This window comes from Clostridium sp. Marseille-QA1073 (genome assembly GCF_054863625.1).
Window position 1 is genome coordinate 1 of sequence record NZ_JBSVQM010000009.1, and the last position, 56663, is coordinate 56663.

Sequence of the window (56663 nt, forward strand, 5' to 3'; positions counted from 1 at the left end):
CCATTAAAGAAATTATTTTGATCAAAAATAATTTCCACCTTAATTGTGCATTTTGCATTGTGAACTGTGAATTAAGATACCATAGAGATATACATTAATTTTTAAGATAGTTTGTCTATGTATTGTAGTATATTATTTTATTTCAGGTATATTATAAAATTTACAATTTTCTTTTAAACATTCACTATTTATTTTACTGTAATTACAGTATGTATTTTTATTTTTTTCTAATTCTATATTTAAGTTTTCTTTAATAAAATCAATAGATGTTTCAATAGCTAAAAATGAGTCCCTTTTACAACATCTTGGTCCACCAAAGGAACTTATAGCCTCTAAGCTTTTTGATGTCATAAGATTACATAGTCCCCATTTTTCCTTTGATAGGGGTGTTGCTCCTAAAATTAAACTCATAAAAATACCAGTTCCTACAGCTGCACCACAACATCCATAAAATCCGCAAAATCCCCCTAAAACATTTTTAGATCTTTTTTCACACTCTTGAAGTAATCTTAACAGCTTTTCTCTTTCAGAAGTTTTATTTAAATAAGCTGTTAGTAATACTGATGGAACTAAGAAATGATGCTCTGGTCCATGCATTTTTACAGATGGATGTTTCATTAAATCCATTGCAATTTCTACGGGATTAATACTTGTACTTGATGCACAATAATTCTTAATTACTTCAAAAGCATCTAAACTATGACAGTTATCGCAAACATAATGCCCATGTTTACAACTAGCATTAGAGTGAATCTTTTTCTTACAATAATAGCATTCCATTTCTCTACTTTCATTTAAATATGTTAATTCTTCTCCACAAATCATGCAATTAAATTTTTTTCCCATAACACTTACCCCCTTACTAATTATTTTATCATAGTTAAGGGACGGTTCATTATTTTTATTAATATTTAAAATGCTTTATTCGAAGAATTCTTTTAATTATACAACTTGTAATGAACCGTCCCTTTCTTCCTTTAGTGGTATAAATATAAATTTTAATATATAATACCTGTATAGAAAAATAGATAAAACGTATGATAATAAGATACATAAAGGAGGCATTGTATGAAAAAATTTAAAGTACTCCTATATTTTTTATTAGGACTAAGTCTTTCGCTATTCATACTAACAACTTCTATTCATATAAAAAGCTTTGATATTAATTACTATATGAATTCTTTTAAAGAAAATAATATTGAAGCAGTTACAAATATGGATGAAGAAAATCTTCGTCATGTAGCTAAAGATTTAATTAAATATTTGAAAGATGATAGAGCAGAATTGGATACTACAGCAGTAATAAAAGGTGAGCTAAGGCCAGTTTATGGAGAACGTGAAATTTTACATATGATAGATGTAAAAGCCCTTTTTAAACTTAGTCAATGGATAAAAGTAATCTCTGCCATTGTAGCAATTGGAACTTTATTAATTTTATTTAAAATGAAAGCTTTAAATCCATTTTATCTTGGTAAGACACTGATGATTACTGTGGGTATAAATTTATCTTTATTATTAATTTTAGTACTTTTAATGCAAAGCAATTTTACTCAGTACTTTACTTATTTCCACGAAATCTTTTTTACCAATGACTTATGGCTATTGGATCCAAAAACAGAGGTTTTAATTCAAATGTTACCAGAAATCTTCTTCATTAAAGCTGCAATTGGTATTGGACTATATTATGGTGCAGCACTATTATTAATGATGATAATAGGTTTTCTTTTATATAAAGGAAAAAGAGAGAAATATATTATTTGATTTTTATGATGATTATTTGATAGTTGAATTTAAAGGATAAAGATATAAGTGTAAATAAAAATCCTAAAGAATCTTAATTCTCTAGGATTTTTATTATTTAAACACTATCATTCAAAAGTTTTTATAAGCTTAAATTTGTCCTTATTACATAAGTACAGTTTTTCCATATCATCAGTAAAAATATTTTCTACATTATTTTCATATGAAAAACTAACTCCAATTCCACAGTTTGAACTCAACTGTCTAGGTACAGGTAATGTTTCATTTGATATATTATTTTTTAATAGAAATCTATTAAATTTTATAGCTCCTGAATGAGTATAAAACGTAGCTATATACTTCATATTATTTTTTAGCAGTTAATAAGAAATCTTCTCCTACATTTTCAAGTGAAACATTATAACCTGCATTCTTCATAAATCTCTCTACATTTCCACAAGCTGTATTGTTATCTACTAATACGCTAGCTCCATCCTTATTTTCTTCTAATGCCCTTTTCGTCATTAATACTGGCTCAGGACAGGACATTCCTCTAGCATCAATTTTGACCAACACTTACATCTCCTTTCTTCTTTAAGCTAAAGCTTTTATCTATACTCAAATAAGAAATAGCTAGTAAAACTATCATAAATAGTATAGTTGCTATTTGACCATTTGCAGTAGGTCCTTTAGTACTTGAAGCAAGTTTAAAATTGTGACTAAAAGCTGCTCCAACAAGCATTCCTAATATTGTTATAACTGAATCAATATTCCCTTCTCCTGCTAATATGAGCTGCCTCATAGGACATCCCCCTAAAAGTACTGATCCCCATCCAGCTACTACCATGCCCATAAAGTTCCATAATCCATCAGTATGTGCTATTGGTTGATCTGCAAAACCAAGATTAAAATTTCCTAGCACTATATTTCCTATTAGTGCTGCAACAAATATAGCTATAAAGCCCCATATTAAATAAGAATCTTTAAATAAAACTAAATCTCTTATTCCTCCAACCATACAGATTCTTGTTCTTTGACATATTACACCTACTATTAAGCCTATAACTAGTGCTAATAATATTGGGGTATGCATAGAGCCTGGACCTTCTTTTGAAAATATTAAAAGTCCTGAATAAGTTACAACTAAAGCAAATAGTCCAATATTAATTATTGGGAATATAAATCCTTCTATTTTAGTTTGTTTGTAATTCCTTTTTAAGCTAAATCCTCTGTTTAAGAAGAATATTCCTATTAATATACCTACAGTAAATCCTGCTATTCCAAAAATAGCATTTAAGTCTCCACCAGCTAATCTTAAAACCATTCTAGTAGGGCAACCTAAAAATATTAATGCTCCTACCATTACCATAAACCCTAAGATAAACCTTATAAATGGTGAAGATCCTCCTCTAGAACTAAATTCTTTAGTAAAAAATGAAATTAAAAATGCCCCTAATATCATGCCCATTATTTCAGGTCTTGCATACTGTACAATATCAGTGTTATGTAATCCAAGTGCTCCGGCGGTATCCCTTATAAAGCAAGCAATACAAATTCCCATATTCTTTGGATTACCAAAATAAACTGATACAACTGCTAATAACCCAATGATAGCTCCTCCAAGGATTATACCTTTTTTCCCTTTCATAATTTACTCCTCCCCCTAATTTTGTTATTATTAATTATGACAATTCCTTAAGTAAAGTTTAACAAATAAGTATAAGTCAGTAAAATTATATTATTATATAGACATCTTTGTATCTATTTCTAATACTAATAACTATTAAGGAGGATTATATGAAAACATTCTATATGGATAATGCAGCCACTTCATTTCCTAAAGCTCCAGGAGTAGCTGAAAGCATGAGCAACTATATTTTAAATATAGGCTGTAATATAAATAGAGGAGTTTATTCTAAATCATTAGAAGCAGAAAACATAGCTTTTGAAACTAGAGAACTTCTATGTTCATTGTTTAATTTTGACAAACCTGAAAATGTTATATTTACTTCTAACATCACTACTAGTTTAAACATGCTTCTAAAAGGATTATTAAAAACTGGAGATCATGTTATAGTTTCATCCTTAGAGCACAATGCTGTTATGAGGCCACTTTCTTCTTTAGTTAATATCGGAGTAGAATTTTCTAAATGTCCTTGTGATAGTGATGGGAATCTTTACTTAGATAAATTAAGTTCTCTTATAAAAACAAATACTAAAGCTATAATTATGACTCATGCTTCTAATGTATGTGGAACAATTTTGCCATTAAAAAGTATAGGTAAAATTTGTAAAAAACATAACTTATTTTTTATAATTGATGGAGCTCAATCTGCTGGATTCTTAGATATAGATTTTTATGAGCTAAATGCCAGTGCAATAGCCTTTACTGGTCATAAAGGATTACTTGGACCTCAAGGAATTGGAGGTTTTTTGATAAGCTCTGAGCTGGCTCATAATGCTTCTCCTATAATTGAAGGTGGTACAGGTAGTCTTTCAGAAATAGAAACTCAACCTGAATATATGCCAGATAAATTTGAATCTGGAACACCAAACATTCCTGGAATATATGGTTTAAACACTTCTTTAAAATACATATTAAAAGAGGGTATATCTTCAATAAGAGAAAAGGAACTACAAGTTACTAGTGAATTTTTAAAAGAGATACATCACCTAAATAAAGTAAAAATTATAGGTATAGAAGATAATAAAAATAGAACTGCAGTGGTATCTTTAAATTTTTTAAACAGAGATAATGGTATAGTTTCTCATTATTTAAACAAAAACTATGGAATTTTCACCAGAAGTGGATTGCATTGTGCACCATCTGCCCATAAATCATTAGGAACTTTTCCTGATGGAACTGTAAGATTTAGTTTTTCACATTTCACAACTATGGAAGATATAGATTATTGTATTGATGCAATAAATAAAGTCATTAAAAATGTGGATGAATATTAATTTGTAGGAATCATAATTTATGTTAGGGTGATGATGATGCAAATGAAAAATATTCCCAATTTAATTACAATAATAAGAATATTAGGCACAATAGTTTTAGTGTTTATAAAACCATTTTCGAAAATATTTTTTATAATATATTTTATATGTGGTATCGGTGATGTTTTGGATGGAATTATTGCACGAAAGATGAATTTAGTAAGTAAAAAGGGGCAGGTTCTTGATAGTATTGCAGATTTTTTTATGTTTATAGTTTTTTTGTTCATATTTGTGCCTAATTTAAAATTTTCTTTATTGGGCATATACTGGGTAGTTATTATTGCAATTATTCGTTTTATATCGTTGGGAGTTGGTTTTATGCACTATAAACAACTCGCCTTCTTACACACTTATACAAATAAGTTAACAGGTATAGTTTTGTTTTGTTTCCCTTTTATATATGTTGTATTAGGATTATACACAACAACTATTTTAGTTTGTTTTATTGCAAGCATTTCGGCAGTGGAAGAATTAATTATTAATATTGTTTCTAAAAAATTATGTAGAGATATTAAGTCCATATTTTCATTATGAAAATGCACACAATTTACAAATTCCAATTTATTAAATAAAGAAAAGACATAGAATAAGTAATATTATTCTATGTCTTTTATTCATTTATTCTATAATGGTTTTTTTACTACATCTATAACTGAACCATCTCTATATTCTACTACTGCAACTACTTCATCAGATAGTTCTATTGCTTTAGGCTTTCCAGTCATTTTTTCCGCTACAGCCTTTAGTTCTTCTATGGTCATAACAGGAAGATTAGTATTTTTTAATTTCTCAATTAGATCTGTTCTTCTTGGATTAACAGCTATTCCTCTTTCTGTTACTATAACATCTATACTCTCTCCAGGAGTTGTTACTGTTGTAACGCTATCTTTTATAATTGGAAGTCTAGCTTTTGTAAGTTTAGTAACTATTATAGTTAATTTTGCTCCTGCAGCTGTATCACTATGTCCACCTGAACCTCCCATTATAACTCCATCTGAAGCTGTAGTTACGTTTGTATTAAAGTTTGTATCTATCTCTGTTGCACCTAATATAACTACATCTAAGTTATTTACAACAGCTCCTTTATTATCTGGATTTCCGTACATAGATGCTGACATTCTCATATGCTCATGAGTTGAGGAATAAGACTCAACAGCTTTTAAGTCAAAGCATTGAACATCAAATAGATTTTTAAACAATCCCTCTCTATACATATCTACTATGTATCCAGTTATACCACCAGATGCAAAGCTTCCTTTTATATCTTCTTTTTTCATAAATTCTCTAAGTTCTGCTGCAACAGCTAAAGATATTCCACCAGCTCCAGTTTGGAAGCTCATTCCGTCTTTAACAAGACCTGATGCTATCATTGTATCTAATGCCATTTTAGCTATTTTAAGCCCAACTGGATCTTTAGTTATTTGAGTTGTACCTGAAACTATTCCTGCTGGATCTCCTATAGAATCTACTTTTACTACATAGTCAACATAAATCTGACTTATTTCTATTGGACAGTTTGGATATGGTACTAAATTATCTGTAATTGCTACAACCTTATCTGCACCTTCTGCATCTGCTACTGCATATCCAAGTGCTCCACAAGCTGATTTTCCATATAATCCATTAATATTTCCATAGCTATCACAAGCAGGTGCAGCTACAAAAGCAACATCTATATGCAAATCTCCACTTTCAATTGCTCTTGCTCTTCCACCATGAGTATGCATAACTGCTGGATATTTTAATTTTCCTTCTGATATAGCCTTTGCTACTGGCCCTGATATATAGTTTGCAGCAATTCTTGTAACTACTCCACTTTCCATATATTTCACAAGTGGTGCATGTACTGGGAATATTGAGCTTGCTGCTACTCTTAAATCCTTAACTCCTCTTTTAGCAATAGCTTCTACTACTGTATTTAAAACATAATCACCATTTCTTAAATGGTGATGAAAAGATATTGTCATTCCATCTTTTATATTAACTTTATCTAAAACTTCTTCTATACTATTTACAAGCTTTTCATCCATTGGAGTTACAGATTTTATATTTACTGTAGCCTTTTTCTTTTCTCCAGCTTTTTCAAAGACACCTTCAAAAGGTACAACCTCACCATATCCTTCTATAAAGCTTGGAAGTTCACGTCCTAATACGTTCTTCATTTTATCACCTCAATATTTAACCTTTATTAAATAAGTCCTAAAACTTTTGCTAATTCTACTGTAGTTTTAGCTCTATTGATAATTGGAGCATCTACCATTTTTCCATCTAATGAGAATACTCCCTTACCTTCTTTTTCTGCTTCTTCCATAGCCTCTAAAACTCTTTCTGCATGTCTTATTTCTGCTGCAGTAGGTGCAAATACTGAATGAATTCCATCTATTTGTCTTGGATTTATAGATGCTTTACCTGTCATTCCAAGAGATTTAGCCTTGGTTGTATCTACTAATAAACCTTCACTATCATTGGTATCTGTAAATGGAGTATCTATAGCATCAACTCTCATTGCCCTACAAGCTATAGCAACTCTATTTCTTGCATAGAAGATCTCTTCTCCAGCTTTAGTTCTCTTAATACCCATATCTGAAGTATAATCTTCTCCTCCAAGTAAAACTCCCACAACTCTATCTGAAGCTTGGATTATTGTATAAACATTTTCTACGCCATAAGCAGATTCAACTATTGGTATTAATTTTATAGATTTAGCTTCAAAGCCTTCTTCATCTTCTATTTTGCTAAGCCTTTTATCTATTTCTTCTAGTTCCTCTTCTGTAGCTTTAGGCACCATTAACGCATCTGGCTTAACTCTTGCAATTACGTCTATATCTTCATTAGCATATTCTGTTGAAAGAGGGTTAATTCTTACCACAACTTCAACATTGCTATAATCTACATTTTTTATAGCTTCTCTAACAAGTATCCTTGCACTATCCTTTTCTGTAAGACTAACGGCGTCTTCTAAATCTAATATAACAGAATCAGCTCCAAGAATTCCTGCATTTTGAAGCATTCCTGGATTATTACCAGGCATAAAAAGCATAGTTCTTCTTAATTTTTTCATAGTATTCACCTCTATTACTGTGCTCTTTTAACAGCAGTTTCTACTCTAGCTTTTATAGTATAATCTAATGCTCCTTTATCTTGAGCCTTAACTATAGCTTTTTCTACACCTAAATTGCTTAGTGTGTCTAATATAGTTTTTCTTATTTCATCACCAAACTGTTTCATAACTATACTTTCAAGGTCTAATTCTATTCCACCTTCATCATTTGGCATAACCATTATATAAATGTCATTAGATTCTAGTGTTCCTGCTTTTGCAACTTTCTTGATTTTCATACTATCACCTCAAACTATTTAAATATGCCTCTTTACCTATTTCGTAAAGATTATTTCCTTCGCTATCAATAACAACCACTAATGGTAGGTCTTCTACTTCAAGTTTTCTTATAGCTTCTGCACCTAAATCCTCATAAGTTATAATTTCTGCAGATTTTACACATTTAGCCATAAGTGCTGCCGCACCACCAATAGCAGCAAAGTAAACGGCACCATTTTTAATCATTGAATCTATAACTTCTTGAGAACGTAAGCCTTTTCCTACCATTCCCCTTAAGCCCTTTTCTAAAAGCTGTGGAGTATATGCATCCATTCTATAGCTTGTAGTAGGACCTGCTGAACCTATTGCCATTCCTGGTTTTGCTGGTGTTGGTCCAACATAATATATAACACTATCCTTAACATTTATAGGTAATTCTTCACCTTTATCTATTAAATCAACCAATCTTTTATGTGCAGCATCCCTTGCTGTATATATAGTTCCAGAAAGTAAAACGCTATCACCTGCTTTTAGATCTTTAACTTTTTCTTCAGTTAGCGGCATAGTAACTCTTTTTTCCATTATAAATCCCCCTTAAATTAAAGCTCTACTTCAGCATGTCTTGTAGCATGACAATTTATATTAACTGCTACAGGAAGTCCTGCAATATGTGTTGGATAGCTTTCTATATTTACCGCAAGTGCAGTACTTCTTCCTCCAAAACCTTGTGGTCCTATTCCTAAATTATTGATTAATTCTAATAATTCTTTTTCAAGCTCTTCATAGAAAGGATTTGAATTTCTTATTTGTACTGGTCTTATTAATGCTTTTTTAGCTAAGTTTGCTGCTTTATCGAAAGTTCCCCCAATTCCTACTCCAACAATTATTGGCGGACATGGATTTGGTCCTGCTTCTTTAACAACTTTTAATACAAAATCTTTAACACCTTGTAATCCATCAGATGGCTTTAACATCTTTAATTGACTCATATTTTCTGAACCAAAGCCTTTTGGTGCTACAGTTATTTTAAGTTTATCACCTGGCACAACATTATAATATATTACTCCTGGAGTATTATCTTTTGTATTAACTCTATCTAGTGGATCTTTAACTACTGATTTTCTTAAAAATCCATCACCATAACCACGTCTTATACCTTCATTTATAGCTTCTTCTAGATTTCCACCTACTATATGAACATCTTGACCTAACTCTACAAATACACAAGCCATTCCAGTATCTTGACACATTGGCATGTCTTCATTTTCAGCAATTTGAGCATTTACTATTATTTTATCTAATATCCCTTGAGCTATAGCCCATTCTTCTTTATCTCTAGCATTAATTAAAGCATTTTTAACATCATTACCTAAATAATAATTAGCATCTATGCATAGCTTTCTAACTGCTTTAATTATCTCTGAAACATTTATTTCTTTCATAAAAATTCCTCCATGCTTAGTATTTTTTACTTAGGCATCTGAAAGAAAATAATAGATTAAAGATGTTAGTATATTTTTTATCAGACAAGGCGTTAGGTTCTGCTCATAGTGGAGCTATGGGCAGGTTCTCACGACGCAGTATGATGGAAAATAGGCTAATATACTGGTCTATTATTTTTTTGAAGATGCCTTATATATTTAATTATAGTGTAAAAGGCAGTTTGTATAAACCGCCTTTCACTTGTTACATAATTATTTATTTCTTCTATTAATTAATGCAATTACTCTGTTCATTTCATTGTTTACTATCATGTAACCTTCATCAACGCCCATACCTGGTTTTGCTAAACATTGATCTGCTCCACAAGCTATAGCAATGTTAGTACAGATTTCTGCTGATCTATTTGTTTCATTACATGTTCCACCACAATAAGCTCCTACACCTTTTTTCTTACAGTATAGTATAGCTTCAATAATATTATTTACTCCACCAAGATCTGGAGTTTTTATTTGAAGCATATGTCCTGATTTATTATCAGCGAAGAACTTAACATCATCAAAAGTATTGCACCATTCATCAGCAACAAGTTCAACATTTATTCCTCTGTTACCAAGCTCAGTTGTTAAATCTCTTAAAGCTTCCATTTGTCTTTCTCTGTGCTCAACATCCATAGGTCCTTCTATTCTTAATTTGAATGGTTTAGCAGCTTCTTCTAATGTAGCTAAATAATCAGCCATAGCTTTTATATCATAATCGAATGCTACTCCAATTGTTCCGTAAACATCAATGTGGAATATTGGACTATAGTCTTCGCTTGTTCTTAGTTTTAATACTCTTTCACTTAACCATTTAACATATGCATGTAATTTCTCACCCTTAGTTCCTAGCTTGTCCTCTACATTGTTGATTAATGCGTGAGGCATTACGTCTGCACCTTTTATTATCATTTTGTCAGCATTTGAGTATCTGTCGTCTCCTGATTGAGTAAATATTGGAATTCTCTTTATTTCTACTCCTGTGTTGTATTCTTCTTTTACAACTTCAGCCATAGTTACCTTTTTAGCTTTAGCAACTCCATCAAGTATTGCTTGAGTTACACCATATCTTATTGCAGTGTGTAATCTTTTTCCATCAATTGTCATATGATCAAACTCTTCAGCTAATGCTTTAAAGCTTTCAAGTTCTCTTCCAATTAGCTTTGGTGCTATTTCTTTTTCTATAACAGGTATAAAATCTTTAGCTAAAAATAGCGGATCTCTTCCACCAGCTCCTGAATATTGTACTGCAGCACAATCTCCTGAGGCTACTTGGCCATCTTCAAGGATTAACATTACAGATATAGATTCCCCTGCTTGTCTTACTGATGTAAATCCATCTGTTACAGGTTCTCCAACATATGTGAATCCGTCATGTCCCGCTCCTTTTTTTATTGCTCTTTGGTCGTCAAAATAGAATCCTGTTCTTCCTGCTGAACATACTACGTCAACAATTTTCATTTTAAAACACCTTGCCTTCTTAAATTTTGTTATTAGCTTTTTAAATTGTTTTTATAATTATTCAGGTCTTCCTACTAGTCTTCCTTTTCCAACTGCAAATATATCATCAACTGTCATTTGGAATCCAACTTCCCTACCTTCGAACTTTCCTCTTTCTTCTAATTTCTTCATGTTATAAGCTTTTAGTTCTTCAGTAAATGGAACATTACCAAATTTCAAGTATCTTACTGCACCATTATTATCTCTTGCAGGCATCATTTTACCAGCATTGTACTTGCTTGGTGCAAAAGGAATATCAATTACTCCCATTTCAATTCCTTTAACAGTTCCTATTGCTAAGTCACCATTTCCAACTTCATATAATTTATCTATCATGCATTTAGTCTCTGCTTTTATAATTTCTATTTCAGTTTTTAATTCCTCACACATCGGTAATCTTTGACCTCTTAATAAGTTAAGAGTCATTTTAGTAGCTCTTATACCTTGAGCATTAGCTTCTTTTGTTGGTATACCTATAGCTTCATGAGTTGTTTTAACTATAACTTTTGTAGCTCCTGCTAATGCTGCTGCTGCTGACCCAGTAGAAATAACTCCATAAGCTTTAGCTTCATCAGCTGGGAATCCACCCATCCATTGATGGAATACTGTAGTTAAATATACATCATTGTATCCATTAGCTTTTAAATATTCATTACATTGTTCTTCTAATGCTCTTATAGCTGCAACGTCTTGTACTAAATTTCCACATTGTCCATATCCAACTGTTATATTTTTAACGCCTTGCTCTGCTGCAAGTAATGCTTCTATTATAGCTACCGCATTTGAAGTGCTTGGTGGAACTAATGTACCAGTTAATGGTCCGTATGGTTCTCTGTTTATAGATACACCATGCTCTTCATAATATCCAACTAATCTATCACAATACTGCCAATCTAGTATTGTTTTCTCTAATGTAACGTTTTTAGCATATGGTATGTTATAAGAAATACCACCGCCCTCATTTGAAGTCCATCCTGATGCATGTGTAATTTCAGCAAGTAATCTTCCATCTGGAGTACCATGTCTTGATTCTATTGGCAAGTTAACAGATTCAAAAACTTCTCTACAGCCTTTAAGTCCATGGTTAACTCCTGGGAAACCATTTAATAAAGATCTGCCCTCTTTTATACTTTCTTTAATACCAATTTCACATTCTTCATATCTATTTTGTCTTGTATAGCTATCTATTGTAGAAGGTAAAAGGTCTGCTCCACCTTCATTTTGAAGAAAGTTTAATAGTTCTATATGCTTATCTATTAATGCAACTCCCGCTCTAGGTTGCGCTAATGTTGTACCCTCTTCTTTTGCTTTTATAAGCTTTTTAGCAAAGTTTTTATGGTCTGGAATTCTTTTATTATATTCAATTGCTTCTTGTAAATCTATTTCCTTACCTGTTGGCCATTGACCTAAGACTTCTTCTCTTACCTTAAAAAACTCTTCTTCAGTCCATTTTTTATTTTTTAATTCCACTTTAAATTACCTCCTGATAATTACACTCTGACTAAATATTTTTTCATGATTCTAACAGCTTTATCTGGATAATCTTGAGCTAATAATCCCATAGCTGATAATATATATGTTTTATCTAATAAATATTTTGGATTTTGTGGTCTTAGTGAAACTGGATTTTCACTACTAAAAGTACCTGCACTTAAGATTTCTCCTGGATTCCTACTATGGACCAATACTCCTCCAGTTCCTATCATATACTTAACTTCCATTAAATCTTTTCCTGTTTGATTATAAACTACACCCATAGGAGTATATATATTTTCTATCACTCCTGAATGTCTTTCCATCGATAGTTCTGTTGCAACTTTTGCCATAGCTTCATCAAATTTTATCTCATCCTCACTTTGAGGGACCATCTTTATATTTTTATTTCTGTATGTACAGCATTCTTCTATATTAATTTCTCTTTTATCATCTTTTAAATATTTTCTAAGTTTTCTACTTCCTGCTGCTTCCCATAGAGAAATTGCGGAGTATCTCATTCCAAGGTCACCCTCTACTGTTCTTTTAGCAAAAGGTTCCTCAAGTCCTCTCATATTTACTCCTGCTTTTGTAGGCTCACCATCTGCAATAGAATGTATATCTGTAGTGGCGCCACCAATATCAACAATTATTAAATCGCCAATACCTTCTTCTTCATCACTGCCTTCTCCTAAAACTCTTGCTGCTTTAAGTACAGCTGCTGGTGTTGGCATCAATATACCATTTACAAAACTCTCAGCATTTGAAAGGCCTTTTGCATCTGTTATTTTCTCCATGAAAACTTTTCTTATTTCTTCACGAGCTGGCTCAACATTTAATGAATTTAGTTGTGGCATAACATTTTCTGTTATGCTAAAATATAAATTTGCTTCTGTAAACATTCTTTTTATTTCATCATTAGCACTTTTATTACCAGCTACTACTATAGGAACATCTAGTTTAGAATTAACTATCATTTCTGCATTATGCAAAATACATTGCTTATTTCCACCATTTGTTCCTCCAGCAAGTAATATTATATCTACATCTGAATTCTCAATTTCAGTAATTTCATCTTCTGTTAACTCATAACTGTAAACTTTTAGCACTCTCGCTCCTGCACCCAATGCAGCCCTTTTAGCTGCTTCTGCTGTAAGTTCAGGCACAAGTCCAATAGCAACCATCTTTAATCCACCAGCTGCTGATGAACAAGCTAATTTTTTTACAAAGTTTACATCTTTTCCTTCTAATAGCTTTTGAATCTTTTCGTAAGACTTATTAAAGCCTATCATTATATCGTCTTCTATTGTTGTAATATCTTTTGCTGTAGCTAATATTTCTTCATTTTCAATATCTACAGCTGTCAATTTCGTATAGGTGCTTCCAAAGTCTAAAAGCAAATATGCATCCACTTAAATCACTCCACTTTTGTTATAGTAAACCTAAGTCTTCTTTTAAATCATGAATTGTTGTTTCAAGAGTAGTTCCTGGTGGGTAAACTCTATCGAATCCCATTGATTTAAATCTAGCTTGTACATCTTCCCAGTTCTGCTTTCCTACAACTATATTTCCACCTACATAAAGTAATATTCCTTTAAGGCCTGCTTCATCACATTTTTCTCTTAATCCTCTGCAGTCGATTTCACCATGTCCATATAATGAAGATACTACTATTGCATCAGCATTTGTTTCTACTGCTGCATTTATAAAGTCTTCTTGTGGTGATAAAACTCCTATGTTTTCTACATTAAATCCTGCTTCTGTTAAAGCATAATCTAATATTTTGTTACCAACTGCATGACAATCTGCTCCTATAACTCCAAGAACCAAAGTCTTCTTTTCCATTTTTAAAAGCCTCCTAAAAATTAATTGTGATTTTGCTTATATTTTATTTCTATAATTTTAGATTTAAGCGCCTTTACAGAGCCACTATCTAAACTATAGGAAAACTCAATTATTTCTTTATTCTGTAAGTTTAGCCTAGAAACATCCTTATATCTACCAGGTGTAACTATAAGCACATCAAACTCTTCAATTATTTGCTTTACCCTTTCTTCATCTAGGTCATTGAAATAATCTACTTTCAAATCTCCTAGTCCTGCACCTTCTAATGCGGATTTCATTTTAAATATAAATTCTTCAGATAAGCATATAAAACCAAACTTACTGTCTGCTGGGTGCCTAGCTATTTTAACAATAGATTCTAAATTCGGGTTAATGGCAACCCCTAGTACTTCCTTATCCATATGTTTAATAGAATTCTTAACTTCATTAACATGATTGAAAGTTGCTATTATTACTTGACATTGTTCAATAACGCTAGCAGTTTCTTCTGTCATTTCCTCTAGATCTCCAACTGTTAATGGCACCACATTCATATTACTATTTTTTGTAAGCTGTCTACTAAACATTCTAGCTTGTTCAATATTACACTCTACAAAGATTGCAGTTATTCTTTCCATTAATTCTTTTTTCTCTTTTACTCTTTGAACTACTATTTCTAAAAAATCTTCTGCTTCCACACCAATTTCTAAGGCTTCTTCAAGTGCCAAGTCTACAAATTTAACAATTTTATTTTTTACCTCTTGGTCCTTCCACGATATAGCCTCTTCGGCAACAAAGGTGCCTTTTCCTTGAATGGATCTTAATACTCCACTGCTTTCAAGTTGATTATAAGCTGTACTTATTGTATTTCTACTTACATTTAGCTCTTGAGAAAGCTCTCTTTCTGTTGGCATTTTACTTCCAACCTTGAGAGTACCTTCTTTAATCAAGTCCATAATTTGCTTCTTAACTTGAATATACAGCGGTATTCCACACTTTTTATCTACCACAATATTCATAAAATACCTCCCAAAGTTGTTAATGGATTAATGGACTAATCCATTCCACAGTTATAATATCATATGGACCTATTTAATTCAACGTCAATTTTATAAAAATTAAGAAAAAAGTCAACCTTCAAAATGAAGATAGACTTTTTTCTTGCTTTTTTCTGATTATTCACTTTAGTATGATATAAGTGCGCTTTATTAAATTGTAGCTTTATTAAATTTTATAGCATAAATCAATAGTTTTTTCATTTTTTGTTATTTCAATTAAAATTCATATTAACAAATGGACTTTTTTATAACTTTTCTTTAGGCCATTTGGACTCAATTGGACTTTTCAAAATATTCTCTTATTGATTTACAAAGTGACTCTGCAATTTTTTTTTGATAACTTTCATCCTTTAAAAGTTCTAAATCCTGCTTATTAGATAAAAACCCACATTCAACTAAAATACCTGGCATAGTATCATTACATCTTAGTACCTTATAAGCATCCTTAGATGGTTTTGCCAATCTAGTATTATTCTCATCTAAATCCATTCTTAAATTGTTTTGCATTATTTTAGCAATAACTTCACTTTCAGGATTATTAGAATACCATACTTGTGCTCCCTTACAACTAGGTTGTTGAAACTTATTTAAATGTATACTTACAAACATGTTACAGTCTGTTTCCTTTTTAAGCTCACATCTTTTGTTTAAATCTTCTCTTTTTTTCTCTTTAACAGTACCACTATCACTATATAATCCTACATCTTCATCTCTAGTTAATATAGCCTTATATCCTGATTCCATAAGTAATTTTTGTAAATGCAATGATATGTTTAAATTAATATGTTTTTCTACAGTACCATCACTAGCACTTGCTCCTCCATCCATTCCTCCATGACCGGGGTCTATTAATATAACTTTAGTCCCCATCATCTTATTGACTTCCATACTTGTTGTAGTCTTAGCTGATTTTATATTTATAGCTAACATTCCTACTAATGAAATCGATATAACTAACAATGATACAATTAAATTCTTATTTTTATATCCCATAAAACCACCTTTAATATATTATTCTGTAATTATATTTATTCAGCTAGTTCATACTTTATTATTACATTCTTATAATATAAAAATAAGTTTTTATTTATAACTAAAATTTAGCAATGAAATTAAAAATAACTAGTCAGTATACCCATTCATTTTTGAGCATACTGACTAGTTTATTTTATATACACTAATTTAATTTATATGGTGTTTCTGAAACTATTTCAGCTACATTTACAGCATGATCACCTATTCTTTCAAAATTACTTATAACATCTAAGAATATAGCACCTACTGTAGCATTACATATACCTGTGTTAAGTCTTCTAATGTGTGAAGCTCTTAACTCTTTTTCTAATCCATCTATTCTCTCTTCTACTCCTCTTACTGTACGAGCTTTTTCTTTATTATAATGTTTAAAACAATCTATGCTCATTTCTAATGCACTTACTGTGTAATTGAACATTGATAAAAGTTCTTTACTTGCCTCTTCTGAAAACACTATATGTTTTGCCATTTTTTCACTAGCTAAATCAGCAATATTTTCAGCATGATCTCCTATACGCTCAATGTCATTTACCACATGAAACATTGCTGCTACAATATTCTTCTGTTCTTCACCAATTTCTGTATTTGAAAGTTTAACTAAAAATCTAGTTATATCATCTTCTAATATATTTATCAATTTTTCATTTTCATAAACCTTATTAAGAGATTCTTCATTATTATTATTAAAAGCATCCATAGCTAATTCTAAATTGTCTTTTGCCTTATTTGCCATTCTTACTAATTCATTTGTAGTTTGTCCTAAGGCAATAACTGGAGTTTCTAGTAATCTTTCATCTATGTATTGTACTCCCATTGCTTCTTTTTCATCTTCTCCTGGGATTATTCTGTTTACTATATATACTAATAATTTAATACATGGCATTAATATTAAAGTATTAATTATATTAAATATACTATGTGCGTTTGCTATTTGTCTTTTAACAGCTTCTGCTCCCATACCTGGTGTTATACCTTGAACTATGCCAGTTAAATGACCAATTAATGGTATGAATATTAATGTTCCTATAACGTTAAATAATAAATGAATTAGTGCTGCTTTCTTAGCTGTTTTAGACGTTCCTATACTTGAAATTAGTGCTGTAACACAAGTTCCTATATTATTACCAAATAGTATAGGTACTGCAACATTAAGTGGTAATGCACCAGTTGATGCTAGTGCAACTAATATTCCAGTTGATGCAGAAGAGCTCTGTATTACTGCTGTCATCACTACTCCTAATAAAATTCCTAGTATTGTCTTACCTTGAAGTTTTATTATTAACTCAGAAAAAAATGATGAATTTGCTAGTGGTGACATTGAGTTCTTCATCAATTCTAGTCCTAAAAATAATATACCAAATCCTAATATAATATTACCAATTTGTTTAGTATTTTTTCTTTTAGTAAATAACACTATCATTGCACCTATTGCTAAAAATGCTGGAGCAAGTGCATCAAATTGAAAACTTATAAGTTGGGCAGTAATTGTTGTACCTATGTTTGCACCCATTATAACTGCAGTTGCTTGATATAAATTCATAAGTCCTGCATTAACAAATCCTACAATCATAACTGTAGTAGCACTACTACTTTGTATAATTGCTGTAACTATTGCTCCTGTTAATACTCCTTTTACTGGGTTTGATGTTATCCTATCAAATATTCCTTTTAACTTATCTCCGGCAGCATTCTCAAGTCCATCACCCATCATTTTCATTCCATAAAGAAATAAACCAAGTCCTCCAAATAAATTAATCACTGTAATAAATACTTCCATACATTACCTCCAAAAAAATTTGCTCAGTAAAATTCCATTTAAATGATACAATATATATTCAATACTGTTAATATGTAATTTGCAAATTTAACATAAACATAACATAACTTTTATCTTTCATGAAATTTTAAAATATAATTAAATATGTAGATAATCCATTGTATTAATAATAAATTTCACTAATTATATAATTCATTCTATCCACTACTAGGAGATTTACACAAAAAAATGCATATACTCAATTGAGTATATGCATCTCCCATATGTATTCCAAAGATCAACACTTGAATAACTTTGGTATAAATACATAAATAAATCCGAAATATTATCTTTTTGAGAACTGAGAAGCTCTTCTTGCTTTTTTAAGACCGTATTTCTTTCTTTCTTTCATTCTTGGGTCTCTTGTTAAGAAACCAGCTTTCTTTAATTCTGGTCTTAAATTTTCGTCAGCTTTTAATAGTGCTCTTGATATTCCGTGTCTTATAGCACCAGCTTGACCTGTATATCCACCACCGTGTACGTTAACTAAAACATCAAATTTTTCTTTTGTTCCTGTTAATGCTAATGGTTGATTAACTATAAATCTTAATGTTTCTAATCCAAAATAATTTTCTGCATCTCTTTTATTTATGATAACTTTACCTTCTCCTGGTACAAGTCTAACTCTAGCAACTGATTTCTTTCTTCTTCCTGTTCCAAAATATTGAACTTTTGCCATTTTTCTTCCTCCCTCCAACTACTAGCTTATTTGTATCTTAACTCTAATACTTCTGGGTTTTGAGCGTGATTCTTATGCTCTGGTCCTCTGTATACAGTTAATTTTTTAAGCATTTTTCTTCCTAATACTCCATTTGGAAGCATTCTTCTTACAGCTTCTTCAAATACAAACTCTGGCTTTTTAGCTAAAGCTTCTCTGTATGGAGTTTCTTTTAATCCACCTGGATATAATGAGTGATGTCTTAACATTTTTTGATCTAATTTTTTTCCAGTTAAAACTATTTTATCCGCATTTACAACTATCACATAGTCTCCAGTATCAACATGTGGTGTAAATTGTGGTTTATTTTTTCCTCTTAATATAGAAGCTATTTGGCTGGCAGCTCTTCCTAATGGCATTCCTGCAACATCAACTACATACCATTTTTTTTGAACTTCATTTGGTTTTGCTAAGTATGATTTCATTTCTTTTCCCTCCCTGAATTTTTAACAGTCCGAATTCTATGCTAAAGATCCGGGGCTAGTGGATCTTATACACAATTTTACTATACAAACATAGATATTATAATACAATTTGCCACGCGTGTCAATTATTTAAAATATTATTACATAATAAAAATATAGATTTTTATGTTAAAATATAACTAATTAATAATAGACTTCTTCTAGGCATAAACCTTGTGGTGGTGCAGTTTTTCCTGCTTTTGATCTGTCTTTAGAATTTATAATATCTATAATAGTTTCTGGCTTTATTTTATTAGTACCTACATCAACTAATGTACCTACTATTATTCTTACCATATTATACAAAAATCCATCTGCTGAAGCATATATTTTTATATAATTTCCTAGTTTTTCCACTTTAAGCTCTGTTATATTTCTAATAGATGTTTTCACAGAACTTCCACTATTTTTAAAAGCTGAAAAATCATGAGTACCTATAAAATATTTAGTAGCTTCCTGCATTTTTTCTATATCTAGATTATATTTACATTGATATGTAAAATTTCTATCAATAGTTGCTTTAACAGCTCTCTCAAGTATAGTATAGCTATACTTTTTACCTATACAATCATATCTTGCATGAAAGCTTAGCGGTACTTCTGAAGATTCCAATATGGCTATATCACAAGGAAGCTTTACATTTAAAGCCTCTTTAAACTTATCACTTGGTATAGTACTATTAGTGTTAAAATTACATACATATTTTCTTGCATGGACCTTACTGTCTGTCCTGCTGCAACCTATAATTTCAATTTTTTCCTTAGTCAATTCACTAAGGATTTCTTCTAAAGTACCTTGTACCGTAATATTATTATTTTGTTTTTGCCATCCAGAATAATTGCTACCATCATACTCTACTATCAATTTTACATTTCTCATAATCTAACACCTTTATAAATAAATTCTAAGTAATAAAATTAATGATGTAAATACACCAAATCCTATAAATGCTACAGTATCTTTATTAGTTAGCTTTAATACCTTCATTCTAGTTCTTCCTTCGCCACCTCTATAACATCTTGCTTCCATTGCCATAGCTAATTCTTCTGCCCTTCTAAAAGAACTTATAAATAGTGGAACTAACAACGGAATTAGATTTTTTGCTCGACTTAATAGATTACCACTTTCAAAATCCGCACCTCTAGCCATTTGTGCCTTCATAATTTTATCTGTCTCATCCATAAGCGTAGGTATAAATCTAAGTGCTATTGTCATCATCATAGCTAACTCATGGGCAGGAACCCCTATTTTTCTAAAAGGATTAAGTAACTTTTCTATACCGTCAGTAAGCTCTATTGGTGAAGTAGTTAAAGTTAATAAAGATGTGCCTGCAATCAAGAAGGTCAATCTCAATATCATAAATATAGCTAATATAATACCTTCTTTATATATCTTTATAAACCCCCACTCCCATAACAAAACTTCTCCTCTAGTAAAGAATAAATTGAATACTGCTGTAATTAACATCAATATAAATATTGGCTTTAACCCTTTATAAATATATCTAAAAGGAACTTTAGATATATTTATAATCAACATTAAAAATAGAAATACCACTAAATACCCCATAAAGTTATTGACTAAAAATAAATCTATTATAAAGAATAGTGATATTAATATTTTAACTCTAGGATCAAGCTTATGTATAAAAGAGTCACCAGGAACATACTGTCCTATTGTAATATCTTTAATCATATTAACTCCTCCAATGGGTAAAAGAAAATTACACTTTTACACAATATATTATGAACTCTTTAGAACCCTTAGTATTTCAGTAGTAGCTTGTTTTAAGGTAAATATGTCTTCTGATATATCAAAGCCTTTTTTCCTAAGTTCTCTGATTAAATAGGTAACTTGTGGTACTGCAAGGCCAACTCTCTCTAAAGTTTCCACTTCTTTGAATATTGAATTTGGAGGGCCATCTAAAATACATTTTCCACCTTCCATAACTAATATTCTATTTGCTACTTTTGCTACATCTTCCATACTATGAGAAACTAAAATTATAGTCATATTATATTCTTTATGTAATAATTCTATCTTACCAAGTATCTCATCTCGTCCCTTTGGATCTAACCCAGCGGTAGGCTCATCTAATATAAGAACCTTCGGTTCCATAGCTACAACTCCTGCTATAGCTACTCTTCTTTTTTGACCTCCACTTAACTCAAAAGGTGATTTATCTTTATAAGTTTCATAGTCTAATCCAACTATATTCATTGCTCTTTTTACTCTAGAAGTAATTTCTTCTTCATTTAAGCCTAAATTACGAGGTCCAAAAGCAATATCTTTTTCTATAGTTTCTTCAAACAATTGATACTCAGCATATTGAAACACTAATCCTACTCTTTTTCTTATATCACTAAGCTTTACTCCATGCGCAGTAATATCTACATCATCTACTACTATCTTTCCTGAAGAAGGCTTTAATAATCCATTAATATGTTGGATTAAAGTTGATTTTCCTGAACCTGTATGACCTATTAGAGCGACAAACTCACCATCTTTTATCTCAACAGACACATTATCTAATGCTGTTTTCTCAAAAGGTGACTTTGGCATATATATATGAGTTAAATTTTCTATTTTAATTGACATAATGCATTCACCATCTCATCTATAGTTAATATATCTTCACTTATATCAATACCATTTTTCTTAAGCTCGTAAGAAAGTTCTGTCATTTGAGGTACATCCAAACCAAGTTTTTTCATTGTCTCTACCTCTTTAAATACCTCTTTAGGAGTTCCTTCAATAACAATTTTTCCAGAATCCATAACATATATTTTGTCTGCTTCTACTGCTTCTTCCATATAGTGTGTTATAAGTACTATAGTTATCCCATATTCTTTATTTAAATCTCTAACGGTCTTTATAACTTCTTTTCTACCAGAAGGATCTAACATTGCTGTAGGTTCATCAAGAACTATACATTCTGGCATCATCGCCAAAATACCTGCTATAGCCACTCTTTGTTTTTGTCCTCCAGATAGTAGATGTGGTCCATGTTTTTTATACTCATACATATTAACTCTTTTTAAAGAATCATCAACTCTTCTTCTTATTTCTTCAGGTTCAACTCCTAAATTTTCTGGTCCAAAAGCTACATCTTCCTCCACTATAGTTGCAACTATTTGATTGTCTGGATTTTGGAATACCATACCTGCTTTGTTCCTTATATTCCACACATTTTCTTCTACTGTCGTATCCAATCCACCTACATATAATTTACCTTCTGTAGGTATAAGCAATGCATTTATATGCTTAGCAAAAGTGGATTTTCCTGAACCATTATGACCTAAAATAACAACAAAGTCTCCTTTATTAATATCGATATTAACAGAATTAATAGCTATTTTTCCATCATCATTTCCATTATTATCATATTTAAAGACTAAATTTTCACTGTGTATTTCGATTTTTTCATCATTAATTTTATCTAAAGCTTGAGGGTTATCTGCCGCGAAATTTTTATTACTTTCCATTTCTTATCCCTCCATATAATATCAAAAATACTCAATATCTATAATAAAATGGGGACTAAGCTAGGCATACTTAATCCCCTGGAATATATTATACTAATTCTAATATAACAACTTCTGCTCCGTCGCCTCTTCTTGGACCTACTTTCATTATTCTAGTATATCCACCATTTCTTTCAGCATACTTTGGAGCTACATTATCAAATAAATTTTTAACAACTTCTTCTTCAGTCACAAATGCAAGAACTTGTCTTCTAGCATGTAAGTCTCCTCTTTTAGCAAGAGTGATCATTTTTTCAGCTAGTCTCTTAGTTTCTTTAGCTCTAGTTTCAGTAGTTTCAATCTTTCCGTACTTTAAGAAACTAGTCACAAGATTTCTAAGCATTGCCATTCTTTGATCAGTTGGACGTCCTAACTTACGTTGTTGTGCCATGTCTATACCTCCTTACTCTTCACTTGGTTTAAATGATAAATCCAAGGCTTCAAGTTTTTGTTCAACTTCTTCGAGAGATTTCTTTCCTAAGTTTCTAACTTTCATCATGTCATCCATAGATCTCTCTGTTAATTCTTGAACAGTATTTATACCTGCTCTTTTTAAGCAGTTGAAGCTTCTAACAGATAAATCAAGCTCTTCTATTGTCATTTCTAATACTTTTTCTTTTTTATCTTCTTCTTTTTCAACCATTATTTCAACATTATCCGCATGATCCGTTAATGTCATAAATAGCTTAAAGTGCTCGATAAGAATTTTAGCTGATAATCCTATTGCTTCATCAGGTCTAATTGTTCCATTAGTCCAAATTTCAATAGTTAACTTATCATAATCAGTAATTTGGCCTACTCTTGTGTTTTCAACTGTATAGTTAACTCTCTTAACAGGAGTATATATTGAGTCTACAGGTATAGTAGCTATAGGTTTGTCTTCAGTTTTGTTCTTATTTTGAGAAACATAACCTCTTCCCTTGCTAACATTGATCTCCATAAATAACTTAGCATTTTCATCTAAAGTAGCAATATGAATATCTTTGTTAATAACTTCTACATCTCCATCAGTTCTAATATCAGCGCCTGTTACCTCACCTGGTCCCTCAGCGTCAATATATATTGTTCTAGAACCTTCCCCTGTCATTTTTAAAGCTAATCCTTTTATGTTTAGAATTAACTCTGACACATCTTCTTTTACTCCATTTATTGTTGAAAATTCGTGAAGTACACCTTCTATTTTGATTGAATTTGCAGCAACTCCAGGTAATGAAGAAAGAAGAATTCTTCTTAAAGCATTACCTAAAGTTATTCCATAACCTCTTTCTAATGGTTCAATGACAAACTTTCCATATGTACCATTTTCAGCGGTTTCTACACATTCTATTTTTGGCTTTTCTATTTCTAACATATATAACCCTCCTTCTTTATTAAATGGGTGTTCTATTTTGAGGGCAACTGATTTAAATTATTGACTATTTGCTGTATAACTCAACGATTAATGTTTCGTTAACAGGAACATCTATATCTTCTCTAGCTGGTAAAGATACAACCTTTCCTTCGAAAGCAGCTTGGTTAGCCTCTAACCAGTTAGGTAAAGTTTTTGGATTCTCATTGAACACTTTGAATTTCTCAGTAGCTTTGCTTCTTTCAGATACTGATATTACATCGTTTAATGAAACACTATATGATGGAATGTCAACTTTCTTTCCATTTACTAAAAAGTGTCCATGATTAACTAATTGTCTAGCTTCAGCTCTTGAATTTCCGTATCCTAATCTATATACTACATTATCAAGTCTTAACTCAAGTAATCTTAATAGGTTTTCACCTGTTATACCTCTTTGTTTTTCAGCTTTATCATAATATAGTCTAAATTGTTTTTCAAGAACTCCATATAATCTTTTAGCTTTTTGTTTTTCTCTTAATTGTAATCCGTAGTTTGACATTTTTTTTCTACTTTGTCCGTGCTGTCCTGGTGCATAGCTTCTTCTAGCGAAAGCACATTTCTCTGTGAAGCATCTGTCACCTTTAAGGTTAAGTTTTAAACCTTCTCTTCTGCAAATTTTGCAAGTAGCGCCAGTATATCTTGCCATTAATTACACCTCCTGTTTACTAAACTCTTCTTCTTTTTGGTGGTCTACATCCGTTATGTGGAATTGGAGTTACGTCTTTTATTAAAGTAACCTCTAATCCAGCAGCTTGTAGAGATCTTATAGCTGCCTCTCTTCCTGCTCCTGGTCCTTTTACGTAAACTTCAACACTTTTTAATCCATGTTCCATTGCTGCTTTAGCTGCAGTTTCAGCTGCCATTTGAGCTGCGAATGGTGTGCTCTTTCTTGATCCTCTAAATCCTAATCCACCTGCACTAGCCCATGACAATGCGTTTCCAGCTGCATCAGTAAGTGTAACGATGGAATTGTTGAAAGTAGATTTAATATGTGCTGCACCATGCTCAACATTTTTTCTTTCTTTTCTTCTTCTACTTCTTTTAACTTTTTGAGCCATTATATTCCCTCCTTACTATTTCTTCTTGCCTGCTATTGTCTTCTTAGGACCTTTTCTTGTTCTAGCGTTTGTTTTTGTCTTTTGTCCTCTTACTGGAAGTCCTCTTCTATGTCTTATTCCTCTATAAGATCCGATTTCCATTAATCTTTTTATATCAAGAGCAACTGTTCTTCTTAAGTCACCTTCAACTAATACATTCTTATTTATATACTCTCTTAAAGCATTAACTTCTTCTTCAGTTAAATCTTTAACTCTTGTGTCTGGATTAACTGATGTAGCTTTAAGTATCTCGTGTGATTTTGGTAATCCTATACCAAATATATAAGTTAGACCTATCTCAACTCTTTTTTCTCTTGGTAGGTCAACACCTGCTATTCTTGCCATCTACAATTTGCACCTCCTAAGTACATTAAATACTCTAACTAGCTATTTACTAGCCTTGTTTTTGTTTATGTTTAGGATTTTCACAGATAACCATTACTCTTCCTTTTCTTTTTATAATTTTACATTTTTCACATATAGGTTTAACTGATGGTCTTACTTTCATAGCTAACCCTCCTTATTACTTATCTCTCCAAGTTATTCTCCCACGTGTCAAATCATATGGAGAAAGCTCTACTGTAACCTTATCGCCTGGTAATATCCTAATAAAGTTCATTCTTAACTTTCCTGATATATGTGCTAATATTTTATGCCCACTCTCAAGTTCAACTTGAAACATTGCATTTGGTAGTGCTTCTAAAACCACACCTTGCATTTCAATTATATCATCTTTTGACATAAGGTAATCAAACCTCCTCAACCTGCAAAAACTTTCTTATCTTAGAATTGCTAATCTTCTTACCTTGTAAGATTAGTTCTCTGATCTCATCTGCTATTATATCCGTAAAAATTAAATGTTTAATTTTCTTTTTCTTAGGTTTCTCAATCTTTCTTAAGTCTCCATCTGAAATATAGACATAATCAGCATTTAGTATACCTACTATTATAAAGTATCTATTACGATCTCTTCCTGATTTAGAATGTACCACCTTACCTAAAAGGTTATTATCATCCAATCCATTCACCTCATTAGCTTAAAGTTAATATTTCAGGACCACTGTTTAATATAGCTACAGTGTTTTCGTAGTGTGCGGATAAGCTTCCGTCACTTGTAACAACCGTCCATCCATTAGGTTTTACCTTAACATTAAACTTACCAATGTTTATCATAGGTTCGATTGCAAGAACCATTCCATGAGATAACTTTGGTCCTCTACCAGCAATGCCGTAATTAGGAACCTGAGGATCTTCATGCATGGACTTACCAATACCGTGTCCTACAAAATCCCTAACCACAGAATATCCAAAGCTTTCAGCATAGATTTGAATTGCTGCTGATATATCTGTAAGCCTATTATCTACCTTTGCCTTTTCAACACCCTTGAAAAAACATTCTTTAGTAACCCTAATAAGCTCTTCAGCTTCTTTAGATATTTTACCTACTGGAAAAGTTCTAGCTGCATCACCATGAAACCCATTTAGAACTGCTCCACAATCTACACTTATGATATCTCCTTCTTGTAAAACCCTGTTATCAGGGATTCCATGAATAACTTCATCATTCACTGATGCACATATGGAAGCCGGAAATCCACCGTATCCTTTAAAAGATGGTTTTGCACCCTGTTCTAATATGAACTCTTCCGCCAATTTATTGATTTCTGCAGTTGTTATTCCAGGCTTTATTACCGCCTCTATGGTTGCAAGTGTATCAGCAACTACTTTACCTGCATTTCTCATATATTCAATTTCCATATCACTTTTAATTATTATCACTATTTATCGCTCCTAAGATACCACAAATATTCTTAAAAACATCATTAATAGCTTGGGTTCCATCAACTTCGGATAGAAGGCCTTGTTCCTTATAGTAATCTATAAGCGGTTGTGTTTGAGCATCATATATTTCAAGACGTTCATTTACTGTTTCTTTACAGTCATCGTCTCTTTGTATTACAACGCTACCACAAATGTCACATTTGCCTTCTACTTTAGTAGGATTAAACTTAACATGATAGCTTGCTCCACAGCTTAAACAAACTCTTCTGCCCGTCATTCTATCAATTATATACTCTTTTGGAACCATTATTAATAGAGCTGTATCAAGTTTCTCTCCTTTTTCTTCTAAAAAGTTTTTTAGGGCTTCTGCTTGATTCACAGTTCTTGGATAGCCATCAAGTAAAAAACCGCTTTTACAGTCTTCTTGCTCTAATCTATCCTGTACGATATCTATGGTTAGTTTATCAGACACTAAATGCCCTTTATCTATATAACTCTTAGCTTCGATTCCTAGAGGAGTTTTTTCAGAAATGTTTTTTCTAAAAATGTCTCCTGTTGATATATGCGGTATGGAGTATTTATTACTAATCGATTTAGCTTGTGTTCCTTTTCCGGCTCCCGGAGGACCTAATAAAATGATTTTCACTAGCATCAACTCCAAAATATTTATTTAAGGAAACCTTGGTAATGTCTCATTACTAATTGTGATTCAAGTTGCTTCATCGTTTCAAGAGCAACTCCAACAATAATTAATATACTAGTTCCTCCAAAGGCTATTCCTTTAAATTTAGTATAGGATTCCATTATAATTGGGAATACAGCTATTATTCCTGCAAAAGTTCCTCCTATTATGGATACTTTAGTTAAAACTTTTTCTAAGAAAATTGCTGTTTTCTCTCCTGGTCTTATACCTGGTATAAATCCTGATGATTTATGCATATTTTCAGCCATCTCATCTGGTTTTAATGTAACTATAGTATAGAACCATGAGAAGAATAATATTAATACGAAATACACTACTACATATTTTAAAGACCCTCTTTGGAATATACTCCAAGGACTTTCCATTACAAACTTTGCAAAAGAAGATGATGGCCAAATTCTAGCTATTGTTTCAGGGAATTGCATCACTGACATAGAAAAAATTATCGCCATAACTCCAGATGAATTTAAGCTAAAAGGAATGTGCGTTGATTGTCCTCTGAACACTTTATTTCCTACTGCTTTTCCTGCATATTGTACAGGCACTCTTCTTTCTGCTAAATTTACTAAAATAACTGATAATAATAAAGCCAAGGCTACTAGTATAAATATTATAACCTCTACTACACTTACTTCACCGGCCTTTTGAAGTCCGCCAATTTGGTAAGCCATGGTTGGAATGGTAGAAATAATATTTACAAAAATTATTACTGAAACTCCATTTCCAATTCCATATACTTGTATCTGTTCGCCTAACCATACTAATAATGTCGAACCAGCAGTGGTTGTAAGAATTACTAAAAACAACCCAAGTTTTCCATCCATTTGAAGTGCTCCAGCACTATTTATCATAGCATATACAGCAATACCTTGAATTACTGAAAAAACTATTGCTGCAATTCTTGTGTAGTTTTGAATTTTTTGTCTTCCGTCTTGACCTTCTTTAGAAAGTTGCTCTAAATATGGAACTGCTATTGTTAATAATTGCAATACGATCGATGCATTTATGTATGGTCCTACACCCATGGCAAATATACTAAACTTGCTTAGAGCACCACCGGAAAGCATATCATAGAAGGTGAACAATGTTCCTGAGCTTGTTAAGTTAGCTAGCTTACTAGCATCTACCCCAGGAACAGGAATAAATATTCCTAGTCTAAATATCACCACTATAAATAACGTAAATAGCATCCTTTTTCTAAGCTCTGGAACTTTCCAAGCATTTCGTAGGGTTGATAACATCTATATCACCTCAACTTTGCCTCCAGCGGCTTCGATCTTTTCAGCAGCAGCTTTAGAGATTTTGTTAACTTTAACAGTTAAATTTTTCTCTAAGTTACCATTTCCTAATATTTTAACACCGTCATAAACTTTTTTAATTACTCCTCTTTCGATTAGTAATTCTGGTGTTACTTCTGTACCATTTTCAAATATATTTAATCTATCAACATTTATGCAAGCATATTCTTTAGCGAATATGTTAGTAAATCCTCTTTTAGGTAATCTTCTGTATAAAGGCATTTGACCTCCCTCAAATCCAGGTCTTACACCACCGCCTGATCTTGAGTTCTGTCCAGTTTGGCCTCTTCCTGCAGTTTTACCCCAGCCTGAACCAGTACCTCTACCAACTCTTTTAGCCGCTCTTTTTGATCCTTCTGCAGGTTTTAACTCATGAAGTTTCATAGTCTACACCTCCTTGTATTATGCTTCTTCTACTTTCAGTAGGTAATTAACTTTGTTTACCATACCTCTGATTTGAGGAGTTTCCTCGTGCTCTACAGTTTTACCTATTTTCTTTAATCCTAATGCATTAACTGTAGCTATATGGTCTTTTTTTCTACCGATTAAGCTTTTTGTTAATGTTATTTTAAGTTTAGCCAAGGTCATTCCCCTCCTATCCTAAAATTTCTTCAACAGTTTTGCCTCTTAATTTAGCAACTTGCTCTGCTGTTCTTAAGTTTGCTAATCCATTGATTGTAGCATTTACCATGTTTCTTGGATTGTTAGAACCTAAAGATTTAGCTCTAACGTCTTTTAATCCTGCAAGCTCAAGCACTGCTCTTGCTGGACCTCCAGCGATAACTCCTGTACCTTCTGTAGCTGGCATTATATGCACTCTTCCAGTACCAAATTTTCCATCTATAGTATGAGGAACTGTAGTTCCGTCTAATTCAACTTTTACAAGGTTCTTTTTAGCATCTTCAATACCTTTTCTTATAGCTTCAGGTATTTCAATAGATTTACCCATTCCAACGCCAACGTGTCCGTTTTCATCTCCAACAACTACTAGTGCGCTGAATCTGAAGTTTCTTCCACCTTTAACAACCTTAGCAACTCTATTAATGTAAACAACTTTTTCTTTAAGATCTAGTGTGCTAGGATCTATTTTCATGAATTTCCCTCCTTTTTTTAGAATTGAAGTCCTGCTTCTCTTGCACCTTCTGCAAGCATTTGTACTCTTCCGTGGTAAACGTATCCGCCTCTGTCAAATACCACTTCTTTTATTCCGTTTTCTAATGCTTTTTTAGCTATTAACTCTCCAACAGCTTTAGCAGCTTCTTTGTTGCTTCCAGCCTTTAATTCAAGATTTTTATCTAAACTTGAAGCAGCAACTAAAGTTCTTCCAGCTACGTCATCTATAATTTGAGCATATATGTTCTTTTCACTTCTATAAACAGCTAATCTTGGTCTATCAGCTGTTCCAGATATCTTTTTACGTACTCTTAAGTGACGAGTTTCTCTTGATAGTTTTCTATCAGCCTTTTTGAACATTACCTTCACTCCTTCCCACTATTTATTATTTACCTGTTTTACCTTCTTTACGTCTTATAACTTCATCAGAATATTTAATTCCTTTTCCTTTATAAGGTTCAGGTTTTCTCCACGTTCTAATGTCGGCAGCAATATCTCCAACTAGTTCTTTATCTATGCCTTTAACGTGTATTGTGTTAGCATCAGGAGTTTCAAATGTGATTCCTGGAACTGCTTCTACTTCAACTGGATGTGAGAATCCAAGGTTTAATGTTAATTTATTTCCTTTTAGTGTTGCTCTGTATCCAACACCAACTAATTGAAGTATTTTAGTGTAACCGTTAGTTACTCCGATTACCATGTTATTTATTAATGCTCTTGTTAATCCATGAAGAGCTCTATGTTCTTTTACATCGCTTGGTCTTGTAACAACCACTGAATTATCTTCTATAGCTATATTTATATCTTTCGCCATTGCTTTAGTTAATTCACCTTTAGGTCCTTTAACTGTAACAACGTTCTCTGGTGATACTGTAACTGTTACACCACTTGGTATAGCTATTGGAAGTCTTCCTACTCTTGACATAATTGCACCTCCTGTTCATCAAACTACCAGATATAGCAGATTACTTCTCCACCTAATCCTAATTTTCTAGCGTCTCTATCAGTTACGATTCCTTTTGAAGTAGATATTATTGCTACTCCTAATCCATTTAATACTTTTGGAATATCCTCATTCTTTGTATATACTCTTAAGCCTGGTTTAGATATTCTCTTAAGTCCTGTTATTACTCTCTCTTTGTTTTGACCATACTTCATAGTAAGTCTTAACATTGCTACAGAACCATCTTGATATTCTTCTATATTTTTAAGGTATCCTTCTTGAAGCATTATGTTTGCGATTGCCTTCTTTATGTTTGAAGAAGGAACTTCTAATATTTCGTGTCTAACAACATTTGCATTTCTTATACGAGTTAGCAAATCTGCGATAGGGTCAGTCATAACCATTTATTGTGCCTCCTTTCATATAATGAATTTATTACCAACTTGCCTTCTTACATCCAGGAATTTGTCCTTTATAAGCAAGTTCTCTGAAACAAATACGGCAAATACCAAATTTCTTTAATACAGAATGTGGTCTTCCACATAGTCTGCATCTTGTATAAGCTCTAGTTGAATATTTAGGCTCTTTTTTCCATTTTTCTATTAAAGCTTTACGTGCCACGTTATTCCCTCCTTATTATTGAGCAAATGGCATTCCAAGGAATCTTAATAATTCTCTTGCTTCCTCGTCTGTCTTTGCAGTAGTAACGAATATTACATCCATACCTCTTACTTTGTCAATCTTATCATATTCTACTTCAGGGAATATTAATTGCTCTTTTATTCCTAATGCGTAGTTACCTCTTCCATCAAAAGATTTTGAAGGAACTCCTCTGAAGTCTCTAACTCTAGGTAAAGCAATGTTGATTAGTTTATCTGCAAATTCAAACATTTTTTGCTTTCTTAATGTAACTTTACAGCCGATTGGCATGTTCTCTCTTATTTTAAAGTTTGCTACAGAGTTCTTAGCTCTTGTTAAGATTGCCTTTTGTCCTGTTATTAGTTGCATGTCAGCAACAGCAGCCTCAAGAACCTTAGAATTATCTTTAGCTTCTCCAACTCCCATATTTACTACTATCTTTTCAAGCTTAGGTACTTCCATTATGTTTTTATATCCGAACTTCTCCATCATAGCTTGAACTACTTCATTATTGTATTTTTCTTGTAGTCTTGCAACCATTGGTTAAACCTCCTTTCGCGAATTAAAATGTTTCTCCGCACTTCTTGCACACTCTTACTTTAGTGCCATCCTCTAATATTTTGTTGCTTATTCTAGTAACAGATTTACACTTATTGCAGTATAACATAACTTTTGAACTGTTTATAGCTCCTTCAAAGTGTACTATTCCACCTTGCATGTTTTGTCTGTTAGGCTTTTGGTGCTTAGTAACAACATTAACGTCCTTAACTACAACTTTTCCTGTTTTAGGATAAACAGCTAAAACTTCACCAATTTTTCCTTTATCTTTACCAGAAATAACCATTACTGTATCTTTCTTTCTAACATGAACTTTCATTATAGCTACCTCCTATCTTATAGAACTTCAGGTGCTAATGATAATATCTTATTAAATTCTTTATCTCTTAGCTCCCTAGCAACAGGTCCGAAGATACGAGTTCCTCTTGGATTTTTATCTTCTTTTATTACAACAGCTGCGTTTTCATCAAATTTAATGTATGAACCATCTGCTCTTCTTAAACCTTTTACTGATCTAACAATAACTGCCTTAACAACGTCACCTTTTTTAACAACTCCACCTGGTGTTGCACTTTTAACGCTAGCAACGATTATATCTCCGATGTTTCCCCATTTTCTTTTGGAACCACCTAGTACTCTAATACACATTATTTCCTTAGCACCAGAGTTGTCTGCTACCTTTAATAATGTTTGTTGTTGTATCATGTAAAATACCCTCCTTTCAGTTAACTATTTAGCCTTTTCAGTGATTTCAACAAGTCTCCATCTCTTATCTTTTGATAATGGTCTTGTCTCCATAATTAATACTCTATCATTAATTCTAGCTTCATTATTTTCATCATGAGCTTTGAATTTTGTAGTTCTGTTAACTGTTTTTCCGTACAGTGGATGTCTAACCTTTGTTTCAACTGCAACAACGATTGTTTTATCCATTTTATCAGAAACAACTCTTCCTATTCTTGTCTTTCTATTTCCTCTTTCCACAAGACGAACCTCCTTTCAGTATTACTGCTCAAAAGCCCTTAATTCTTCTTCTCTAAGGATGGTTTTAATTTGGGCTATAGACTTTTTAACCTGTTTAATTCTCATTGGGTTTTCTAACTGTCCTGTAGCTAACTGAAATCTAAGGTTAAATAATTCTGATTTTAAATCAGTTAATTTTACTTGCAAATCTTGAGGAGTACTTTGTCTCAACTCTTTTAATTCATTAGCCTTCATTGATTTCACCACCCATTTCCTCAAAATCTTTTCTTGTCACAAACTTAGTTTTAACTGGTAGTTTGTGAGATGCTAATCTCATAGCTTCTCTAGCAGCTTCTTCTGAAACTCCAGAGATTTCAAATAACACTCTGCCTGGTTTAACTACTGCTACCCAGTACTCTGGTGAACCTTTACCAGATCCCATACGTGTTTCAGCTGGCTTCTCAGTAACTGGCTTATCAGGGAAGATTTTTATCCAAACCTTTCCTCCTCTTCTTACGTATCTATTTATAGCTATTCTGGCAGACTCAATTTGGTTGCTTGTTATCCAACCACATTCAGTTGCTTGTAAAGCGTAATCTCCGTAAGCGATGAAGTTACCTCTAGTAGCTTTACCTTTCATTCTGCCACGATGAACCTTACGATGTTTAACTCTTTTAGGCATTAACATGTCATATTCCTCCTTCCTTACACGTTATTAAGCGTTAGCTTCTTCCTTTTCAACTTTCTTTGTTGGAAGAACTTCTCCTTTATATACCCAAACCTTAACTCCAATTTTACCATAAATTGTGTCTGCTTCTGCAAATCCATAATCTATGTCAGCTCTTAAAGTTTGTAGCGGAATTGTTCCTTCATGGTAGAATTCTGCTCTAGCGATTTCCGCTCCACCAAGTCTTCCTGAACAAGCTGTTTTAACTCCTTTAACACCTGTTCTCATAGCTCTTTGAATTGTTTGTTTCATAGCTCTTCTAAAAGATATTCTCTTTTCTAATTGAGCTGCTATGCTTTCAGCCATTAATTGAGCGTTGTTTTCTGGATTTTTAACTTCTACGATATTAATAAGAACATTACTAGCTTTAACAATGTCCTTTAATCCTTTTTTAAGTTCTTCTATACCTTGACCGCCTTTTCCTATAACCATTCCTGGTTTAGCAGTATGTATATTAAGTTTTATTCTTTTTGCTGCTCTTTCAATTTCTATTCTAGAAATTCCTGCAGTGTATAACTTCTTTTTAAGATATTCTCTTACCTGATTGTCTTCAACTAAATTATCTGCAAAGTTAGTTCCTTCTGCGTACCATTTAGCATCCCAATCTTTGATTACACCAACTCTTAAGCCGTGTGGATGTACTTTTTGTCCCACTATATATCCCTCCTTCTTATGCTCTTTCTTTGATTACTAAAGTTATATGGCTAGTTTTCTTTCTTATTCTGAAAGCTCTTCCTTGCGCATGTGGTCTAAATCTTTTTAATGTTGGACCTTGACCAGTATGTGCACTTGCAACATATAATCTATTTCTATCTAAACTTAAATTATTTTCTGCATTTGCAACTGCTGACTTTAGTACTTTATTTACAACTTCAGCTGCATCTTTTGGAGTATATTGTAATATAGCAAAAGCTTCATTTACATCTTTACCTCTTATTAAATCAAGAACGATACCAACTTTCATTGGAGACATTCTCACATATCTTGCTATAGCTTTAGCTTCCATCGTGTATTTCCTCCTTCCCGGACTATCTTACTTTACTTGATTTTGACTTATCGATGTGACCTTTAAAAGTTCTAGTTAAAGCAAATTCACCTAATTTATGTCCTACCATATCTTCTTGAATATATACAGGAACATGTTTTCTTCCATCATGAACTGCGATAGTGTGACCTATCATTTGTGGGAAGATAGTAGAACTTCTTGACCAAGTTTTTACAACTTTCTTCTCACCATTTTTGTTCATTTCGTTGATTTTATTTAAAAGTGACTCTTTTACAAAAGGTCCTTTTTTTATAGATCTACTCATGTTTTAGTTGCCTCCCTTCATACATATATGCGTAATTCAGAAGAGAATAAAATATTCTCTTCTTATTATTTCTTATTTCTTCTCTTAACGATAAATTTATCAGAGTATTTTTTAGTTTTTCTAGTTTTGTATCCAAGAGCTGGTTTACCCCATGGAGTAAGTGGACTTGGATGTCCGATAGGAGATCTTCCCTCTCCACCTCCGTGTGGATGGTCATTAGGGTTCATAACAGAACCTCTTACTGTAGGTCTGAATCCCAAGTGTCTTTTTCTTCCTGCTTTACCTATCTTAACAATTTCATGAGTTAAGTTAGAAACTGTTCCTATAGTAGCCCTGCAGTTAATTCTTACATATCTAACTTCTCCACTTGGAAGTCTCACTTGAGCATATTCTCCTTCTTTAGCCATAAGCTGAGCTGAAGAACCTGCTGATCTAACAAGTTGAGCACCTTTTCCAACTTGTAATTCTATGTTGTGAATTACAGTACCAACTGGTATGTTAGCTATTGGAAGAGTGTTTCCTATTTTTATATCTGCATCTGGACCAGATACTATTACATCTCCAACTTTTAATCCTACTGGAGCTATTATGTATCTCTTCTCACCATCTGCGTATACAACTAAAGCAATATATGCTGATCTATTTGGATCATACTCAATAGTTGCAACCTTTGCTGGAATACCATCTTTTCTTCTCTTAAAATCAATTATTCTATATTTTTGTTTCGCTCCACCACCGTGATGACGAACAGTAATTTTACCATGTGCATTTCTACCACCTGTTTTTTTCTTGCTTACAAGAAGTGACTTCTCAGGTACATCAGTAGTTATCTCTTCAAATGTAGCCATTGTCATATTTCTTCTTGAAGGTGTGGTAGGTTTAAACTTCTTAACTGCCATTAGGTTTCCCTCCTTCTTTTCGCTTATCTGGTTCTAAACCAATAAATGCTTATTTACTAACTACATTCCTTCAAAGAACTCTATAGTTTTGCTATCTGCAGTTAATGTAACTATTGCTTTTTTGAAGTCTGCTCTTTTACCAACATGAACTCCAACTCTCTTAGTTTTTCCTAAGCTTCTAATTGTAGCTACATTTTCTACTTCTACTCCGAAAACTTCTTCTACAGCTTTCTTTATTTGGAATTTATTAGCGTGTATGTCAACTATGAAAGTGTACTTTCTATCAGCCATTGCTGCCATACTTTTTTCAGTTATAACAGGTTTTCTTATTATATCATGGCTTGCCATTTTCATTATGCATACACCTCCTCAATTTTAGATACAGCTTCTTTAGTTACCACGAACTTCTCGTATTTTAATATATCATATACATTTAAGTTGTTTACTGGTAACACAGCTACTCCTGGTATGTTTCTAGCTGATTTATAAACATTTTCGTCTGATTCAGCTACTACTATTAAAGTTTTCTTAGCTTCAAAAGCATTTAAAACTTTTATCATTTCTTTAGTCTTAGGAGCTTCAAAATTTAAGCTTTCTAATACTATCATTTCATTATCAACAACTTTTGAAGTTAAAGCTGACTTCATAGCTGTTCTTCTCATGCTTTTTGGAATTGAAACTCTGTAGTCTCTTGGCTTTGGTGCAAATACGATACCACCATGAATCCATTGTGGTGCTCTTATTGAACCTTGTCTTGCTCTACCAGTTCCTTTTTGTCTCCATGGTTTTATACCACCGCCACGAACTTCAGCTCTAGTTTTAGCACTTTGAGTTCCTTGTCTTTTATTAGCTAATTGAGCTAATACTACTTGATGCATAGCATCTCTGCTTATTTCAACATCAAATATATTTTCATTTAATTGGATATCTCCAACTTCTTTTCCTTCTTTATTAAACACTTTTAATGTAGGCATTCTGTATCCTCCTTTCCCTAAGCTTTAACAGCGTCTCTAATTACTACAAGACCTTTGTTTGGTCCTGGTATTCCGCCTTTTATAAGGATTATATTTTTCTCAGGTATTACCCTTACGATTTCTAAATTTAATACTGTTGTATTAACATTTCCCATATGTCCAGGCATTCTCTTGTTTTTAAAAGTTCTAGCAGCATCTGTAGCTCCTGCTGAACCTATTGCTCTGTGGAATTTAGAACCGTGAGTCATTGGTCCTCTATGTCCATTCCATCTCTTAATTGTACCTTGGAATCCCTTTCCTTTTGAAACTCCAGAAACGTCTACTTTATCTCCTGCTGCAAATACTTCAGCTTTTATTTCTGAACCAACTTCTAAGCTGCTCATGTCCTCTAATTTGAACTCTTTTATGTGTCTCTTAACACCAACTCCAGCCTTTTCGAATTGACCTTTCATTGGCTTATTAACTAATTTTTCTCTTATGTCTCCGAAAGCAACCTTAACTGATTCATATCCGTCAGTTTCAACAGTTTTCTTTTGGATAACTACGCATGGACCAGCTTCTACAACTGTTACTGGAACTACTTTTCTATTTTCATCAAATATTTGAGTCATTCCTAGTTTTTTACCCATTATAGCTTTTTTCATTCAAATACACCTCCTACTTATTAGCGGACCACCTCAGTGGTCATAATAGTTAGTAATAGTTATCTATTACTCGTACTCTTATGTACGTCTATAGTTTTATTTCTATATCTACGCCTGCTGGTAAGTCTAATCTCATTAACGCATCAACAGTTTTTGGTGATGGGCTTAATATATCGATTAGTCTCTTGTGAGTTCTTATTTCGAACTGCTCTCTTGAATCTTTGTATTTATGTGGAGCTCTTAATATTGTTACTACATCTTTTTCAGTAGGTAGTGGTACTGGACCTGCTACTTTAGCTCCTGTAGATTTAGCTGTTTCTACAATTCTTTCAGCTGATTGATCTAATATATTGTGATCAAAAGCTTTTAGTCTGATTCTGATTTTTTGTTTTGACATTGTATTCCCTCCTTTTCATCGCACGCTATACTTCTTACGTGCAACAGCGGATGTTCTGTAAACTGTTCCGGGTGTTGCATTAAATTAACGCAACACAGAGCAAACACAGACCCCGTCGCCCAATTCAAGATTAGGACATGCTCGGTGAAGAATTCCCCGGAAGTCCGGCAACCTCTTACCTCATCGCTGTTACCACTTTACAACTTCTATATTATACCGTACTCTATATACTTTGACAAGTATTTTTTAATTAATTTATACATTAATTTATAAATTAATAAATACGTTATAGTATTGATAAATTTGTACTTTTCATACAATATTATTAATTAAGGAGAAGGGCGTCCCCTTCTCCTTAAAGCCTAGGCATATTCTCATGTGTACACTAATTTTTTTAAATTGCTAAATTAAATAATTATATTATTTAATTATAGAAGTAACAACTCCTGAACCTACTGTTCTTCCACCTTCTCTGATCGCGAATCTTAATCCTTCATCCATTGCGATTGGAGTGATTAATTCAACGTTCATGTCAATGTGGTCTCCTGGCATTACCATTTCCATTCCCTCTGGTAATTTGATTGATCCTGTTACGTCTGTTGTTCTGAAGTAGAACTGTGGTCTGTATCCATCAAAGAATGGTGTATGTCTTCCACCTTCTTCTTTTTTAAGTACGTATACTTGACCTACAAACTTAACGTGTGGATTTACTGAACCTGGTTTTGTTAAAACCTGGCCTCTTTGGATGTCTGTTCTTTGTACTCCTCTTAATAATGCTCCGATGTTATCTCCTGCTTGTGCTTCATCAAGAAGTTTTCTGAACATCTCAACTCCTGTACAAACTACTTTTCTCTTCTCTTCGCTTAGTCCAACAAGTTCTACCTCGTCTCCAACTTTTAATATTCCTGTTTCTACTCTTCCTGTTGCAACTGTTCCTCTTCCAGTGATTGTGAATACGTCCTCTACTGGCATTAAGAATGCTTTGTCTGTTGCTCTTTCTGGAGTTGGAATATAGCTGTCTACTGATTCCATTAATTCCATTATGCATGCTGTCGCAGCTTCATCTGTTGGGTTTTCTAATGCTTTTAATGCTGATCCTGTTATTACTGGAATATCATCTCCTGGGAAGTCATACTCGCTTAATAACTCTCTTACTTCCATTTCAACTAATTCTAATAATTCTGGATCGTCTACCATATCTGCTTTGTTTAAGAATACTACTATGTATTGTACTCCTACTCTTGATGCTAGTAGTATATGCTCTCTTGTTTGTGGCATTGGACCATCTGCTGCTGATACTACTAAGATAGCTCCATCCATTTGTGCTGCTCCTGTTATCATGTTCTTTACATAGTCAGCGTGTCCTGGACAGTCAACGTGAGCATAGTGTCTGTTATCTGTTTGATACTCAACGTGTGATGTATTGATTGTGATTCCTCTTTCTTTTTCCTCTGGTGCTTTGTCTATTTGGTCATATTTGAATGCCTCTGCAAATCCTCTGTTTGCTAATACTGTTGTGATTGCAGCTGTTAATGTTGTTTTACCGTGGTCAACGTGTCCTATAGTTCCAATGTTAACGTGCGGTTTGCTTCTTTCAAATTTTTCCTTAGCCATTTTTATTCCTCCTTTAACACTTTAAAGTAATTTTTAAATATTTATTTTAATTATCTAATTATATTTATTATTTTTTACCTAGAACTTCTTCTTGAATGCTCTTTGGAACTTCTTCATAAGCAGCAAATTCCATAGTATAGTTTCCTCTACCTTGAGTTCTAGATCTTAAGGTAGTTGCATATCCAAACATTTGTGATAGTGGAACCATTGCTCTTATAATTTGAGCTCCATTTTGAGCTTCCATACCTTCAATTCTTCCTCTTCTTGAGTTAAGGTCACCCATAACATCACCCATATACTCTTCAGGTACAACAACTTCAACCTTCTCTATTGGTTCAAGTAATACTGGTTCTGCTTTAGCCATAGCATTTTTAAACGCCATAGATCCAGCAATTTTAAATGCCATTTCTGATGAGTCAACATCATGATATGATCCATCAACAAGTCTAACTTTGAAGTTAAGAACTGGATATCCGCCAAGTATACCTGCTTCAGAAGCTTCTTGAATTCCATTATCAATTGGTGAAATATACTCTTTTGGTACAGCTCCTCCAACGATAGCATTTTCAAATTCGTATGCTCCATCGTGTGGTATTAATTCAATTACAGCATGACCGTATTGTCCACGTCCACCTGATTGTCTAATAAACTTACCTTCAGCTTTAACTTGTTTTCTAATTGTTTCTTTGTAAGCAACTTGTGGTTTACCAACATTACATTCAACTTTAAATTCTCTTTGAAGCCTATCTGCAATGATTTCAAGGTGAAGCTCTCCCATACCAGCTATGATTATTTGACCAGTTTCTTGATCTGTATATGTCTTAAATGTTGGATCTTCTTCAGCAAGTTTAGCTAAAGCAATACCCATTTTTTCTTGACCTGCTTTAGATTTTGGCTCTATAGCAACATGGATAACTGGTTCTGGGAATTCCATACTTTCAAGAATTACCGCATCATCTTCTGCGCATAGAGTATCTCCTGTTGTAGTCATTTTTAGTCCTATAACAGCTCCTAAATCTCCAGCACGTAACTCAGTAACTTCTTCTCTTGCGTTAGCGTGCATTTTAACAAGTCTTCCGATTCTTTCTTTTTTACCTTTGTTAGCATTTAATACATATGTACCACTTTCCATTACACCTGAGTAAACTCTTGTGAATGCTAACTTACCTACAAATGGGTCAGTAGCAATTTTGAATGCTAATGCAGCTAATGGTTCTTCATCACTTGTATGTCTTTCAACTTCTTCTCCAGTTACAGCATCTACACCTTTTATAGCAGGTATATCTAATGGTGATGGCATGTAGTCAACTGCTGCATCTATCATCATTTGAACACCTTTATTTTTATAAGATGATCCACATAGTACTGGTACTATTTCATTTGCTATAACACCTTTTCTTAGTGCAGCTTTTAATTCTTCTTCAGTTAATTCTTCTCCGTCTAAATATTTCATCATTAGCTCTTCATCTAATTCAGCAATAGCTTCTATCATTGCTGCTCTATACTCTTCAGCTAAATCTTTCATATCTTCTGGAACTTCGCTCTCTTCTATTTGAGTACCTAAATCATCTTTGTAGATTTCAGCTTTATTTTTCATTAAATCTATGATTCCTACAAAGCTTTCTTCTTTACCTATTGGTATTTGAATTGGCACTGCGTTAGCTTTTAATCTTTCTTTCATCATGCTAACAACTCTAAAAAAGTCAGCACCCATTATATCCATTTTATTTACGTAAGCCATTCTTGGTACTGAATATTTGTTTGCTTGTCTCCACACCGTTTCAGATTGAGGTTCAACCCCACCTTTAGCGCAAAATACAGATACAGCTCCATCAAGAACTCTTAAAGATCTTTCAACCTCAACAGTAAAATCTACGTGTCCAGGTGTATCTATTATATTTATTACGTGGTCTTTCCAAAAACACATTGTTGCCGCTGAAGTAATTGTTATACCTCTTTCTTGTTCTTGAGCCATCCAGTCCATTGTAGCTCCACCTTCATGTGTTTCTCCGATCTTATGTGTCTTTCCTGTATAGAATAATATACGCTCAGTAGTAGTTGTTTTACCAGCATCTATATGGGCCATTATTCCAATATTACGAAATTTTTCTAATGCATATTGTCTAGTCACAATTTTTCCTCCTCTCGACGAGTGATTTTAGATTTGAGAAAACTGTTTTAGCGGAGCCAAAACAGTTTCTATATTAATATCTGTAATGAGCAAAAGCTTTATTAGCTTCAGCCATTTTATGAGTATCTTCTCTCTTTTTAACAGCAACACCAGTGTTGTTAGAAGCGTCGATTAACTCATTTGCAAGTCTCTCTCTCATGTACTTTTCGCCTCTTTTTTCACAAGCTGCAAGTATCCATCTAATACCTAAAGTTTGTCTTCTCTCTGGTCTAACTTCGATAGGTACTTGGTAAGTAGCTCCACCGATTCTTCTTGCCTTAACTTCAAGTAATGGCATTACATTATTCATTGCTGCTTCGAAAACTTCTAAAGGCTCTTTACCTGATTTCTCAGTAATTATTTGAAAAGCGTCGTAGCATATTTTTTGTGCTACTCCTTTTTTACCATCTTCCATTATGTTGTTGATTAACTTAGTAACAACTTTTGAATTGTACATTGGATCTGGTAATACATCTCTTTTTGCTATAAATCCTTTTCTTGGCACTTTTCTTCCCTCCTTAACAATTTAAATTAACTCATAGGTACTCGATATTTCTACCGCAAAGCACTCTGCTCCAACTATCTATGTATATCTATATAAATGCCGAAGGCATCGCACCTCTTAGTTTAATCTTTAAGACCACTATTTTTGTTTTGGTCTCTTAGCACCGTACTTAGATCTTGATTGTAATCTGTTAGCAACTCCTGCTGAGTCTAAAGCACCTCTTACTATGTGGTATCTAACCCCTGGAAGGTCCTTAACTCTTCCACCTCTTATAAGAACAACACTGTGCTCTTGTAAGTTGTGACCTACTCCACCGATGTAAGCAGTAACTTCATATCCATTTGTAAGTCTAACTCTAGCAATTTTTCTTAAAGCTGAGTTTGGTTTTTTTGGAGTTGTAGTTTTAACTACTGTACATACTCCTCTTTTTTGTGGACACTCTTTTAATGCTGGTGAGTTTGAGGTAGTCTCTAAAGATTTTCTTCCTTTTCTAACTAATTGGCTGATTGTTGGCATTTTTTCACCTCCTATATTTTGGGTATACTATCAAATAATAGTATATCTATACAGACATCATACATTATCAAAGTCTTGACAATGTATGATGTTATATATTTATTTATATTAATTACCTGCTAGCTAAATATAAATTATAATATGAGCGCAGTTGCAGCTGATACATCTATTGCACATAATTTTCCTAATTCTTTCATGGTATCAACATATTCAATCTGCAGGGAATTAGTTTTAGCTAACTCTATAATAGGTTTTAATAGTTTTTGATCAGCATCTTTAGCTACATAGAGAACTTTACCTTGTTTATTCTTCAAAGCCTTTGTTGTTTGCTTGATTCCAACCACCTTTTCACCTTCGAGTCTGCCTATCATATTTACCCCCCTCATATGTGTAATTATCCTAAAAGAAATCGCACTTTGTAAGTATTAAAATCACACAAACTGTATTTTATCATTTTAGAACTACACTGTCAACAAAATATATTCTATGCTTGTAAATCCTCAGTTAAGATTTCTTCATTTTCTTTTTCTGTAGAAATCTTGATTGTTCTATATCGAGTCATTCCTGTTCCTGCTGGGATTAATTTACCAATAATTACATTTTCTTTTAATCCCACTAGGTTGTCAATTTTACCTTTGATAGCTGCATCAGTAAGAACCCTTGTAGTTTCTTGGAATGAAGCTGCTGATAAAAATGAATCAGTAGCAAGTGCTGCTTTCGTTATTCCAAGTAGTGTTATTTTACCTTCCGCTGGCATTCCACCTTCAGCAAGAATTCTTTCATTTTCTTCCTCAAAGTCGAATATATCTATCATTGTTCCTGGTAATAAATCAGTATCTCCTGACTCTTCTATTTTAACTTTTCTAGTCATTTGTCTTATAACAACTTCTAAGTGTTTATCGTTGATATCAACACCTTGAAGTCTATAAACTTTTTGAACTTCTGAAAGAAGATAGTTTTTAACTCCATTTACGCCCTTAATTCTGATGATATCATGTGGGTTAACTGACCCTTCAGTAATCTCATCTCCAGCTCCAATTGTATCTCCATTTAAAACTTTGATTCTTGAGCCGAATGGAATATCGTAGCTAAATTCTTCTCCTTCATTTGTAGTTATAACAACTGTTCTCTTTTTCTTAGTCTCTTCAATTCTAACTGCACCTGCAACATCACTTACAATTGCTAATCCTTTAGGTTTTCTAGCTTCAAATAACTCTTCAACCCTTGGAAGACCTTGAGTAATATCCGCTCCAGCAACTCCTCCTGTGTGGAAAGTTCTCATTGTAAGCTGTGTACCTGGTTCACCTATAGATTGTGCTGCTATAATACCAACAGATTCTCCAATGTTAATTTTTTGAGCAGTAGCCATGTTCATACCATAACATTTAGAACAAACACCTATCTTAGATTTACATGTAAATACAGATCTTATTTTAACTTTCTTAATTCCTGTACCTTCAACTTTTTCTGCAAGGTGTATATCCATATAAGTATCTCTTGGAACAATAACTTCTCCTGTTTTTGGATCAATTATATCTTCTGCACTATATCTTCCAGTAAGTCTTTCACTTAAAGGTTCGATTATTTCGCTTCCTTCTTTGATTTCACTTACTTCAAATCCTTCTGTAGAACCACAATCTTCTTGTCTTACAATAACGTCTTGGCTTACGTCAACAAGTCTTCTTGTTAGGTATCCTGAATCTGCAGTTTTAAGTGCTGTATCGGCGTTACCTTTTCTAGCTCCGTGAGTAGATATGAAATATTCTAATACGTCAAGACCTTCTCTGAATGATGCTCTAATTGGTAATTCTATAATTTTACCAGATGGGTTAGCCATAAGTCCTCTCATACCTGCAAGCTGTTTAATCTGACTCTTAGAACCTCTGGCTCCTGAATCAGCCATCATTGCTATTGGGTTAAATTTATCCAAGCTATCCATAAGAGCATTAGCTATATCTTCAGTAGTCTTAGTCCACTTATCTATAACTCTCTCATATCTTTCATCTTCAGATATAAATCCTCTTCTGTACATCTTATCTATTTTATCAACAGTAGCATCTGCCTCAGCTAGTAAAGTCTCCTTAGCTGCTGGAACTTCCATATCTGAAGTAGCAACAGTTATAGCTCCTATTGATGAAAAGTGATATCCTTTTGCTTTTATATTATCTAACATTTTTGATGTCTCAGTAGCACCATACTTTAGATAACATCTATCTATAATTTTACCTAAATTCTTCTTACTTGCTAAGAAATCAATTTCAAGCTTAAACTCATTCTCTGGTTTACTTCTATCAATAAATCCTAAATCTTGTGGAATGGATTCATTAAATATTAGCTTACCTGGAGTGGTATCAATGATTCCAGTGATTAGCTTACCATCTTTAATTTTGCTCATTTTAACTTTAATTTTTGCATGTATATCAATATCTTTAACTTGATATGCCATGTAAACTTCATTTGGTGAAGAGAACATTCTTCCTTCACCTTTAGCTCCATCTTTATCTAAAGTTAAATAATATGAACCTAAAACCATATCCTGTGTAGGTACACAAACAGGTTTCCCATCAGATGGTTTTAATATATTATGAGCTGCTAACATTAAAAATCTGGCTTCTGCCTGTGCTTCAACTGATAGTGGTACGTGTACCGCCATTTGGTCTCCGTCAAAGTCAGCGTTGTATGCTGTACATACAAGTGGATGTAACTTTATAGCTCTTCCTTCAACTAAAATTGGTTGGAAGGCTTGAATACCTAATCTATGCAAAGTAGGAGCACGGTTTAGTAATACTGGATGATCAGATATAACTTCTTCTAATACATCCCATACTTGAGGCATTACTCTTTCAACCATTCTCTTTGCACTCTTTATGTTATGTGCAACTCCAGTCTCAACTAATTTCTTCATAACAAATGGTTTGAATAATTCAAGAGCCATTTCTTTTGGAAGCCCGCATTGATACATTTTTAATTCTGGACCAACAACTATAACGGAACGTCCTGAGTAGTCAACACGTTTTCCAAGAAGGTTTTGTCTAAATCTTCCTTGCTTACCTTTAAGCATATCTGATAATGATTTAAGTGGTCTGTTTCCTGGACCTGTAACTGGTCTTCCTCTTCTACCATTATCTATAAGAGCATCAACAGCTTCTTGAAGCATCCTCTTCTCATTTCTAACAATGATATCAGGAGCTCCTAAATCTAACAGTTTCTTTAATCTGTTATTTCTGTTTATAACTCTTCTATAAAGATCATTCAAATCAGATGTAGCAAATCTACCTCCATCTAGTTGAACCATTGGTCTTAAATCTGGTGGTATTACTGGTATAACATCAATAATCATCCACTCAGGTTTATTTTTTGACTTTCTAAAGGATTCAACTACATCTAATCTTCTTATAGTTCTTACTCTTTTTTGTCCGCTACTTGTCTTTAAATCTTCTTTTAATTCAGCAGCTAACTCATCAAGATCTATATCTTGAAGTAAAACTTTGATTGATTCTGCTCCCATTCCAGCAACAAATCCATCATAACCATACTTATCTATAGCTTCTCTATAGTCCTTCTCAGTTAATATTTGCTTTTTATCTAATCCTGTCTCCTTTGGATCCAAAACTACATAAGACGCAAAATATAAAACTTTCTCTAAAGATCTTGGTGACATATCAAGAATTAATCCCATTCTTGATGGTATTCCTTTAAAATACCATATGTGTGATACAGGAGCAGCAAGTTCTATGTGCCCCATTCTCTCACGTCTTACTTTTGTTTTAGTAACTTCAACACCACATCTGTCACAAACGATTCCTTTATATCTAACTCTCTTGTATTTTCCGCAATGACATTCCCAGTCTTTCATAGGTCCAAATATTCTCTCGCAGAATAACCCGTCTCTCTCTGGCTTTAAAGTTCTATAGTTTATTGTTTCAGGTTTTTTTACCTCTCCTCTAGACCACTCTCTGATCTGTTCTGGAGAAGCTAGCCCTATTTGTATTGCATCAAAATTATTTAATTCAAACAAGGGTACATCCTCCCTTCATTTTAGTTTTCATCACTGAAATCATTAAGTTCTAATTCATCAGTAAAATCTATAGGTAAATTTTCATAGTCTAGTTCTATTTCTTCTTCTGGTTCTTCAATAGGCTCAACATATTCAGGTGATGGTGCTTCTTGTACTATCTCCTCATTTCCTTCTATGTTAACTTCTAAGTCTTCAAGTTCATCTTCAACAGATTCTCTTAACCTAATTTCTTCATGTGAATCATCAAGAAGTTTAACATTTAAGCAAAGTGCTTGTAATTCTTTAATAAGAACTTTGAATGATTCTGGCACACCTGGTTCTGGTATGTTTTCGCCTTTTACAATAGCCTCATAAGTTTTAACCCTTCCAACTACATCATCGGATTTAACTGTTAGGATTTCTTGTAAAGTATGAGCTGATCCATATGCTTGAAGTGCCCAAACTTCCATCTCTCCAAATCTTTGTCCTCCGAATTGAGCTTTACCTCCTAACGGTTGTTGAGTAACTAATGAGTATGGTCCTGTTGATCTTGCGTGTATCTTATCATCAACTAAGTGATGTAGTTTTAAGATATACATATATCCAACCGTTACTCTATTATCAAATGCCTCTCCTGTTCTTCCATCATAAAGAACAGTTTTACCATCTCTATTATAACCAGCCTGTTCTAGGCAATCCTCTATTTCAGTATCCAATGCACCATCGAATACTGGAGTAGCTATATGCCATCCTAATTCACTAGCTGCCCATCCTAAATGTACTTCTAGTACCTGACCAATGTTCATACGAGATGGAACCCCTAGTGGGTTTAAGCATATTTGTAATGGTCTTCCGTCTGGTAAGAATGGCATATCTTCTTCTGGTAATACTCTTGAGATAACACCCTTATTTCCGTGTCTTCCTGCCATCTTATCTCCAACAGAGATTTTTCTCTTTTGAGCTATATAACATCTTACTAATTGGTTAACTCCTGGTGGAAGCTCATCGGCATTTTCCTTAGTAAATACTTTAACATCTACTATAATTCCTGCTTCTCCATGAGGTACTCTTAGTGATGTATCTCTAACTTCTCTTGCTTTTTCTCCAAATATTGCTCTTAATAATCTCTCCTCAGCAGTAAGTTCAGTTTCTCCTTTTGGAGTAACTTTTCCTACTAATATGTCTCCAGATCTAACTTCCGCGCCTATTCTAATAATTCCGCGTTCATCTATATCTTTAAGAGCTTCTTCACCTACGTTTGGAATATCTCTTGTAATTTCTTCTGGTCCAAGCTTAGTATCTCTCGCTTCTGCTTCATATTCTTCAATATGAACAGATGTAAAGATATCATCTTTTACTAACTCTTCAGAAACTAGCATAGCATCTTCGTAGTTATAACCTTCCCAAGTTATAAATCCAATACGTATATTTTTACCTAAAGCTATCTCTCCTAAGTCTGTAGATGGTCCATCAGCAAGAACTGTTCCAACCTCAACTTTTTCACCTTTGCTTACAATTGGTCTTTGATTTATACAAGTTCCTTGGTTTGATCTTTTAAACTTAAGTAACTTATAAGTATCAATCCCGCCATCTTCATCTCTCTTCACTCTTACTTCATTTGCACTTACATAAGAAATCACTCCAGCGCTTTTTGCTTTAGGCAGTACCCCTGAATCAACAGCTGCTTTATATTCAATTCCTGTACCTACTATTGGGGCTTGAGTTTTTAATAATGGAACTGCTTGACGTTGCATGTTAGATCCCATCAGTGCTCTTGATGCGTCGTCGTTTTCGAGGAAAGGTATCATTGCTGTTGCAACTGAAACTATCTGTCTTGGAGAAATATCAATTAAATCAACATCTTCTTTTGGAACAATAATAATATCATGTCTAGCTCTTACAGTTACTTTCTTGTCAACAAACATACCATTTTCATCAATTGGCTCATTTGCCTGTGCAACTAAGTAGTTGTCTTCTTCATCAGCTGTCATATATCTTATAATATCAGTAATTTTTCCTGTTTTCTTATCAATAACTCTATATGGGGTTTCTATAAATCCATATTCATTTACCTTAGCATAGCTTGATAATGAGTTGATAAGACCTATGTTTGGTCCCTCTGGTGTTTCAATTGGACACATTCTTCCATAATGTGAGTGGTGAACGTCTCTTACCTCAAAGCCAGCTCTTTCTCTTGAAAGTCCTCCAGGTCCAAGAGCTGATAATCTTCTCTTATGAGTTAATTCAGATAATGGATTTGTTTGATCCATGAATTGAGATAATTGAGAACTTCCAAAAAACTCTTTTATTGCTGCTACAACTGGTCTTATATTGATCAAGGCTTGAGGAGTTATTATATCTTGATCTTGAATTGTCATTCTCTCTTTAACAACTCTTTCCATTCTTGAAAGTCCAATTCTAAATTGGTTTTGTAGTAATTCTCCAACGGATCTTAGCCTTCTGTTTCCTAAATGGTCAATATCATCAATATAGCCAATTCCATAAGCTAATCCTAACTCATAACTAACTGTAGCATATATATCATCTTTTATTATATGTTTAGGTATTAACCTGTTTATATTTAACTTAATTTGCTCTTTTATTGTTTCTTCATCATTGTAATTATCTAATATTTCTTTTAATGTTGGATAGTGAACTAATTCCCTAATGTTTAAATCAGAAATATCAAAGTTTACATGTTTACTTATATTAACGAAGTTATTTCCTATAACTCTGATTTTTCTATCATCTACTTGAATATCAACAGAATTAATTCCAAGGTCTTGAATCTCCTGAGCTGTTTCTCTATCGATTTTCTCACCTTTTTCAACTATAATTTCTCCTGTTGTAGGATTTACTATATTCTCTGCTGCTATCTGATTAGCAATTCTTAAATGAACTGATAATTTTTTATTGAACTTATATCTTCCTACTCTTGATAAATCATATCTCTTAGCATCAAAGAATAATGAATCTATAAGTGATACAGCACTATCTACAGTTGGTGGCTCACCCGGTCTTAATCTTTTATATATTTCTAATAATGCATCATTCTTGTCCTTAGTATTATCCTTCTCTATAGTAGCCTTTAATCTTTCTTCTTCACCAAAGAACTCTAATATTTCAGCATCACTACCATAGTTCATCATAACTCTTACAAGTACAGTTATTGGTAACTTCCTTGTTTTATCAATTCTTACATATATTATGTCGTTTGAATCTGTCTCGTATTCTAACCACGCACCTCTGTTTGGTATAACTGTTGATGAAAATAATTTCTTACCAGTTTTATCAATTGTATAGTTGTAGTAAACTCCTGGCGATCTAACAAGCTGGCTAACTATAACTCTTTCTGCCCCGTTTATAACAAAAGTTCCTTGCTCTGTCATAAGTGGGAAGTCACCCATGAATACTTCTTGCTCCTTTATTTCACCAGTTTCATTATTGCGTAGTCTTACTTTAACTTTTAGTGGTGCTGCATAAGTTGTATCTCTTTCTTTACACTGTTCTACAGTGTATTTGATATTTTCCTTATCAAGCTTATAGCCTACAAACTCTAATGCTAAGTTTCCAGTATAATCTTGAATTGGATTTATATCTTCAAACACTTCATGTAGTCCTTCAGCTAAAAACCAATTATATGAGTCTAACTGAACTTCAATTAGATTAGGCATAGTAGCCGTCTCGTTTACTTTAGCAAAACTCATTCTTGTTCTTTTACCATTTTTGACAGGATGTACCATCAGCTTTCACCCCTTGTATAAACTAAAATAACCCAAAAACCCACTATCCCCTAGGACTTTGTGTTTTCGGACTTCACACATTTTCATCATGTAATTATAACCATTTCCTTAAAAAATATTCATTTTTTAACAATACTTATAACCATGATTCATTGTCTAAATACTTTCGCATTAAATTATGTTATCATTACTTAAAGCATTTGTCAATGCTTTAGATAAAAAAGGAGCACTTTATACAAAGTGCTCCTTGTATTATGTCACTATTTTACTTCTACAACAGCGCCTACTTCTTCTAATTTAGCTTTCATGCTTTCAGCATCATCTTTGCTTGCGCCTTCTTTTACTGTCTTAGGAGCTCCGTCAACTATTTCTTTAGCTTCTTTTAAGCCTAATCCAGTTATTTCTCTAACTACTTTTATAACTTTGATTTTATTAGCTCCTGCGTTAGCTAATACTACATCAAACTCAGTTTTTTCTTCTGCTGCTGCAGCTCCACCTGCTACAGCTCCTGCTACTGCTACTGGAGCAGCAGCGCTTACTCCGAATTCCTCTTCACAAGCTTTAACTAATTCGTTTAATTCTAAAACGCTCATTCCTTTTATAGCTTCTATAATTTGCTCTTTTGTCATTTTAAATGCACCTCCGAAATTTCTCTTTTTCTATTCTTTGTTCTTTTTTTATAATTAAATTACTCAGCTGATTCTTTTTGCTCTTTTATAGCACTTAATAAGTAAGCTAAGTTTGATACTGGAGCTTTGAAACTTCCAAGAAGTTTTGCAAGTAATACCTCTTTTGGTGGTATTGAAGCAAGCTCTTTAACTTTATTTTCATCAAATATTTCGCCTTGAACTAATCCAGCTTTTAATTGAAGCTTTTTATTAGTTTTAGCAAAATCATTTAATACTCTAGCTGGAGCTGTTGGATCTTCATATCCAAATGCTATAGATACTGGTCCTTGAAGGTATTGTTCTAACCCTTCTACTCCTAACTCTTTAGCAGCTAAAGCTACTAGTGTATTTTTATAAACTTTATATTCTACACCAGTTTCTCTTAATTTTTTTCTTAATTCTGTATCTTGCTCAACTGTTAAACCTTGATATTCACTTAGTATAACACCTTGAGCTTTTTCTAATTTTTCTTTTATTTCAGCAACTTTTGCTTCTTTTAACATTCTGTTTTTGCTTTGCACTGTGTGTCCACCTCCTCACAGCTTATCACTGTTTATTTAATAATAAAAGTCTCTCCGCAAACATACGAAGAGACCAATAAAATCATCACGTTCTATTAGAATCCTCGGTAGGTAATTTCTGTTACGCTTACGCACCTACTGTCTACGGAATATTTATCTATTCAACTTTTAAGATTCTAACATACTTAATACAACAAGTCAAGGTTTTCATAAAAATTATTCTATAACTTTTACAGGATTAATTTTTACTCCAGGTCCCATCGTACTTGCAACAGTAACAGACTTAATGTATTGTCCTTTTGCTGCAGCTGGTTTAGCTTTTACAATAGCTTCCATTAATGTTTGGAAGTTCTGTTGTAATTTTTCTGATCCAAATGATTTTTTACCAATTCCTACGTGTACAATAGCAGTTTTATCTACTCTGTACTCAACTTTACCTGCTTTAATATCTGATAAAGCTTTAGCAACATCAAATGTAACTGTTCCTGATTTTGGGTTTGGCATTAATCCTTTTGGTCCTAATACTCTACCTAGTCTTCCTACTACTCCCATCATATCTGGTGTAGCAACAACTACATCAAATCCAAACCAGTTTTCTTTTTGAATTTTATCAACTAGCTCTTCAGCTCCAACAAAATCTGCTCCTGCAGCTTCTGCTTCTTTAGCTTTATCGCCTTTAGCGAAAACTAAAACTCTAACTGTTTTACCAGTTCCATGAGGAAGAACAACTGCTCCTCTTACTTGTTGATCCGCATGCCTTGGGTCAACACCAAGTCTTACGTGAACTTCTATTGTCTCATCAAATTTAGCTTTTGATGTTTTTACTGCAAGCTCCATAGCTTCTGATGGTGTATATAGAGCACTTTTGTCAATAAGCTTAGCACTCTCTATGTAATTCTTTCCCATTTTGCTATCCTCCTTCGTGGTATTAACGGTTTTTGCCTCCCACTAATTTAAAATCGAATTAATCTTCTACTACTATACCCATGCTTCTAGCTGTTCCAGCTATCATGCTCATAGCAGCTTCTACTGATGCAGCATTTAAATCTGGCATCTTTAATTCAGCTATTTCTCTTATTTTAGCTGTAGATACTTTAGCAACTTTATTTCTATTTGGAACACCTGAACCACTTTCTATTCCAGCCGCTTTCTTTAATAATACTGCTGCTGGTGGAGTCTTTAGTATAAAACTAAAAGATCTATCCTGATATACAGTGATTACTACTGGAATTATCATTCCTGCTTGATCAGCAGTTTTTGCGTTAAATTCCTTACAGAATCCCATAATATTTACACCATGTTGACCAAGTGCAGGTCCAACTGGTGGTGCTGGAGTTGCTTTTCCTGCAGGAAGTTGAAGTTTTATCATTCCTGTTATTTTCTTAGCCATGAGTTTACACCTCCTATATTGTGGTAATCGGACTTTTAAAGCCCTCCCACTTAATAAGACTAAATCTATAATAAAGATCTTATCTTATAAGCCTAATCTAATTTTTCTATTTGATTAAATTCAAGTTCAACAGGGGTTTCCCTACCGAACATGTCAACTAAACCTTTGATTTTATGTTTTTCAAGATTTATTTCTTGAATTAACACTGTGAAATTTTCAAATGGACCAGAAACTATCTTAACTTGTTCACCAATTTCCACATCTATAGTTACAGTTCTTTCAACTATTCCCATATTGTGTACTTCATCCTCTGTTAGAGGAACGGGCTTAGATCCAGGTCCTACAAATCCAGTGACTCCTCTAGTATTTCTTACGATATACCATGAATCATCTGTCATTACCATTTTTACCATTACATATCCTGGGAATATTTTTTTATAAGTTATTTTTTTCTTGCCATCCTTGATTTCAACCTGCTCTTCCATAGGAACTTGAATATCGTGAACGAATTCTTCAAGGTTTCTATTTTCTATAGCTTTTTCAAGGTTAGCTTTAACTTTATTTTCATATCCAGAATAAGTATGGACTACGTACCATTTAGCTTTACCTGTCATAGCTCAAGGGGTTTGAAGTATCAATCCCCTACCTCCTTTTTTTGTATTATTTAAAGAACATTTTAAAGAGGTTATTGAAACCAGTATCCAACAAACCTACTAGAATCACATAAAGAAGACAAAAGCTAATTACAGCGGCAGCAGCTTTCTTCGCTTCAGCTTTTGCAGGCCATGTTACTCTTTTAAACTCAGCCTTTAAGTCAACAAAAAACTGTACTATTCCTGCACGCTTTCTTTTCTCATTTGATTTTATATCAACTTTATTAGCCATATTTCTCACATCCCCAAAAATATATGCTGTTCAAACATTACTTTGTTTCTTTATGAAGTGTATGTTTGTGGCAGAATTTGCAGTATTTTTGCATTTCTATTCTGTCTGGATTATTTTTTTTATTTTTCATAGTGTTGTAGTTTCTTTGTTTACACTCAGTACATGCTAAAGTTATTTTAACTCTCACAATCTACACCTCCTGCTCTACGAATCAATTTATATCATGAAAGCTTTTTCTTACCTATTACAACTTAATTTTAAAACTTTTGCTACCTAAATAATTTAACATAACTTATTATATATGTCAATAAATTAGTTATTGTCTTTGGTGGTAAGTATTACCTGTTTTAAAATTAACTATACCTCTTAAAAGGACCAGGTTAGAAACCTAGTCCTATACATTGATTTTTCTATATTATTTAATTATAGAAGTAACAACTCCTGAACCTACTGTTCTTCCACCTTCTCTGATCGCGAATCTTAATCCTTCATCCATTGCGATTGGAGTGATTAATTCAACGTTCATGTCGATGTGGTCTCCTGGCATTACCATTTCCATTCCCTCTGGTAATTTAATTGATCCTGTTACGTCTGTTGTTCTGAAGTAGAACTGTGGTCTGTATCCATCAAAGAATGGTGTATGTCTTCCACCTTCTTCTTTTTTAAGTACGTATACTTGACCTACAAACTTAACGTGTGGATTTACTGAACCTGGCTTTGTTAAAACCTGACCTCTTTGGATGTCTGTTCTTTGTACTCCTCTTAATAATGCTCCGATGTTATCTCCTGCTTGTGCTTCATCAAGAAGTTTTCTGAACATCTCAACTCCTGTACAAACTACTTTTCTCTTCTCTTCGCTTAGTCCAACAAGTTCTACCTCGTCTCCAACTTTTAATATTCCTGTTTCTACTCTTCCTGTTGCAACTGTTCCTCTTCCAGTGATTGTGAATACGTCCTCTACTGGCATTAAGAATGCTTTGTCTGTTGCTCTTTCTGGAGTTGGAATATAGCTATCTACTGATTCCATTAATTCCATTATGCATGCTGTCGCAGCTTCATCTGTTGGATTTTCTAATGCTTTTAATGCTGATCCTGTTATTACTGGAATATCATCTCCTGGGAAGTCATACTCGCTTAATAATTCTCTTACTTCCATTTCAACTAATTCTAATAATTCTGGATCGTCTACCATATCTGCTTTGTTTAAGAATACTACTATGTATTGTACTCCTACTCTTGATGCTAGCAGTATATGCTCTCTTGTTTGTGGCATTGGACCATCTGCTGCTGATACTACTAAGATAGCTCCATCCATTTGCGCTGCTCCTGTTATCATGTTCTTTACATAGTCAGCGTGTCCTGGACAGTCAACGTGAGCATAGTGTCTATTATCTGTTTGATACTCAACGTGTGATGTATTGATTGTGATTCCTCTTTCTTTTTCCTCTGGTGCTTTGTCTATTTGGTCATATTTGAATGCCTCTGCAAATCCTCTGTTTGCTAATACTGTTGTGATTGCAGCTGTTAATGTTGTTTTACCGTGGTCAACGTGTCCTATAGTTCCAATGTTAACGTGCGGTTTGCTTCTTTCAAATTTTTCCTTAGCCATTTTTTATTCCTCCTTGATATAGGCTTAATTATTATGAATGAATAATTAATTAATTTACTCCTATAAACTCACCCTGGTGTGTTGCGTTTCCTTAAGTAAGTTTGGAGCCCATAACCGGGATTGAACCGGTGACCTCCACCTTACCAAGGTGACGCTCTGCCTACTGAGCTATATGGGCATTAAAATATGATGTAGATTTATAAAAAAACCGCATCATACAAATGTTAAATATATACTTAAATACTATATATCAGTTACTCATTATACTATATATATCCTTTTATGTCAACGCTATTACTTTCTTTTATCTAAGCATTTTTCCAATTTTCTTTTAACTCTTTGCAGAGCATTATCAATAGACTTAGCATGTCTGTCTAAGTCACAAGCAATTTCTTGATAAGATTTGCCATCTAGATAAGACATGAGCACTTCCATCTCCAGATCTGACAGCACTTCTCCTATCTCATTCTCGATACTTTCTACCTCTTCTCTGCTTATTACCAGTTCTTCTGGATCAGACACCTTAACCCCTGATATTATATCTAGAAGTGTTCTATCTGATTCTTCATCATATATAGGTTTGTTTAGTGATACATATGTATTTAGTGGAATATGTTTTTGACGTGTGGCAGTTTTAACTGCCGTTATTATTTGCCTTG

73 protein-coding genes, 1 tRNA gene and 1 other annotated feature (1 of these 75 running past the window's edge) are annotated in these 56663 nt (G+C 33.2%); of the genes, 3 read left to right on the plus strand and 71 right to left on the minus strand.

Features of this window, described 5'->3' with window-relative positions; all coding sequences use genetic code 11:
- Positions 1-132: 132 nt before the first annotated feature.
- Positions 133-846 (minus strand): DUF5714 domain-containing protein, encoded by a 714-nt coding sequence (locus ACY1IQ_RS09750; protein ID WP_461613769.1) that lies wholly within the window; start codon positions 844-846, stop codon positions 133-135.
- Positions 847-1068: 222 nt separating this feature from the next.
- Between ACY1IQ_RS09750 and ACY1IQ_RS09755 the strand changes: the two genes are divergently transcribed.
- On the plus strand, positions 1069-1761 hold the full coding sequence (locus ACY1IQ_RS09755) for a TIGR01906 family membrane protein (protein WP_461613770.1): 693 nt from the start codon (positions 1069-1071) through the stop codon (positions 1759-1761).
- Positions 1762-1868: 107 nt separating this feature from the next.
- On the opposite strand, the gene ACY1IQ_RS09760 is transcribed toward ACY1IQ_RS09755, so the two are convergent.
- The 3 genes from ACY1IQ_RS09760 to yedE are packed head-to-tail and all read right to left on the minus strand — an operon-like array spanning position 1869 to position 3388.
- On the minus strand, positions 1869-2105 hold the full coding sequence (locus ACY1IQ_RS09760) for a DUF3343 domain-containing protein (protein ID WP_461613771.1): 237 nt from the start codon (positions 2103-2105) through the stop codon (positions 1869-1871).
- 1 nt (position 2106) lies between these two features.
- Positions 2107-2316, minus strand: coding sequence for a sulfurtransferase TusA family protein (locus ACY1IQ_RS09765; protein WP_461613772.1), 210 nt, complete (start codon positions 2314-2316; stop codon positions 2107-2109).
- Positions 2300-3388: a YedE family putative selenium transporter gene (gene yedE / locus ACY1IQ_RS09770; RefSeq protein WP_461613773.1), complete on the minus strand. Its 1089-nt coding sequence runs from the start codon at positions 3386-3388 to the stop codon at positions 2300-2302. Before yedE ends, ACY1IQ_RS09765 begins: the two co-directional genes overlap by 17 nt.
- Positions 3389-3537: 149 nt before the next feature.
- Between yedE and ACY1IQ_RS09775 the strand changes: the two genes are divergently transcribed.
- Together ACY1IQ_RS09775 and ACY1IQ_RS09780 are read left to right on the plus strand one after the other, a co-directional pair.
- The gene (locus ACY1IQ_RS09775; RefSeq protein WP_461613774.1) at positions 3538-4701 is read left to right on the plus strand and encodes an aminotransferase class V-fold PLP-dependent enzyme; all 1164 of its coding nucleotides are present in this window, start codon (positions 3538-3540) and stop codon (positions 4699-4701) included.
- 36 nt (positions 4702-4737) lie between these two features.
- On the plus strand, positions 4738-5274 hold the full coding sequence (locus tag ACY1IQ_RS09780) for a CDP-alcohol phosphatidyltransferase family protein (protein ID WP_461613775.1): 537 nt from the start codon (positions 4738-4740) through the stop codon (positions 5272-5274).
- A gap of 89 nt (positions 5275-5363) precedes the next feature.
- Here ACY1IQ_RS09780 and citF read toward each other — a convergent pair whose 3' ends face one another.
- The 67 genes from citF to sigH form a co-directional block, all read right to left on the minus strand.
- Positions 5364-6902 (minus strand): citrate lyase subunit alpha, encoded by a 1539-nt coding sequence (gene citF / locus ACY1IQ_RS09785; RefSeq protein WP_461613776.1) that lies wholly within the window; start codon positions 6900-6902, stop codon positions 5364-5366.
- Between the two features lie 26 nt (positions 6903-6928).
- A complete protein-coding gene (locus ACY1IQ_RS09790; protein WP_461613777.1) occupies positions 6929-7801 on the minus strand; it encodes an HpcH/HpaI aldolase/citrate lyase family protein in 873 nt (290 codons plus the stop codon).
- Between the two features lie 14 nt (positions 7802-7815).
- Positions 7816-8079: a citrate lyase acyl carrier protein gene (gene citD, locus ACY1IQ_RS09795; protein ID WP_461613778.1), complete on the minus strand. Its 264-nt coding sequence runs from the start codon at positions 8077-8079 to the stop codon at positions 7816-7818.
- A 4-nt stretch (positions 8080-8083) separates the two neighbouring features.
- Entirely contained in the window at positions 8084-8641 is a 558-nt protein-coding gene (locus ACY1IQ_RS09800; RefSeq protein ID WP_461613779.1) for a Fe-S-containing hydro-lyase, read from the minus strand.
- A gap of 17 nt (positions 8642-8658) precedes the next feature.
- Positions 8659-9501, minus strand: a complete 843-nt coding sequence (locus ACY1IQ_RS09805; protein WP_461613780.1) for a fumarate hydratase — start codon at positions 9499-9501, stop codon at positions 8659-8661.
- 252 nt (positions 9502-9753) lie between these two features.
- The gene (locus ACY1IQ_RS09810) at positions 9754-10998 is read right to left on the minus strand and encodes a methylaspartate ammonia-lyase (RefSeq protein ID WP_461613781.1); all 1245 of its coding nucleotides are present in this window, start codon (positions 10996-10998) and stop codon (positions 9754-9756) included.
- Between the two features lie 57 nt (positions 10999-11055).
- On the minus strand, positions 11056-12507 hold the full coding sequence (locus ACY1IQ_RS09815) for a methylaspartate mutase subunit E (RefSeq protein WP_461613782.1): 1452 nt from the start codon (positions 12505-12507) through the stop codon (positions 11056-11058).
- Positions 12508-12527: 20 nt separating this feature from the next.
- On the minus strand, positions 12528-13922 hold the full coding sequence (gene glmL / locus ACY1IQ_RS09820; protein ID WP_461613783.1) for a methylaspartate mutase accessory protein GlmL: 1395 nt from the start codon (positions 13920-13922) through the stop codon (positions 12528-12530).
- 19 nt (positions 13923-13941) lie between these two features.
- A complete protein-coding gene (gene glmS / locus ACY1IQ_RS09825; protein WP_461613784.1) occupies positions 13942-14355 on the minus strand; it encodes a methylaspartate mutase subunit S in 414 nt (137 codons plus the stop codon).
- Positions 14356-14375: 20 nt separating this feature from the next.
- A complete protein-coding gene (locus tag ACY1IQ_RS09830; RefSeq protein WP_461613785.1) occupies positions 14376-15353 on the minus strand; it encodes a GntR family transcriptional regulator in 978 nt (325 codons plus the stop codon).
- Positions 15354-15665: 312 nt separating this feature from the next.
- Positions 15666-16385, minus strand: coding sequence for an N-acetylmuramoyl-L-alanine amidase CwlD (cwlD, locus tag ACY1IQ_RS09835; RefSeq protein ID WP_461613786.1), 720 nt, complete (start codon positions 16383-16385; stop codon positions 15666-15668).
- A 184-nt stretch (positions 16386-16569) separates the two neighbouring features.
- Positions 16570-18204, minus strand: coding sequence for a Na/Pi cotransporter family protein (locus tag ACY1IQ_RS09840; RefSeq protein ID WP_461613787.1), 1635 nt, complete (start codon positions 18202-18204; stop codon positions 16570-16572).
- Positions 18205-18529: 325 nt separating this feature from the next.
- Positions 18530-18922 (minus strand): 30S ribosomal protein S9, encoded by a 393-nt coding sequence (rpsI, locus tag ACY1IQ_RS09845; protein ID WP_461613788.1) that lies wholly within the window; start codon positions 18920-18922, stop codon positions 18530-18532.
- Between the two features lie 26 nt (positions 18923-18948).
- Positions 18949-19386: a 50S ribosomal protein L13 gene (gene rplM, locus ACY1IQ_RS09850; RefSeq protein ID WP_291561043.1), complete on the minus strand. Its 438-nt coding sequence runs from the start codon at positions 19384-19386 to the stop codon at positions 18949-18951.
- A 183-nt stretch (positions 19387-19569) separates the two neighbouring features.
- On the minus strand, positions 19570-20304 hold the full coding sequence (truA, locus tag ACY1IQ_RS09855; protein WP_461613789.1) for a tRNA pseudouridine(38-40) synthase TruA: 735 nt from the start codon (positions 20302-20304) through the stop codon (positions 19570-19572).
- 12 nt (positions 20305-20316) lie between these two features.
- On the minus strand, positions 20317-21120 hold the full coding sequence (locus ACY1IQ_RS09860) for an energy-coupling factor transporter transmembrane component T family protein (RefSeq protein ID WP_461613790.1): 804 nt from the start codon (positions 21118-21120) through the stop codon (positions 20317-20319).
- Between the two features lie 48 nt (positions 21121-21168).
- Positions 21169-22023, minus strand: a complete 855-nt coding sequence (locus ACY1IQ_RS09865; protein ID WP_461613791.1) for an energy-coupling factor transporter ATPase — start codon at positions 22021-22023, stop codon at positions 21169-21171.
- Positions 22008-22859, minus strand: coding sequence for an energy-coupling factor transporter ATPase (locus ACY1IQ_RS09870; RefSeq protein ID WP_461613885.1), 852 nt, complete (start codon positions 22857-22859; stop codon positions 22008-22010). Before ACY1IQ_RS09870 ends, ACY1IQ_RS09865 begins: the two co-directional genes overlap by 16 nt.
- A 139-nt stretch (positions 22860-22998) precedes the next feature.
- Entirely contained in the window at positions 22999-23340 is a 342-nt protein-coding gene (gene rplQ / locus ACY1IQ_RS09875) for a 50S ribosomal protein L17 (RefSeq protein WP_039630707.1), read from the minus strand.
- A gap of 12 nt (positions 23341-23352) precedes the next feature.
- A complete protein-coding gene (locus ACY1IQ_RS09880; RefSeq protein ID WP_461613792.1) occupies positions 23353-24300 on the minus strand; it encodes a DNA-directed RNA polymerase subunit alpha in 948 nt (315 codons plus the stop codon).
- A 64-nt stretch (positions 24301-24364) separates the two neighbouring features.
- The gene (gene rpsD, locus ACY1IQ_RS09885; protein WP_461613793.1) at positions 24365-24985 is read right to left on the minus strand and encodes a 30S ribosomal protein S4; all 621 of its coding nucleotides are present in this window, start codon (positions 24983-24985) and stop codon (positions 24365-24367) included.
- A 19-nt stretch (positions 24986-25004) separates the two neighbouring features.
- Positions 25005-25400, minus strand: a complete 396-nt coding sequence (gene rpsK / locus ACY1IQ_RS09890) for a 30S ribosomal protein S11 (protein WP_186269536.1) — start codon at positions 25398-25400, stop codon at positions 25005-25007.
- Between the two features lie 12 nt (positions 25401-25412).
- Positions 25413-25781: a 30S ribosomal protein S13 gene (gene rpsM, locus ACY1IQ_RS09895; protein ID WP_461613794.1), complete on the minus strand. Its 369-nt coding sequence runs from the start codon at positions 25779-25781 to the stop codon at positions 25413-25415.
- A 49-nt stretch (positions 25782-25830) separates the two neighbouring features.
- Positions 25831-25944, minus strand: a complete 114-nt coding sequence (rpmJ, locus tag ACY1IQ_RS09900) for a 50S ribosomal protein L36 (RefSeq protein WP_025434559.1) — start codon at positions 25942-25944, stop codon at positions 25831-25833.
- 15 nt (positions 25945-25959) lie between these two features.
- Positions 25960-26178, minus strand: coding sequence for a translation initiation factor IF-1 (infA, locus tag ACY1IQ_RS09905; protein WP_039630697.1), 219 nt, complete (start codon positions 26176-26178; stop codon positions 25960-25962).
- A gap of 7 nt (positions 26179-26185) precedes the next feature.
- Complete coding sequence (locus ACY1IQ_RS09910; RefSeq protein WP_461613795.1) at positions 26186-26455, minus strand: RNA-binding protein; 270 nt, start codon at positions 26453-26455, stop codon at positions 26186-26188.
- Between the two features lie 13 nt (positions 26456-26468).
- Complete coding sequence (gene map, locus ACY1IQ_RS09915; RefSeq protein WP_461613796.1) at positions 26469-27215, minus strand: type I methionyl aminopeptidase; 747 nt, start codon at positions 27213-27215, stop codon at positions 26469-26471.
- The gene (locus tag ACY1IQ_RS09920; RefSeq protein WP_461613797.1) at positions 27202-27864 is read right to left on the minus strand and encodes an adenylate kinase; all 663 of its coding nucleotides are present in this window, start codon (positions 27862-27864) and stop codon (positions 27202-27204) included. The genes map and ACY1IQ_RS09920 overlap by 14 nt, the downstream gene beginning before the upstream one ends.
- A 20-nt stretch (positions 27865-27884) precedes the next feature.
- On the minus strand, positions 27885-29162 hold the full coding sequence (gene secY / locus ACY1IQ_RS09925; RefSeq protein WP_461613798.1) for a preprotein translocase subunit SecY: 1278 nt from the start codon (positions 29160-29162) through the stop codon (positions 27885-27887).
- Positions 29163-29603 carry a 50S ribosomal protein L15 gene (gene rplO, locus ACY1IQ_RS09930; RefSeq protein ID WP_461613799.1) on the minus strand — a complete coding sequence of 147 codons (441 nt, stop codon included), beginning with the start codon at positions 29601-29603 and terminating at the stop codon, positions 29163-29165.
- Between the two features lie 18 nt (positions 29604-29621).
- Positions 29622-29801, minus strand: coding sequence for a 50S ribosomal protein L30 (gene rpmD, locus ACY1IQ_RS09935; protein ID WP_039630685.1), 180 nt, complete (start codon positions 29799-29801; stop codon positions 29622-29624).
- A gap of 13 nt (positions 29802-29814) precedes the next feature.
- Entirely contained in the window at positions 29815-30312 is a 498-nt protein-coding gene (gene rpsE / locus ACY1IQ_RS09940; protein WP_191738572.1) for a 30S ribosomal protein S5, read from the minus strand.
- 17 nt (positions 30313-30329) lie between these two features.
- Positions 30330-30692 carry a 50S ribosomal protein L18 gene (rplR, locus tag ACY1IQ_RS09945; RefSeq protein WP_039630681.1) on the minus strand — a complete coding sequence of 121 codons (363 nt, stop codon included), beginning with the start codon at positions 30690-30692 and terminating at the stop codon, positions 30330-30332.
- 25 nt (positions 30693-30717) lie between these two features.
- A complete protein-coding gene (rplF, locus tag ACY1IQ_RS09950; protein ID WP_039630680.1) occupies positions 30718-31257 on the minus strand; it encodes a 50S ribosomal protein L6 in 540 nt (179 codons plus the stop codon).
- Between the two features lie 23 nt (positions 31258-31280).
- Positions 31281-31679 carry a 30S ribosomal protein S8 gene (gene rpsH / locus ACY1IQ_RS09955; protein ID WP_461613800.1) on the minus strand — a complete coding sequence of 133 codons (399 nt, stop codon included), beginning with the start codon at positions 31677-31679 and terminating at the stop codon, positions 31281-31283.
- Between the two features lie 31 nt (positions 31680-31710).
- A complete protein-coding gene (locus ACY1IQ_RS09960) occupies positions 31711-31896 on the minus strand; it encodes a type Z 30S ribosomal protein S14 (protein WP_010295312.1) in 186 nt (61 codons plus the stop codon).
- A 15-nt stretch (positions 31897-31911) separates the two neighbouring features.
- Complete coding sequence (gene rplE / locus ACY1IQ_RS09965; protein WP_039630674.1) at positions 31912-32454, minus strand: 50S ribosomal protein L5; 543 nt, start codon at positions 32452-32454, stop codon at positions 31912-31914.
- A gap of 22 nt (positions 32455-32476) precedes the next feature.
- Positions 32477-32791 carry a 50S ribosomal protein L24 gene (gene rplX, locus ACY1IQ_RS09970; RefSeq protein ID WP_191738581.1) on the minus strand — a complete coding sequence of 105 codons (315 nt, stop codon included), beginning with the start codon at positions 32789-32791 and terminating at the stop codon, positions 32477-32479.
- Between the two features lie 17 nt (positions 32792-32808).
- Positions 32809-33177: a 50S ribosomal protein L14 gene (gene rplN, locus ACY1IQ_RS09975; protein WP_039630669.1), complete on the minus strand. Its 369-nt coding sequence runs from the start codon at positions 33175-33177 to the stop codon at positions 32809-32811.
- Positions 33178-33201: 24 nt separating this feature from the next.
- A complete protein-coding gene (gene rpsQ, locus ACY1IQ_RS09980; RefSeq protein WP_039630667.1) occupies positions 33202-33456 on the minus strand; it encodes a 30S ribosomal protein S17 in 255 nt (84 codons plus the stop codon).
- Positions 33457-33477: 21 nt separating this feature from the next.
- On the minus strand, positions 33478-33690 hold the full coding sequence (gene rpmC / locus ACY1IQ_RS09985) for a 50S ribosomal protein L29 (protein WP_039630665.1): 213 nt from the start codon (positions 33688-33690) through the stop codon (positions 33478-33480).
- Complete coding sequence (rplP, locus tag ACY1IQ_RS09990) at positions 33680-34123, minus strand: 50S ribosomal protein L16 (protein WP_461613801.1); 444 nt, start codon at positions 34121-34123, stop codon at positions 33680-33682. Before rplP ends, rpmC begins: the two co-directional genes overlap by 11 nt.
- 27 nt (positions 34124-34150) lie before the next feature.
- Positions 34151-34816 carry a 30S ribosomal protein S3 gene (rpsC, locus tag ACY1IQ_RS09995; RefSeq protein WP_461613802.1) on the minus strand — a complete coding sequence of 222 codons (666 nt, stop codon included), beginning with the start codon at positions 34814-34816 and terminating at the stop codon, positions 34151-34153.
- 16 nt (positions 34817-34832) lie between these two features.
- Positions 34833-35168 (minus strand): 50S ribosomal protein L22, encoded by a 336-nt coding sequence (rplV, locus tag ACY1IQ_RS10000; protein ID WP_039630658.1) that lies wholly within the window; start codon positions 35166-35168, stop codon positions 34833-34835.
- Between the two features lie 22 nt (positions 35169-35190).
- The gene (gene rpsS, locus ACY1IQ_RS10005; protein WP_461613803.1) at positions 35191-35472 is read right to left on the minus strand and encodes a 30S ribosomal protein S19; all 282 of its coding nucleotides are present in this window, start codon (positions 35470-35472) and stop codon (positions 35191-35193) included.
- A gap of 65 nt (positions 35473-35537) precedes the next feature.
- The gene (rplB, locus tag ACY1IQ_RS10010) at positions 35538-36371 is read right to left on the minus strand and encodes a 50S ribosomal protein L2 (protein ID WP_461613804.1); all 834 of its coding nucleotides are present in this window, start codon (positions 36369-36371) and stop codon (positions 35538-35540) included.
- Positions 36372-36431: 60 nt separating this feature from the next.
- Positions 36432-36725, minus strand: a complete 294-nt coding sequence (rplW, locus tag ACY1IQ_RS10015; RefSeq protein WP_461613805.1) for a 50S ribosomal protein L23 — start codon at positions 36723-36725, stop codon at positions 36432-36434.
- Positions 36725-37345 (minus strand): 50S ribosomal protein L4, encoded by a 621-nt coding sequence (gene rplD / locus ACY1IQ_RS10020; RefSeq protein ID WP_461613806.1) that lies wholly within the window; start codon positions 37343-37345, stop codon positions 36725-36727. Before rplD ends, rplW begins: the two co-directional genes overlap by 1 nt.
- A 17-nt stretch (positions 37346-37362) precedes the next feature.
- Positions 37363-37989 (minus strand): 50S ribosomal protein L3, encoded by a 627-nt coding sequence (gene rplC / locus ACY1IQ_RS10025; protein WP_461613807.1) that lies wholly within the window; start codon positions 37987-37989, stop codon positions 37363-37365.
- Positions 37990-38077: 88 nt separating this feature from the next.
- Positions 38078-38386, minus strand: coding sequence for a 30S ribosomal protein S10 (gene rpsJ / locus ACY1IQ_RS10030; RefSeq protein ID WP_461613808.1), 309 nt, complete (start codon positions 38384-38386; stop codon positions 38078-38080).
- Between the two features lie 420 nt (positions 38387-38806).
- A complete protein-coding gene (tuf, locus tag ACY1IQ_RS10035; RefSeq protein WP_461613809.1) occupies positions 38807-40000 on the minus strand; it encodes an elongation factor Tu in 1194 nt (397 codons plus the stop codon).
- Positions 40001-40067: 67 nt separating this feature from the next.
- Positions 40068-42131, minus strand: coding sequence for an elongation factor G (fusA, locus tag ACY1IQ_RS10040; protein WP_461613810.1), 2064 nt, complete (start codon positions 42129-42131; stop codon positions 40068-40070).
- 73 nt (positions 42132-42204) lie between these two features.
- A complete protein-coding gene (gene rpsG / locus ACY1IQ_RS10045) occupies positions 42205-42675 on the minus strand; it encodes a 30S ribosomal protein S7 (RefSeq protein WP_461613811.1) in 471 nt (156 codons plus the stop codon).
- 138 nt (positions 42676-42813) lie between these two features.
- On the minus strand, positions 42814-43191 hold the full coding sequence (rpsL, locus tag ACY1IQ_RS10050; RefSeq protein WP_461613812.1) for a 30S ribosomal protein S12: 378 nt from the start codon (positions 43189-43191) through the stop codon (positions 42814-42816).
- Between the two features lie 134 nt (positions 43192-43325).
- On the minus strand, positions 43326-43562 hold the full coding sequence (locus ACY1IQ_RS10055) for a ribosomal L7Ae/L30e/S12e/Gadd45 family protein (protein ID WP_461613813.1): 237 nt from the start codon (positions 43560-43562) through the stop codon (positions 43326-43328).
- Positions 43563-43675: 113 nt separating this feature from the next.
- Positions 43676-47209 (minus strand): DNA-directed RNA polymerase subunit beta', encoded by a 3534-nt coding sequence (rpoC, locus tag ACY1IQ_RS10060; protein WP_461613814.1) that lies wholly within the window; start codon positions 47207-47209, stop codon positions 43676-43678.
- 20 nt (positions 47210-47229) lie between these two features.
- Positions 47230-50931 (minus strand): DNA-directed RNA polymerase subunit beta, encoded by a 3702-nt coding sequence (rpoB, locus tag ACY1IQ_RS10065; protein WP_461613815.1) that lies wholly within the window; start codon positions 50929-50931, stop codon positions 47230-47232.
- Positions 50932-51191: 260 nt separating this feature from the next.
- A complete protein-coding gene (gene rplL / locus ACY1IQ_RS10070) occupies positions 51192-51560 on the minus strand; it encodes a 50S ribosomal protein L7/L12 (protein ID WP_039629592.1) in 369 nt (122 codons plus the stop codon).
- 59 nt (positions 51561-51619) lie between these two features.
- A complete protein-coding gene (gene rplJ, locus ACY1IQ_RS10075; RefSeq protein WP_461613816.1) occupies positions 51620-52120 on the minus strand; it encodes a 50S ribosomal protein L10 in 501 nt (166 codons plus the stop codon).
- Between the two features lie 33 nt (positions 52121-52153).
- Positions 52154-52286 (minus strand) — a sequence feature (ribosomal protein L10 leader region).
- Between the two features lie 50 nt (positions 52287-52336).
- Entirely contained in the window at positions 52337-53026 is a 690-nt protein-coding gene (gene rplA, locus ACY1IQ_RS10080) for a 50S ribosomal protein L1 (protein ID WP_461613817.1), read from the minus strand.
- Between the two features lie 58 nt (positions 53027-53084).
- Positions 53085-53510, minus strand: coding sequence for a 50S ribosomal protein L11 (gene rplK, locus ACY1IQ_RS10085; RefSeq protein ID WP_461613818.1), 426 nt, complete (start codon positions 53508-53510; stop codon positions 53085-53087).
- Between the two features lie 92 nt (positions 53511-53602).
- Positions 53603-54124: a transcription termination/antitermination protein NusG gene (gene nusG, locus ACY1IQ_RS10090; protein WP_461613819.1), complete on the minus strand. Its 522-nt coding sequence runs from the start codon at positions 54122-54124 to the stop codon at positions 53603-53605.
- Positions 54125-54170: 46 nt separating this feature from the next.
- Complete coding sequence (secE, locus tag ACY1IQ_RS10095; RefSeq protein ID WP_039629584.1) at positions 54171-54395, minus strand: preprotein translocase subunit SecE; 225 nt, start codon at positions 54393-54395, stop codon at positions 54171-54173.
- 37 nt (positions 54396-54432) lie between these two features.
- A complete protein-coding gene (gene rpmG / locus ACY1IQ_RS10100; protein ID WP_021285011.1) occupies positions 54433-54582 on the minus strand; it encodes a 50S ribosomal protein L33 in 150 nt (49 codons plus the stop codon).
- 228 nt (positions 54583-54810) lie between these two features.
- Positions 54811-56004 (minus strand): elongation factor Tu, encoded by a 1194-nt coding sequence (gene tuf, locus ACY1IQ_RS10105; RefSeq protein ID WP_461613809.1) that lies wholly within the window; start codon positions 56002-56004, stop codon positions 54811-54813.
- A gap of 102 nt (positions 56005-56106) precedes the next feature.
- Positions 56107-56182 (minus strand) — tRNA-Thr (locus ACY1IQ_RS10110).
- A 116-nt stretch (positions 56183-56298) separates the two neighbouring features.
- A protein-coding gene (gene sigH, locus ACY1IQ_RS10115) for an RNA polymerase sporulation sigma factor SigH (RefSeq protein ID WP_080618848.1) crosses the window boundary here: on the minus strand, positions 56299-56663 show its 3' portion. Its footprint extends 286 nt past the window's final position; the window shows 365 of its 651 coding nt (coding positions 287-651); its start codon lies off the right edge, out of view — the gene reads right to left on this strand; it ends in the stop codon at positions 56299-56301.

Coding starts and splice junctions, on each gene's coding strand:
- ACY1IQ_RS09750 (WP_461613769.1), bottom strand. CDS start 846: ATGGGAAAAAAATTTAATTGCATGATTTGTGGAGAAGAATTAACATAT.
- ACY1IQ_RS09755 (WP_461613770.1), top strand. CDS start 1,069: ATGAAAAAATTTAAAGTACTCCTATATTTTTTATTAGGACTAAGTCTT.
- ACY1IQ_RS09760 (WP_461613771.1), bottom strand. CDS start 2,105: ATGAAGTATATAGCTACGTTTTATACTCATTCAGGAGCTATAAAATTT.
- yedE (WP_461613773.1), bottom strand. CDS start 3,388: ATGAAAGGGAAAAAAGGTATAATCCTTGGAGGAGCTATCATTGGGTTA.
- ACY1IQ_RS09775 (WP_461613774.1), top strand. CDS start 3,538: ATGAAAACATTCTATATGGATAATGCAGCCACTTCATTTCCTAAAGCT.
- ACY1IQ_RS09780 (WP_461613775.1), top strand. CDS start 4,738: ATGCAAATGAAAAATATTCCCAATTTAATTACAATAATAAGAATATTA.
- citF (WP_461613776.1), bottom strand. CDS start 6,902: ATGAAGAACGTATTAGGACGTGAACTTCCAAGCTTTATAGAAGGATAT.
- ACY1IQ_RS09790 (WP_461613777.1), bottom strand. CDS start 7,801: ATGAAAAAATTAAGAAGAACTATGCTTTTTATGCCTGGTAATAATCCA.
- citD (WP_461613778.1), bottom strand. CDS start 8,079: ATGAAAATCAAGAAAGTTGCAAAAGCAGGAACACTAGAATCTAATGAC.
- ACY1IQ_RS09800 (WP_461613779.1), bottom strand. CDS start 8,641: ATGGAAAAAAGAGTTACTATGCCGCTAACTGAAGAAAAAGTTAAAGAT.
- ACY1IQ_RS09805 (WP_461613780.1), bottom strand. CDS start 9,501: ATGAAAGAAATAAATGTTTCAGAGATAATTAAAGCAGTTAGAAAGCTA.
- ACY1IQ_RS09810 (WP_461613781.1), bottom strand. CDS start 10,998: ATGAAAATTGTTGACGTAGTATGTTCAGCAGGAAGAACAGGATTCTAT.
- glmS (WP_461613784.1), bottom strand. CDS start 14,355: ATGGAAAAGAAGACTTTGGTTCTTGGAGTTATAGGAGCAGATTGTCAT.
- ACY1IQ_RS09830 (WP_461613785.1), bottom strand. CDS start 15,353: ATGAATATTGTGGTAGATAAAAAGTGTGGAATACCGCTGTATATTCAA.
- cwlD (WP_461613786.1), bottom strand. CDS start 16,385: ATGGGATATAAAAATAAGAATTTAATTGTATCATTGTTAGTTATATCG.
- ACY1IQ_RS09840 (WP_461613787.1), bottom strand. CDS start 18,204: ATGGAAGTATTTATTACAGTGATTAATTTATTTGGAGGACTTGGTTTA.
- rpsI (WP_461613788.1), bottom strand. CDS start 18,922: ATGGCAAAAGTTCAATATTTTGGAACAGGAAGAAGAAAGAAATCAGTT.
- rplM (WP_291561043.1), bottom strand. CDS start 19,386: ATGAAATCATACTTAGCAAAACCAAATGAAGTTCAAAAAAAATGGTAT.
- truA (WP_461613789.1), bottom strand. CDS start 20,304: ATGAGAAATGTAAAATTGATAGTAGAGTATGATGGTAGCAATTATTCT.
- ACY1IQ_RS09860 (WP_461613790.1), bottom strand. CDS start 21,120: ATGATTAAAGATATTACAATAGGACAGTATGTTCCTGGTGACTCTTTT.
- ACY1IQ_RS09865 (WP_461613791.1), bottom strand. CDS start 22,023: ATGTCAATTAAAATAGAAAATTTAACTCATATATATATGCCAAAGTCA.
- rplQ (WP_039630707.1), bottom strand. CDS start 23,340: ATGGCACAACAACGTAAGTTAGGACGTCCAACTGATCAAAGAATGGCA.
- ACY1IQ_RS09880 (WP_461613792.1), bottom strand. CDS start 24,300: ATGTTAGAAATAGAAAAGCCAAAAATAGAATGTGTAGAAACCGCTGAA.
- rpsD (WP_461613793.1), bottom strand. CDS start 24,985: ATGGCAAGATATACTGGCGCTACTTGCAAAATTTGCAGAAGAGAAGGT.
- rpsM (WP_461613794.1), bottom strand. CDS start 25,781: ATGGCAAGAATAGCAGGTGTTGACCTACCAAGAGAAAAAAGAGTTGAG.
- rpmJ (WP_025434559.1), bottom strand. CDS start 25,944: ATGAAAGTAAGACCATCAGTTAAACCTATATGTGAAAAATGTAAAATT.
- infA (WP_039630697.1), bottom strand. CDS start 26,178: ATGTCAAAAGATGATATAATTGAAATGCAAGGTGTGGTTTTAGAAGCA.
- secY (WP_461613798.1), bottom strand. CDS start 29,162: ATGTTATCAACCCTACGAAATGCTTGGAAAGTTCCAGAGCTTAGAAAA.
- rplO (WP_461613799.1), bottom strand. CDS start 29,603: ATGAAACTTCATGAGTTAAAACCTGCAGAAGGATCAAAAAGAGCGGCT.
- rpsE (WP_191738572.1), bottom strand. CDS start 30,312: ATGAAAATAGATCCTAGCACACTAGATCTTAAAGAAAAAGTTGTTTAC.
- rplR (WP_039630681.1), bottom strand. CDS start 30,692: ATGTTCAAAAAGGCTGATAGAAAACTATCAAGAGAAACTCGTCACTTA.
- rplF (WP_039630680.1), bottom strand. CDS start 31,257: ATGTCAAGAGTAGGAAGACTTCCAATAGCTATACCAAGTGGTGTAACA.
- rpsH (WP_461613800.1), bottom strand. CDS start 31,679: ATGGTTATGACTGACCCTATCGCAGATTTGCTAACTCGTATAAGAAAT.
- rplE (WP_039630674.1), bottom strand. CDS start 32,454: ATGGTTGCAAGACTACAAGAAAAATACAATAATGAAGTAGTTCAAGCT.
- rplX (WP_191738581.1), bottom strand. CDS start 32,791: ATGAAAGTTCATGTTAGAAAGAAAGATACAGTAATGGTTATTTCTGGT.
- rplN (WP_039630669.1), bottom strand. CDS start 33,177: ATGATACAACAACAAACATTATTAAAGGTAGCAGACAACTCTGGTGCT.
- rpmC (WP_039630665.1), bottom strand. CDS start 33,690: ATGAAGGCTAATGAATTAAAAGAGTTGAGACAAAGTACTCCTCAAGAT.
- rplP (WP_461613801.1), bottom strand. CDS start 34,123: ATGTTAATGCCTAAAAGAGTTAAACATCGTAAGGTTCATCGTGGCAGA.
- rplV (WP_039630658.1), bottom strand. CDS start 35,168: ATGGAAGCTAAAGCTATAGCAAGATATGTGAGAATGTCTCCAATGAAA.
- rpsS (WP_461613803.1), bottom strand. CDS start 35,472: ATGAGTAGATCTATAAAAAAAGGACCTTTTGTAAAAGAGTCACTTTTA.
- rplB (WP_461613804.1), bottom strand. CDS start 36,371: ATGGCAGTTAAGAAGTTTAAACCTACCACACCTTCAAGAAGAAATATG.
- rplW (WP_461613805.1), bottom strand. CDS start 36,725: ATGAAAATGGCAAGCCATGATATAATAAGAAAACCTGTTATAACTGAA.
- rplD (WP_461613806.1), bottom strand. CDS start 37,345: ATGCCTACATTAAAAGTGTTTAATAAAGAAGGAAAAGAAGTTGGAGAT.
- rplC (WP_461613807.1), bottom strand. CDS start 37,989: ATGAAAAAAGCTATAATGGGTAAAAAACTAGGAATGACTCAAATATTT.
- rpsJ (WP_461613808.1), bottom strand. CDS start 38,386: ATGTCAAAACAAAAAATCAGAATCAGACTAAAAGCTTTTGATCACAAT.
- tuf (WP_461613809.1), bottom strand. CDS start 40,000: ATGGCTAAGGAAAAATTTGAAAGAAGCAAACCGCACGTTAACATTGGA.
- rpsL (WP_461613812.1), bottom strand. CDS start 43,191: ATGCCAACAATCAGCCAATTAGTTAGAAAAGGAAGAAAATCTTTAGAG.
- ACY1IQ_RS10055 (WP_461613813.1), bottom strand. CDS start 43,562: ATGATAGGCAGACTCGAAGGTGAAAAGGTGGTTGGAATCAAGCAAACA.
- rpoB (WP_461613815.1), bottom strand. CDS start 50,931: ATGGTACATCCTGTCAAAAATGGTAAAAGAACAAGAATGAGTTTTGCT.
- rplL (WP_039629592.1), bottom strand. CDS start 51,560: ATGACAAAAGAGCAAATTATAGAAGCTATAAAAGGAATGAGCGTTTTA.
- rplA (WP_461613817.1), bottom strand. CDS start 53,026: ATGGGAAAGAATTACATAGAGAGTGCTAAGCTTATTGACAAAAGTGCT.
- rplK (WP_461613818.1), bottom strand. CDS start 53,510: ATGGCTAAGAAAATAACAGGAATGATAAAACTTCAACTTCCTGCAGGA.
- nusG (WP_461613819.1), bottom strand. CDS start 54,124: ATGACAGGTAAAGCTAAATGGTACGTAGTCCATACTTATTCTGGATAT.
- secE (WP_039629584.1), bottom strand. CDS start 54,395: ATGGCTAATAAAGTTGATATAAAATCAAATGAGAAAAGAAAGCGTGCA.
- tuf (WP_461613809.1), bottom strand. CDS start 56,004: ATGGCTAAGGAAAAATTTGAAAGAAGCAAACCGCACGTTAACATTGGA.